31 protein-coding genes, 1 tRNA gene and 3 pseudogenes are annotated in these 47,013 nt (G+C 66.7%); 20 read left to right on the top strand and 15 right to left on the bottom strand.

Annotated features, from left to right (window positions below; translation table 11 throughout):
* Positions 1-37: 37 nt before the first annotated feature.
* The 5 genes from H483_RS0119285 to H483_RS26975 are packed head-to-tail and all read left to right on the top strand — an operon-like array spanning position 38 to position 20,042.
* The gene (locus tag H483_RS0119285) at positions 38-6,103 is read left to right on the top strand and encodes a DEAD/DEAH box helicase (protein WP_152427907.1); all 6,066 of its coding nucleotides are present in this window, start codon (positions 38-40) and stop codon (positions 6,101-6,103) included.
* A 1-nt stretch (position 6,104) separates the two neighbouring features.
* Positions 6,105-8,516, top strand: coding sequence for a 3'-5' exonuclease (locus H483_RS26990; RefSeq protein WP_017836412.1), 2,412 nt, complete (start codon positions 6,105-6,107; stop codon positions 8,514-8,516).
* Positions 8,513-12,892 (top strand): hypothetical protein, encoded by a 4,380-nt coding sequence (locus H483_RS26985; protein WP_017836411.1) that lies wholly within the window; start codon positions 8,513-8,515, stop codon positions 12,890-12,892. Before H483_RS26990 ends, H483_RS26985 begins: the two co-directional genes overlap by 4 nt.
* 7 nt (positions 12,893-12,899) lie before the next feature.
* On the top strand, positions 12,900-17,585 hold the full coding sequence (locus tag H483_RS26980) for a DEAD/DEAH box helicase (RefSeq protein ID WP_017836410.1): 4,686 nt from the start codon (positions 12,900-12,902) through the stop codon (positions 17,583-17,585).
* Between the two features lie 36 nt (positions 17,586-17,621).
* The gene (locus H483_RS26975; RefSeq protein WP_017836409.1) at positions 17,622-20,042 is read left to right on the top strand and encodes a DUF262 domain-containing protein; all 2,421 of its coding nucleotides are present in this window, start codon (positions 17,622-17,624) and stop codon (positions 20,040-20,042) included.
* A 1-nt stretch (position 20,043) separates the two neighbouring features.
* On the opposite strand, the gene H483_RS26970 is transcribed toward H483_RS26975, so the two are convergent.
* The 5 genes from H483_RS26970 to eno all read right to left on the bottom strand — a co-directional run bounded on the left by H483_RS26970 (position 20,044) and on the right by eno (position 23,974).
* Positions 20,044-20,117 (bottom strand) — tRNA-Leu (locus tag H483_RS26970).
* Positions 20,118-20,169: 52 nt separating this feature from the next.
* Complete coding sequence (locus H483_RS26965; protein WP_017836408.1) at positions 20,170-21,186, bottom strand: Ppx/GppA phosphatase family protein; 1,017 nt, start codon at positions 21,184-21,186, stop codon at positions 20,170-20,172.
* Positions 21,183-21,734: a DUF501 domain-containing protein gene (locus H483_RS26960; protein ID WP_017836407.1), complete on the bottom strand. Its 552-nt coding sequence runs from the start codon at positions 21,732-21,734 to the stop codon at positions 21,183-21,185. Before H483_RS26960 ends, H483_RS26965 begins: the two co-directional genes overlap by 4 nt.
* Positions 21,731-22,633 (bottom strand): septum formation initiator family protein, encoded by a 903-nt coding sequence (locus H483_RS26955; protein ID WP_017836406.1) that lies wholly within the window; start codon positions 22,631-22,633, stop codon positions 21,731-21,733. The genes H483_RS26960 and H483_RS26955 overlap by 4 nt, the downstream gene beginning before the upstream one ends.
* Positions 22,634-22,696: 63 nt before the next feature.
* The gene (gene eno / locus H483_RS26950) at positions 22,697-23,974 is read right to left on the bottom strand and encodes a phosphopyruvate hydratase (RefSeq protein ID WP_017836405.1); all 1,278 of its coding nucleotides are present in this window, start codon (positions 23,972-23,974) and stop codon (positions 22,697-22,699) included.
* A gap of 894 nt (positions 23,975-24,868) precedes the next feature.
* On the opposite strand from eno, the gene H483_RS26945 reads away from it, so the two are divergent.
* Both H483_RS26945 and H483_RS26940 read left to right on the top strand, forming a co-directional pair.
* Positions 24,869-25,525 (top strand): DEAD/DEAH box helicase family protein, encoded by a 657-nt coding sequence (locus H483_RS26945; protein ID WP_238556253.1) that lies wholly within the window; start codon positions 24,869-24,871, stop codon positions 25,523-25,525.
* A gap of 452 nt (positions 25,526-25,977) precedes the next feature.
* A complete protein-coding gene (locus H483_RS26940) occupies positions 25,978-26,244 on the top strand; it encodes a hypothetical protein (RefSeq protein WP_017836402.1) in 267 nt (88 codons plus the stop codon).
* Between the two features lie 65 nt (positions 26,245-26,309).
* On the opposite strand, the pseudogene H483_RS26935 reads toward H483_RS26940, so the two are convergent.
* From H483_RS26935 to H483_RS38525, 3 genes and pseudogenes are all read right to left on the bottom strand, one after another.
* Positions 26,310-27,209 (bottom strand): annotated as a pseudogene (locus H483_RS26935) (sensor histidine kinase); the annotation flags it as partial.
* A pseudogene (locus H483_RS38530) lies at positions 27,202-27,390 on the bottom strand (response regulator); the annotation flags it as partial. The pseudogenes H483_RS38530 and H483_RS26935, both read right to left, overlap by 8 nt.
* Positions 27,391-27,654: 264 nt before the next feature.
* Positions 27,655-27,888 (bottom strand): heavy-metal-associated domain-containing protein, encoded by a 234-nt coding sequence (locus H483_RS38525; protein ID WP_235027278.1) that lies wholly within the window; start codon positions 27,886-27,888, stop codon positions 27,655-27,657.
* Positions 27,889-28,301: 413 nt separating this feature from the next.
* Between H483_RS38525 and H483_RS26930 the strand changes: the two genes are divergently transcribed.
* Positions 28,302-28,646 (top strand): NADH-quinone oxidoreductase subunit A, encoded by a 345-nt coding sequence (locus H483_RS26930; protein ID WP_007626392.1) that lies wholly within the window; start codon positions 28,302-28,304, stop codon positions 28,644-28,646.
* A 95-nt stretch (positions 28,647-28,741) separates the two neighbouring features.
* Here the strand turns inward: H483_RS26930 and H483_RS26925 are convergent, their stop codons facing one another.
* The gene (locus H483_RS26925) at positions 28,742-29,191 is read right to left on the bottom strand and encodes a hypothetical protein (RefSeq protein WP_187352317.1); all 450 of its coding nucleotides are present in this window, start codon (positions 29,189-29,191) and stop codon (positions 28,742-28,744) included.
* 21 nt (positions 29,192-29,212) lie between these two features.
* Between H483_RS26925 and H483_RS26920 the strand changes: the two genes are divergently transcribed.
* Genes H483_RS26920 through H483_RS26890 form a run of 7 tightly spaced genes read left to right on the top strand, consistent with a single transcriptional unit; the run spans position 29,213 to position 36,587 of the window.
* Positions 29,213-29,920, top strand: coding sequence for a hypothetical protein (locus tag H483_RS26920; RefSeq protein ID WP_223210110.1), 708 nt, complete (start codon positions 29,213-29,215; stop codon positions 29,918-29,920).
* Complete coding sequence (locus H483_RS26915) at positions 29,913-30,848, top strand: complex I subunit 1 family protein (RefSeq protein WP_017836399.1); 936 nt, start codon at positions 29,913-29,915, stop codon at positions 30,846-30,848. Before H483_RS26920 ends, H483_RS26915 begins: the two co-directional genes overlap by 8 nt.
* A gap of 3 nt (positions 30,849-30,851) precedes the next feature.
* Positions 30,852-31,415: an NADH-quinone oxidoreductase subunit J gene (locus H483_RS26910; protein WP_017836398.1), complete on the top strand. Its 564-nt coding sequence runs from the start codon at positions 30,852-30,854 to the stop codon at positions 31,413-31,415.
* Entirely contained in the window at positions 31,412-31,714 is a 303-nt protein-coding gene (locus H483_RS26905; RefSeq protein WP_017836397.1) for an NADH-quinone oxidoreductase subunit K, read from the top strand. The genes H483_RS26910 and H483_RS26905 overlap by 4 nt, the downstream gene beginning before the upstream one ends.
* Positions 31,711-33,657, top strand: coding sequence for an NADH-quinone oxidoreductase subunit L (locus H483_RS26900; RefSeq protein WP_017836396.1), 1,947 nt, complete (start codon positions 31,711-31,713; stop codon positions 33,655-33,657). Before H483_RS26905 ends, H483_RS26900 begins: the two co-directional genes overlap by 4 nt.
* Before the next feature lie 2 nt (positions 33,658-33,659).
* Positions 33,660-35,150 carry a NuoM family protein gene (locus H483_RS26895; protein WP_031264733.1) on the top strand — a complete coding sequence of 497 codons (1,491 nt, stop codon included), beginning with the start codon at positions 33,660-33,662 and terminating at the stop codon, positions 35,148-35,150.
* Between the two features lie 21 nt (positions 35,151-35,171).
* A complete protein-coding gene (locus H483_RS26890; RefSeq protein ID WP_042329325.1) occupies positions 35,172-36,587 on the top strand; it encodes an NADH-quinone oxidoreductase subunit N in 1,416 nt (471 codons plus the stop codon).
* Positions 36,588-36,761: 174 nt separating this feature from the next.
* Here the strand turns inward: H483_RS26890 and H483_RS26885 are convergent, their stop codons facing one another.
* The 5 genes and pseudogenes from H483_RS26885 to H483_RS26870 form a co-directional block, all read right to left on the bottom strand.
* Positions 36,762-37,190, bottom strand: a complete 429-nt coding sequence (locus H483_RS26885; protein ID WP_007626378.1) for a four-helix bundle copper-binding protein — start codon at positions 37,188-37,190, stop codon at positions 36,762-36,764.
* Between the two features lie 110 nt (positions 37,191-37,300).
* A pseudogene (locus H483_RS38520) lies at positions 37,301-37,501 on the bottom strand (ATP-binding protein); the annotation flags it as partial.
* Positions 37,500-38,009: a DUF2771 family protein gene (locus H483_RS26880; protein ID WP_007626376.1), complete on the bottom strand. Its 510-nt coding sequence runs from the start codon at positions 38,007-38,009 to the stop codon at positions 37,500-37,502. The pseudogene H483_RS38520 and the gene H483_RS26880, both read right to left, overlap by 2 nt.
* 239 nt (positions 38,010-38,248) lie before the next feature.
* Entirely contained in the window at positions 38,249-39,253 is a 1,005-nt protein-coding gene (gene ccsB, locus H483_RS26875) for a c-type cytochrome biogenesis protein CcsB (RefSeq protein ID WP_017836393.1), read from the bottom strand.
* Positions 39,250-40,875 (bottom strand): cytochrome c biogenesis protein ResB, encoded by a 1,626-nt coding sequence (locus H483_RS26870; RefSeq protein ID WP_017836392.1) that lies wholly within the window; start codon positions 40,873-40,875, stop codon positions 39,250-39,252. Before H483_RS26870 ends, ccsB begins: the two co-directional genes overlap by 4 nt.
* Before the next feature lie 337 nt (positions 40,876-41,212).
* On the opposite strand from H483_RS26870, the gene H483_RS26865 reads away from it, so the two are divergent.
* Together H483_RS26865 and H483_RS26860 are read left to right on the top strand one after the other, a co-directional pair.
* Complete coding sequence (locus tag H483_RS26865) at positions 41,213-41,911, top strand: response regulator transcription factor (RefSeq protein ID WP_017836391.1); 699 nt, start codon at positions 41,213-41,215, stop codon at positions 41,909-41,911.
* Positions 41,908-43,065, top strand: a complete 1,158-nt coding sequence (locus tag H483_RS26860) for a cell wall metabolism sensor histidine kinase WalK (protein ID WP_017836390.1) — start codon at positions 41,908-41,910, stop codon at positions 43,063-43,065. Before H483_RS26865 ends, H483_RS26860 begins: the two co-directional genes overlap by 4 nt.
* A 1-nt stretch (position 43,066) precedes the next feature.
* Here H483_RS26860 and H483_RS26855 read toward each other — a convergent pair whose 3' ends face one another.
* The gene (locus tag H483_RS26855) at positions 43,067-43,693 is read right to left on the bottom strand and encodes a M23 family metallopeptidase (RefSeq protein WP_031264729.1); all 627 of its coding nucleotides are present in this window, start codon (positions 43,691-43,693) and stop codon (positions 43,067-43,069) included.
* A gap of 586 nt (positions 43,694-44,279) precedes the next feature.
* Here H483_RS26855 and H483_RS26850 point away from each other — a divergent pair.
* From H483_RS26850 to lnt, 3 genes are all read left to right on the top strand, one after another.
* The gene (locus tag H483_RS26850; protein ID WP_238556251.1) at positions 44,280-44,774 is read left to right on the top strand and encodes a hypothetical protein; all 495 of its coding nucleotides are present in this window, start codon (positions 44,280-44,282) and stop codon (positions 44,772-44,774) included.
* On the top strand, positions 44,771-45,136 hold the full coding sequence (locus H483_RS26845) for a cytochrome b5 domain-containing protein (RefSeq protein ID WP_017836387.1): 366 nt from the start codon (positions 44,771-44,773) through the stop codon (positions 45,134-45,136). Before H483_RS26850 ends, H483_RS26845 begins: the two co-directional genes overlap by 4 nt.
* A 313-nt stretch (positions 45,137-45,449) precedes the next feature.
* Positions 45,450-46,928 carry an apolipoprotein N-acyltransferase gene (gene lnt, locus H483_RS38515; protein WP_238556250.1) on the top strand — a complete coding sequence of 493 codons (1,479 nt, stop codon included), beginning with the start codon at positions 45,450-45,452 and terminating at the stop codon, positions 46,926-46,928.
* Positions 46,929-47,013: the final 85 nt, after the last annotated feature.

Below are 47,013 nucleotides of genomic sequence, written 5' to 3'. Positions count from 1 at the left end.
CGAAGCACGTCCCTAACAGCCGGAGCCGACCCTCGTGGTGACCGGCACCGGCTCCGGCAAGACCGAATCCTTCCTCTACCCCGTGCTCGATCACGCACGCCGTGCCCGCGCCAAAGGCGTCCGAGGGGTGAAGGCGCTTCTGCTCTACCCCATGAACGCGCTCGCCACCGACCAGGCAGAACGCCTCACCCGCCTGCTCACCACCGAGCCATGGCTGGAAGGGATCACCGCAGGTCTGTACACCGGCGAAGCCGCAGGGACAGGTCGCACGACCGTCAGCGAGGCGGGGCTCATCACCGACCGCGCCACCATGCGCGAAGACCCACCCGACCTAATGCTGACCAACTACAAGATGCTCGACCAGCTGCTCCTGCGCGCCGAGGACTCCGACATCTGGCGCCTGTCCGCCGCGGGACTGCAGTACGTGGTGCTGGACGAATTCCACACCTACGACGGCGCGCAGGGCACCGATGTTGCCCTTCTGCTGCGACGGCTCGGCCTCGTCGTCGACGCCCATCTGGACCACATCACCACGTCCCCGGTCGCCCGCACGGACGCTGACCGGGCCCGGCCGCTGGGCCGGATCACCCCAGTGGCCACCTCTGCGACCCTCGGCGACGACGGCGACACCACCGCCGTCCGACAGTTCGCCGCCACCGTGTTCGGGGACGAGTTCCCGCCCGAATCGGTCCTCACCGAATCCCGCCTCACCGTGGATCAGTGGGCTGGCTCCACCGCCGAGCAGCGCATTCCGGTCGAAACCGCGACCTCGCGGGCGTTGATGGCCGAAATCCACGAGGACATCTCCGACCGGATCGACGGCGGTGCTGACCCCGCGGAGGCGACCTACGAGGTCGTCGCGGAACAGCTGTGGGGCCTGCCAACCGGCGCCGGCTTGGACGAGGCGGTGGCCGCGATCCGCCGTCACGAGCTCATCGCCCGGCTCCTCGACCACTCCCACCACGCCATCAGCATCGCGGACCTGGCCGAGCGTGTTCTGCCAGCCGACCACGGTCGTCAGCCGACCGAGACCGAACAGTTCCTCGTCCACGTCCTCGGCGCCCTGAGCCACCTGCGCGCCACCGTCACCGCCGCAGACCCCAACGCCGGCCGCCGTCTGCCCACCATCGAAGCCCACCTGTGGGTCCGCGAACTCTCACGCCTGGACAGGGCGGTCCGCGACACCGTGGACTTCCACTGGCACGACGACGGCCCCGACCCCGACTCCGCCGACGCGGCCTCCACCCACGGGCTCACTGAACACCATCACCTGCCGGCGATCTTCTGCCGCCACTGCGGCCGCGCCGGATGGATGACCTCGTACGAACCCGGCACCGAGCAGCCCACCTTCACCCCCGCCACCATCCGCGGGAACTCCATCTCCGAGCCCACCTCGACCCGGGCGCTCATCTCCGCCGATCAGGAGGTACTGGCAGCCGAAGAGGCTGGCCTGCCGCTTTCCCAGATCCGGTCCTCCCAGGACTCCCCCACCTCCCTGATGTGGCTCGACCCGCGCCAGGCCAAACTGCTCTCCGCCGACGCCCACACCCCGTCGGAGCAGGACTCCCACATCGTTCCCGTCCTCCTGCACACGGGCATCACCGCCAAGGAGAACTCCGAACGCCAGACCTGCCCGGCGTGCGGAACCCGGGACTCCGTGCGCTACATCGGCTCCGCCGTGGCCACCCTGCTCTCGGTGGCCCTGTCCAACCTCTTCGGGCTCCGCGGACTGGACTCCGCCGACAAGCGCACCCTGGTCTTCAGTGACTCGGTGCAGGACGCCTCTCACCGCGCCGGGTTCGTCCAGGCCCGGTCTCATGCGTTCGCTCTCCGCACCGCCATCACCACCGCACTGGACGGGGGCACCGCGTTCCTCGACGACCTGGCCCGGGACGTCATGGCCCGGGCCAGCACCCCGGTGGAGCGCTATCACCTGCTGCACCCGTCGATCGTCGAGCGGAGCAACTTCACCGCCTACTGGGACGCCACAGCCTCTCCCGCGCAGCGGCGCCACGCCGAGAGATCGGTGAGTGAACGCCTGCTGTTCGACCTGTGCCTGGAGTTCGGGTTGCGCTCCACCGTCGGCCGTACCCTGGCGCTGACCGGCACCGCGGTGCCGAGCGTGCACATCTCCCCCGGCGCCCTGCGCGCCACCGCCCGGGGGGTGTGGGAGGCCACCGCCCTGCAGACCACCCTCACCGAGGTCGAGCCGGACGACGCCGCTCTGGAGGCCTGGGCCCGCATCGTGGTGGAACGCATCCGGCAACGCGGAGGCATCCGCCACGACTGGCTGGACACCTACCTCGCCACCGACGGCAACACCTTCCACCTCGCCAAGCGGGATGCTCGATCGCGCGGCGTGCCGGGATTCCCGGTGGGCGGCTGGCCCACCTTCCCCCGCGTGGGAAAGACGCTGCCGCGTGACCGCTACCGGGACGGCACCGACCCGGTCGCCAGCAACCGCTCCTGGTACGCCCGCTGGACCGCCCGCCACCTGGCGGTCACGCCCGACACCGCCCAGAAGCTCGTGGCCGCGCTCATGGAGCAACTCGCCGCCGCGGCCCATCTCAAGGCCATACCCACCGAATCCGGGGCCACCGTCTACGGCATCGCCCCCGGCGAGATCCTGGTGACCACCGAGGACGAACCCGCGGAGTTGCGCTGCACGGTCTGCCACAACGCCACCCCGGCCGCCCCCGAGGTCCGCGCGGTGGTGGCAGGTGCCCCCTGCCTGACGGTGGAATGCTCCGGACACCTGACGGTGGAGCCGATCGACACCGGCAACTACTACCGGCGCCTGTACCACTCACAGGACAGCCGATCGGTGGTCGCGCGCGAACACACCGGCCTGCTGCAGCCGGACGACCGGGCGCAGATCGAGACCCAGTTCAAGTCCAGCTCCGACGCCCCCGGAGCCCCCAACGTCCTGGTGGCCACGCCCACGCTGGAGATGGGCATCGACATCGGCGACCTGTCGTCGGTCATGCTCTCCTCGCTGCCCTCCTCGGTGGCCAGCTACGTCCAGCGCGTCGGTCGCGCGGGACGCCTGACCGGCAACTCCTTGGTCGTGGCGCTGGTCCGCGGGCGCGGCGCCACCCTGCCGGTGGTGCAGGATCCCCTGTCACTGATCAACGGAAGCGTGCAGCCGCCGGCGGCGTTCCTCTCCGCCGCCGAGATCCTGCGGCGCCAGTTCATCGCCCACGCGATCGACACCCTGCTCCTCGAGGGCATCCACCCCACAGGCCATCGAGCCCGCGACGTGCTCTCCTCGCACCCCGACTCGTTCATCCTCCGGCTCCGCGACGAACTACCGTCCCGCGTGCCCGGCATGCTGGACCGGTTCCTGGCCAGCCTGGGCCAGAACGTCGGCGCCGCCGCCGCGCAGGATCTCCGCGCATGGGCCACCGGGGAGACCGCCGACGGAACCCCCGCCCCGCAGACACTCGACTCCACCCTGGCTCTGGCCGTGGACCGGTGGTCGGACGATCTCACCGAACTCCGACGGCGGCTCGACACGCTCGAGAAGGTCCTCAAGGAGCTACGCGAACGCGCCGAACTGCCCAGCGCCCAGGAGCAGGACAAAGAGGACCTGCGCGCGGCCCAGGCCTCCCAGAAGGCCACCGTCGCGCAACGTGCCACGCAGACCCAGGAGTACTGGATCAGCACCCTCGAGCGTTACGGCCTTCTCCCCGGCTACCAGCTGCTCGACGACACGGTGGACCTGCACGCGTCGGTGACCACCTATGACCCGGTCACCCAGGAATGGGACGCCACCTCGGCCACCTTCACCCGGGCGGTGTCCTCCTCCCTGACCGAGCTGGCCCCGGGCAACTCGTTCTACGCCGATCGCATGCGCATCGAGATCTCGGCCGTGGACGTGGGCGCCGGCGGCGACGCCGTGGAGCGCTGGCGGGTCTGCCCGGCCTGCAGCTACGGCCACACCGACATCGCCGGCACCACCCCGGGGGCGTGCCCGTCCTGCGGTACCGCCGGGTTCGCCGACTCTGCCCAGCTCCTGGACGTGGTCCCCTTGAGGAAGGTGTCCGCGCAGGTCACCCGGGACGCCGCCACCGTTGACGAGAGGCACGACGAGCGTCGTCGTCGTCGCTATCACGTGGCCCGCACCCTGGCCTGGGACCCCGTCGACGCCGCCCCCGCCTGGTTCGTCGACAACAACGGTTTCGGCGCCCGCTACCTACGGCGCGCCGACGTGCGCTGGATCAACCTCGGCACCGGCGCCGGCCAGCCCCTCATGATCGGTGGCGCCCAACCGTCCGCACCCCAGTTCCGGGTATGCGAGTACTGCGGCCACCTGGACTCCGAGGCCGGCAGCAACAATCGCCGCGACCACCGCCCGTGGTGCCCGCACACCAAGGCCACCGACGAACCCAGCATCACCGTGGCGCTCGGCCGCAGCCTCGCCACCGAAGGGGTCCTCCTCTACCTGCCGGCCACCGTCTCCACCTACGACACCCTGGTCATGCCCAGCCTCGTGGCGGCGCTACGCCTGGGATTCCGGCGCGTCCTGGGCGGCGACCCCAGCCACCTCGACGTGGCAACGGTGACGGTGCCGCAGGTGGGCAAACCCTCCCCGGCCCTGTTGCTGCACGACACCGTGCCCGGCGGCACCGGATACCTGGCCGACTTCACCACGCCCGAACGCGTGTGGGACCTGCTGCACACCGCCTTCCTGGCCGTGCGGGACTGCCCGTGCGCGTCCGAGAACCGCCTGGCCTGCCCGCAGTGCCTGCTCCCCCACGCCCCCAGCGGAGAGGCCGACCACACCTCCCGCGCCGCCGCGGAATCGGCGCTGCTGTCGCTGCTCCGCGGACCGGAGAGGGACGACGACGAGGAGCCCACCCGCGCCGACTGGACGGTCGTGACCACGCAGAAGGTCGACGTCGAGGGCGACTCTGCCCTGGAGGTGCGCTTCCGGCACGCCTTGCAGGACGCGCTCGCCGGGCAGCGGGCTGCCAACTCGTCCACCAAGGCCACCATCACCACCATTCCCGACGGCAAGTACTCGGCCCTGCGGATCAAGGTGTCCGGCTCGCCGCTCGTGTGGACCCTGCGGGCGCAGGTCTATATCCCCGAGGCCAACACCACACCCGACTACGTGCTGCAGGCCGACGACCCCCACCAGATGAAGTTCGCGATCTACACCGACGGGCTCAAGTACCACGCCAGCGCAGTCCACAACCGGGTCGGCGACGACGCCGAGAAGCGACAAGCGCTGCGAGCGCTCGGCTGGATTCCCTGGGCCGTCACGCACGCCGACCTGGACCGGTACGAGAAGGGCCAGAACCCTGGCTGGTCGAACGACACAATGGTGCTCAACCTCGCCAAACGGCTCGAGGTGGCCAAGGAACGGATCCACCTGGCCGAAGGGGATCCCGTCACCCTGCTGGCCCACGTCATCATCGACCCGAAACCCGACGTGTGGCAGTCCGTCATGGACGCCTGCGCCGTCTACTGGTTTGCCACCGGCAACCGGCACGAGGCGCAGGCCGTTCACGACCGGACGTTCGCGCGTCTGGAACTTCGCGGGCATCCGGGACGGCACGAGACGCTCGGCGTGGAGCTCGAGATCGACGACTCGACCGCGGCCGTGGCCGACCCGAGCTACCGAGTCGACTGGCAGTGGTGGCTCCACACCTCCAACCTGCTCTCGCTGCGCCGGAGGAATGACGTCGTGGGCACACAGCGCACGCTCGACGACGTGGACAGCATCGAGGCCGAGCTCGCCGCCCTGCAGAACGAGCAGCCCACTGCGGCCGGCCTTCCGGCGGCCTGGCAGGAACTGGCCGACGAGATCGACCCGGAGGATCCCGACGCCGACGCCGAGGCCGCGCTCATCCGCGAACTCGCCGGCAGCGGGGTGCCCCTACCGGACTATGGCGAGGAGGTCCACGGCGTGATCGCCAACGTCTCCTGGCCTGAGCAGCGAATCGCGGTGTTCGTGTCGCAGTCGTCCGATAAGGTCCGGCCGATCGCCCAAGAGGGGTGGACGGTCATCGACGCGGACACCGGCGCCGACGATCCGGCGGCCACCGCAGAGCTGGTGAAGACGGCGCTGGGCGCCCACAGCGGGAAGGGATCGTGAGATGGCCACCATCACGCTGATCAACAAGAAGGAGAACCTCGACGGTTCTCTACGCAAGCGCGTGTTCGACATGCTCTCCAAGCTCCAGGACGACGACACCTCCGTCGGGGCGCACGTCGAACCCATCAAGAACGCCGTGGACGAGCGCATCCGGTCGGTGCGGGTCAACGACGGCTTCCGCGCCCTGGTGTTCCGGATCGACGGCGGGGCCGAGACCCACTACGTCTACGTGGGCACCTACCAGCACGACGAGGCTTACGACGTAGCGGCCACCATGCAGCTGCGGGTCAACCCCGTCAACGGCGTGCTGACCCTGGTCCGTGAGCAGGCAGCCGAGCTGGACGCCAAGATCGCCGCCGAGCGCAGGAAGCAGGAACAAGCCGAGGCCGCGCAGCACAAGGCTGCCCAGGCCACCGCCGGTGGGCTCGACCACGGGCCCACGCCAGGCGACGACGCCGCCCCGGGTGCCACGCCGGTTGCCGCTCCGGACGAGGATCCCGCCTCCGACGCCACACCCACCGTCGCCGTGGCCGAGGACTCCGCTCCCGCATTCGCGGACAACGGCATCACCGTGGAAGTTCTCGAGCGGGAACTGGGTATCGACCCCGCCGTCTCGACCCCGGCCCTGGCAGCGCCCACCCTGTCCGCGCTGGAGGAGCTGCTCGAGCATGCCGCCCCCTGGGAGCGGGACGCCTTGCTGGGGCTGGCGGTCGACTTCACCATCGACGACGTGCGCCGCGAGCTCGGGCTCGACGGGACCGGGGCAGGTGACGGACAGGACGAGGCCGACGAGTTCATCCGTGCGGTGACCACTCCGGCCGCCCGCATGCAGTTCACCTATCTGGGCAGCGGCGACGACTCCACCGATGTGATGCGCGAGATCATCGAGAGCGGCGACTTCCAGGCCTGGACCACTTTCCTGCACCCCACCCAGCAGGTGCTGGCCAACCGCTACCGCAACGGGTCGTGGCGCGTCTCCGGAGGCGCCGGGACCGGCAAGACCGTGGTGGCGCTTCACCGCACGCGAGCCCTGGTCAGGCGCTCCCTCGAGGGCGCACCGCCGGAGGCCACCCAGGGCGATCAGCCGCCCCGCGTGCTGCTCACCACGTTCACCCGGGTGCTCGCCTCCTCCTTGTCGCGCCAGCTGAAGATCCTGGACGCCGATCTGCCCCGGGCGTCCACCCCCGGCCAGCCGGGAGTCTGCGTGGCCGGCATCGACCAGACCACGATGGCGGTGCTCAACCGGGCGACGGACTCCCAGTTGGCCAGCGCGTCCCACACGATCCTGGGCGAATCACTCAGCTCGGTCCCCGGCGCCGCCGGCGATCACGACGACAGGGAGATGTGGTTCGAGGCCATCGAGCGCGCCCCCTTACGTCCCGAAGGAGGGGCGGCCACCCCTGAGTTCCTCACCGGGGAATTCCAGACGGTGGTGCTGGCCAGGAAGATCACCACTAAAGCCGACTACCTCAAAGCCGACCGGGCAGGACGTGGCACGGCCCTCAACCGCAAGGCGCGCACGGCCGTGTGGTCGGTCATCGAGCTGTACCTGGCGATCGCCCGGCGCGAGAACAAGTACACGTGGCCCGTCCTCGGGTCCCTCGCCGCCGCCGTGCTCGACAGTGTGGCCGACGCCGGCGGCGGTCGCCTCCTCGATCATGTCGTGGTGGATGAGGCGCAGGACTTCCACGTGGGGCACTGGAAGCTTCTCCGTGCTCTGGTGCACGACGGGCCGAACGACCTGTTCATCGCCGAGGACGGCCACCAGCGGATCTACGGCCGACCGATCGTGCTGTCCCGTTTCGGGATCAACATCCGTGGCCGCGCCACCAAGCTCACCCTCAACTACCGCACCACCGCGGAGAATCTGGGATTCGCGATGGGAATCCTCGAGGGCGAAACGTTCGTGGACGTGGAAGGTGAAGCCGACAGCGTGGGCGGCTACCGGTCCGCCCGCAGCGGGCCCGCCCCCCGGGTCGGGAAGGCCCCCACGCTGGGAGGCGAACTCGACATCGCCGAGGAGCACATCCGGGCCTGGCTGACAGACGACGAGAAGGCTTCGATCGGCGTCCTCACCCACAACCGGCGCGACGTGGACCGCATCATCGACGGTCTCGAATCCCGGGGCATCGACATCAGCTCCGGCGAGGGACCCGGTGTCCACGTCACCACCATGCACTCGTCCAAGGGGATGGAGTTCACCCACGTAGTGCTCGCCCGCATCACCGAGGGGACCGTCCCGGCCCAGGCCCGCCACGGCCTGACCGCGGAGGACCTGGAACACCTCCGTCGCCGGGAGCGCTCGCTGCTGTATGTGGCGGCATCGCGCGCCCGTGACCAACTGGTCGTGACCACCGGGGAGACCCCCTCGACGCTACTGCCGTCGATCGCCGAGGAGGAGATCGCTTCGTGACAGGCGCGCAGCCCGCTCCCTCCACCACGTGGAGGAGTGCCTTCCCCCAGTGGGATCTGGTCGCCGACCAGGTGCCCGTCTCCGGCGACACTCCCGTCGCCGAGACCTCACCGGAGGATCGAGTCGAGACGATTCTCGAAATCGCCTCGGCCTTTCGGGGCGCGAGCGATGCCGCACTGGGCGAGCTCTACCCGCTGATCCCCGCGCAGTTCGGTCTCGTCCTCGGCGCCGGACAACAACCGGTCACATTCGCGACGCTGGCCATCCGGCCTTCCGCAGACGTGACCACGCCCCTGTCGCGGGCAGATGGACGCCGACTACACCGGACCCTCGCACAGGTCAATGCTGCTGCGGGCGCAGTCTCGGACCCCTCGTGGCCCCGGGACCCGGTCCTGCGCGCGGTGAGCAGCGCGGTGTTCGCACTCGCGCCCGAGCGGTTCTACGCCCTCATCGACATCCGCTTGAAAGGCGGCGACGTCGAGGCGGCGAACGACTATGTCAGCCGCGAGTTCCAGGACGATCTGAGCACCATTCTCGACGCCGCGATCACCGAAGCGCGACAGGCCGCCGCCTCCCCGGAGATGCAGCACTGGCTCGACACACTGGTCTCGCCGGACGGCGGAGACGCGCTGTCCACACATCCGCAGCTACGCAGGCCGCTGGGGCTGCTCGACGTGACTCTGGCCCAGGCCGCCGCGCTGCTCGTGCCCGAGGTCGGCGACCTCACAGGGGATGACGCGCCCAGTGATGACAAGCCCGGCCACACGGCGGACGTCACGCCCGCCACGCGAGACGCCGCAGTCCCGGAAACCCCGCTCGCCGGCGAGCATTCAGACGCGTCTCCCCCGCCCCACACCGCGCCGGTGGAGTCCGAGCCGGGCGCCGACGAGTCAGGCACGCGCGATCAGGATGAAGTTGACGGAACCGGAGCGGTCGAGGGCCGTCCAGGAATCGGGCTGACCTCAGACGATGGTCTCGATGCGTGGGAGAACGCTCTTCGCCGGCGGCTAACCAACGCCACCCTCGCCATCGATTCCGACCTGTCGGCACTGGAGCTCGACGTGCTCCTGGACGTGTACGGAGACCGGTTCCGTCTGTCCCGTGGACGGGGCACGACGGTCGCCCAAATCGCCCACCACTTCCCCGCCGCCACGCTCATGTCGATGGTGGGTATGGCTTCGGTGGGTCTGGAGGACAACGCCTACTGGGACCGGTTCTGGGAGCGTCTATGCACCGAGCGGAATCACACCGACGAGAACGCGCTCAGACAGCTCATCATCCCGCTCCTACAGCGATTCGACCTGGACCCGATCAAGGGCTTGTCCAAGTCCAGACATGTCCAGCGGCTTGCGGTACACGCCGGTATCCCCGCATCCAGCGCCAGCCGCGTCGTCGAAGTACTCACCACCTACATCGGATCCGTCTCCTCCCGCGACACCCAACCCTTCAGTGATTGGGTTCGGCAACCGGGTCAAGAGCACGTCTTTGAGCAACTGGACTACCCCACTCGTGATTTCGTCCGATACAGCGGGGAGCGCGGATCCGAACTCCTGGACGAGATGACCCGCATCGTGGCCGAGATCGCGGAGAACCCAGCCGTCGATGCCGCCACACTCACCACCACGCAGACATTCCTTCCGGAGTTGCTCATCGAGCCTCTCCGGGAGGCGCTTCACCACGCGGACGTCTCCGACTCGGTTCGCTCGCAACGCCGGCGCACACGCCTGTCTCCGACCCTCCACCTGGAGGCCGACGACTCCATGGTGGTGCGAATCCCGGCCCCCTCGAGCCACACCTCGGCGCCGTGGACCATCACCCTGGACACGCATGTCGTGCGTGTGGCCGCCGAGAAGTTCAGCAGCGACCGATCAGTGGAGGTGCCCGTCGAGCACCCCACCAGAAGAATCGTCGTCACCCACCCGTCCCTGGCGCATCCGATCGAGCTGCGTCTCTACGACGCCGCCAAACCACTCATCCTGTTCACCACCCAGGGCGAACACATCCCGGACACCGCGCGGCTGCCCAGGTCAGAGGTGCTCGCGGTGATGCCCGGGGATCTCACAGTCGTTGGCGAACATCCTCACGCCCCACGGGTCATCGCAGACTTCGGCACCCCACTGGGCTGGGACGGCTGGACGATCAACCAGTGGGATCTCACCGAGACCACCTCCCTGCGAACCCGGACCGCCCAGGATGAGGTGCGTGACCATCGGGTGGGAAGCCAGGCTCTTCCCAGCTTGTTCGACGAGCCCGACGATCCGCTGCCGGTCCTCCCCGGCGTGTTCAGCGAAAAGCTTCCCGTCCTCCACTCCCGTCCGTGGCTCAGCTTGCCCGCCCTGGGAGCCGACTCCGCGGCCACGTGGTCAGTCCAATACCGGCGGGCAGGCGCGCGGGAATGGGTGGTTCAGGGCGATTACGCAGCACCGGACGCCGGAGAGGTTCCACTGTTCGACGAGGAGCCCGAACAACTCGGACGCTTCGACGTGCGGGTCACGGGGCCCTTCGGGGCGAGGTTCGAGACCAGCATCTTTGTAGCTGAGGGCCTGAAGGTCGAGTACGACGACCCGTTGCGGATCCCCGAGGACGACGGCCTCACCGGAGTCACCGCTGAGGCCTGGTCCGACGACCCGGCACTCGTGATCCTGGACCCTCAACTGCACTTCGGCCCCCAGATATCCAAACGATCGCTCCGACTCCGCCGTGGCGCCGCCTCGGAGATGCTCACCGTCCGACCTCCTCGAATGGAATTTCGGATGACACCGGTCGGTGGCGTTCCCTCGTGGAGCGACCGCCAAATCGGTCGACGCCCCGACGACTTCACCGGAGCCGTCCTCGCCGTCCGCGGGGTGCCCGAGGACGTCCCCGTCGTCGCTGAGGTCCGTGACCACACCGGCTCGGCCCGAGCAGAGGAACAGCTCGTCTCGCGATCCCGGGCCGGCGTGCTCACACTGACCGCCGACCGCCTGGCTGGCGCCGCACGCGAGGCACAGTCCGGACTGGTGATCCTTCGTCTCTCCTACGCCGACGGCACCTATACGGCTCCCATCATCCGGTTCAATACCGTCGGCGCCGACGTCAGGATCGCAGTCGAAGGGGACGAGATTCGCGTCCGCGGCCGTCACCTCCACTCGGACACGACCGTCCACATCTGGAAGATCGCCCGCCCCTGGAGCCCGGCCCTCACCGTTCCGCTCGTCCGCGGCCGGGCCGCCCTGCCCGCTTCTGCACTAGAGGCCGGGGACCTACGAATAGCACCCGTTGTGCAAGACGACTGGGATCCGGTCCCTCCATCTCCTTTCCCGACCCGGGATAGTGTCCGCATCGGCCGTCCGGGCACCTTCACCGACCCCAACACCGCCGCCCTGTCCCAGTTCCTCCTCGGAGAAGTCGGCCCGGACGGGATCGACCCCACACGCCCCGAAGTGTGGTCCGCGCTCGCCCTCCTCTCCCGAGGTCTTGAGGGCAGGGACGACGAGCGGTTCGATCAGCTGTCCCGCCTGATCGGTAACACGCCCCGACGCGCAGCGCTCTCCCTAGCTGCCGCACCGCTGGACACCTCCGACAAGCTGGCGCTTTTCATTCGCTCCGGCTTGGTCTTCCACTCGTTCCGGCCCTACGGCCGAGAAGATCTCGTTGCCCGCGCGAAGAGCAGCGCGCTCTCCTCTGAGCCCTGGCTGGATGTGCTCATCAGCATCGCTGACATTCCCGCAGCCAGCGTGGAAGACCGAATCGCCCTGCGGGATCGACTTCGTGGTGTTGGCGGTCATGCGTTGGTCGACATACTCAAGACCGGAAGCGACCCGTTGGCGATCTCGGCGTCCCTTGACGCCGAGCTGGTTCTTCGAAGCGATCATCCTGACGCGGTCTCTGCCTTCCTGGACGCCAAGCGGCTCGTCCCCGGTGGTCTCACCGATGCCGCCGCCCGGTACGAGGCTTACCGGAACCTCTTCGTAAACAAGGACTCCGAGACCGGCAAGCTGCGTGAGTTCTACGGGGTCCTACTCGAAGGACGTTTTCAGCCCCTCAGCGAAGTCCGGCGCTTCGGGGTGCTGTGGCGCGCGGTAAAGGCACGAACCTTGAAACTGGGGAACGTCACGAACCAACACCCGTGGGCCAACGCCCCCTTCGCCAGCCTGACCTTCTGTCTCTACGCCCGACTAGCAGCGATGGATGAGATCCGGTTGGATCCGCCCCCTGGACTCGATACGGCTTGGGCATGGTTTGCCGCCCGCGAGCCCGAGCAGACGATGATTGATCTCCTCGTGGCCGAGGCACTGGTCACCCGCATGACTCTGCCCGACCGTAAGCGCAACCCGTACGCCGCATTCGACTCGATGACCGACGAGGACATCGTGGACCTGATTGTCACCACCTAGGAGCACCGTGACTGACATCCTCGATCCGCTGATCACCGCCCGAAACATCGAGACGACGTACAAGCGGTACCTCACCACAATCCTTAACCCCAAGGACGCGAGCCTTCACGAGGAGTTCGTGGGCCAGGTGAGTAGATCTCGCGACCTCACCAAGGGGCCTTTGCTTGAGACGACCCCGCCCTACGCCCCGGGCCGGTCGCTGAACGATCTCATCAATGAGGGCGTGCTGGAACCCTCCTTCGCGCGACTCTCCAGCCCCGCGCTGCCCCTGGAGAGGCCGCTATACGCGCACCAGGAAAGCGCGATCCGCAAGGTGGTGGCCGGACGCAACATCGTGGTGACGACCGGCACCGGATCCGGGAAGACGGAGAGCTTTCTGCTGCCGATCTTCAACCACCTCATGGCTGAGAAAGAGGCGGGCACCCTGGGGCCCGGTGTCCGAGCCTTGCTGCTGTATCCGATGAACGCCCTCGCCAACGATCAACTCAAGCGGCTCCGGACCCTTCTCGCCGACATTCCAGAGATCACATTCGGCCGCTACACCGGAGAGACCAAGCACACGACCAAGGATGCCCAGCGACACTTCCAATCGCTTCATCCCGGTGAGCCGCTGCTACCCAACGAGAAACTCAGCCGCGAGGAGATGCAGGCTGACCCGCCACATATCCTTCTCACCAACTACGCCATGCTCGAGTACCTGCTCCTGCGGCCCCGAGACATCGAGCTATTCGCCTCGCACGGTTCCCAGACATGGCGATTCGTCGCACTCGACGAGGCCCACGTGTATGACGGGGCCCAGGCCGCCGAGGTGGGGATGCTGCTGCGCCGTCTCAAGGATCGGGTAGCCCCTTATGAACGTCTCCAGTACATCGCCACTTCTGCGTCCCTGGACGGCGAACCCTCCGAGGTGACCGCCTTCGCCTCAGAACTGTTCAATGCCGCCTTCGAATACTCTTCGGACCCCGCCCGGCAGGACGTGGTCCACGCGGTGAAGATCACCTCCCCGGACGCAGCCACCTGGAAGCTCACCCCGGAGCAGCTCCTCGAGGTGGTCGCTGGCCCCACCGACGACTGGGGCATGCAAGAGGAGGATGAAGGTCCTGATCTAGCCCGCCTGGTGGACCTATCCGGCATGGCGTCAGCTGGCCAGGCGCTGGACCACGAACACCACATCGTCGAACTCCGTACCGCGTTGGCCGAAGGCCCCGTGGACATCCGTGTCCTGGCCGAGCAGATCTGGCCGGGCCGTGATGATTCCGAACGACTGCTCGAAACTCTCGTCCGGCTAGGCGGCCGCGTGCTCGCGGACAACGGGCACGCGGTGCTGTCCGCGCGCTACCACTTCTTCGTCCGCGCCACCGAGGGCGCCTTCGCCTGCCTTTCCGAGACCGGACCGCACGTGGCCCTGGCACGTCACGAAGAATGTCCCACCTGCGACGCGGCAATGTTCGAGTTCGCCACCTGCACCTCGTGCGGAACCGTGCACCTCGCTGGCCAGATCGAGGATGAGCGCTTAATCCCCGTCACCGGACGTTCGGACTCGGCGAGGTGGTTTGCCCTGCTGGATTCCGCTGATGTCGTAGTGGACGAGGATGACACAGTCCTGGCCGCCGACGACGACGTCCCCGTCACCACACCCACCTGGCTGTGCACCGGCTGCGGCGATCTCTCGGAGAGCCCCGTCACCACATGTCACTCCGGATGCGGCAAGGGCACCATCCGGCCGATCTTCGCGCTCCACACCAGTAAGGCCGGCCTGTCCACCTGCATTCACTGCGGTGCGAGGAAGAACCATCTCATCCGGCGGCTCGATCTCGGTAGCGATGCTCCCGCAGCAGTCGTCACCACGTCCCTGTACCAGCAACTTCCCATTGCCAGGGACGAATCGCGTGATCTGGTCGGACAGGGGCGCAAGCTCCTTATGTTCAGCGACTCACGGCAGGCCGCCGCGTATGCCGCTCCCTATCTCAACGGCACCTACTCCCGTCTGGTCCAGCGTCGCCTGCTCACTCAGACCATCGACTCCCCGTACTACCGAAACGAGCCCGCTACCATCGACGACCTAGTGGCCGATGCCGTGCCCGTGGGTCGCAATGCCCACCTGTTCGAGGCCACAGACTCCAAGCGCCACACCGACCGAGCCGTGGGTACGTGGCTCATGTCTGATCTCATCGGCACGGACACCCGCCAATCGCTCGAAGGCCTGGGATTGCTCCACGTGAGTATGCGGCTCCCAGAAGACACCCCTCTGCCGCCGCCCCTCGTCAAGGCACTTGACACAGATGGCGCGCGCGCTGTCTTGCAGCAGTTGGCGGCGATGGTCCGACGCCAGGGCGCGGTCACCATGCCCGATGGCGTTGACGCCACCGACGAGCTCTTCGCCCCGCGCAACGTGGTGATCTCCATGCGATCCGATGGCTCTGACCGCCGGCGTAAGCAATTGGCCTGGGCTCCAACCCGTGGCACAAACAAGCGGCTCAACTACCTCGAACGGGTCCTGGCCAAGGTCGACAAACGCGACCAGGCCCGTACGTTCTTGGACAGGCTGTGGACAGTCCTGGGTCCGGCCGGCAGCCGCGGGAATGGCCTAGGTTGGCTCAAGGACAACACTCCAACAGTGGGAACAAGCCAGCTCGACCACCGGATGATCGAACTCCGGCCCGGGCACTCGGCGCCGTGGTGGCGTTGCTCGGTCTGCCGTTCCCTCACTGCCCACAACGCCCTCGACGTGTGCCCGACTCTCAATTGCGACGGGGTGCTCGAACCAAGCCCGGTCCCGTCCCTCGACCAAGAAGACAACCACTACCGGCATCTCTACCGGTCCATGGCACTCGCGCCCATGACCGCCAGCGAACACACAGCGCAATGGACCGCCGCAGAGGCCTTGGAAATCCAGAACCGGTTCATCCGCGGCGACATCAACGTGCTGTCCTGCTCGACCACCTTCGAGCTCGGCGTAGACGTGGGCGACCTTCAAGCGGTGGTCATGCGAAATATGCCCCCGCGAACAGCGAACTACGTTCAGCGTGCCGGGCGGGCGGGCCGGCGTTCGGACTCGGCAGCGTTCGTCACCACGTACGCCCAGCGCCGCCCACGCGACCTCGCGCGCTTCCAGGACCCGACGGACATGATTAGCGGCGTCATGCGCGTTCCGTGGGTACCGATAGATAACGAGCGGATCGCCAGGCGGCACATCCACTCGATCGTGCTGGCTGAGTTCCTCCGGAGCCAGTTTGAAGAATTCGGACGGGAGTTCCCGCGGGTTGTTGACCTCCTCTCGGCGGAAGATCCGTCGGACGAAGCATGGCGGAAGATTGAACCATTCCTCACACCGGTCCCCTCCCGGATTGCGGATGCAGTAGCGCGGGTCGTGCCCGAGGAGCTCCACGAAGAGCTCGGTGTAGCCGCGCACGGCTGGGTGCACCACCTAATCGATCGGTTCGGATCCGTGGCCGAAGAGCTCCGCCTGGAGAGGAAACAACTCACAGAGCTCCAAGACAAGGCCGCGGCGGAAAGGAACTACAACTTCGCCGGACTTCTGGAGCGGACCCTTCGCACAGTGGAAGGCCGCCAGACGCTCGCAGTGCTGGCCCAGAAGAACATCCTGCCCAAGTACGGATTCCCGGTCGACACAGTTGGACTCCGCACCAATCATTCACCCGACCCCGCTGGTCAAAAGCTCGAACTTGACCGCGATCTGGCGCTGGCAATTCTCGACTATGCACCCGGGAACCAGGTAGTGGCGGCTGGAAAACTGTGGACGTCCCGAGCAGTGGCCAAGAAGCCCGGCAAGGCGTTCGTTCGACACGAGTACCGCGTATGTCACAACTGTGGGGCGTTCCAGACAGCGATCTCGCTCGAAAATGCTGAGACGAACTGTCCCGTCTGTGAAACCCAGTTCACCAGCAGGGCCACCAGGCGTTTCATCATCCCTGAGTGGGGTTTTGTAGCCGAGCCGCAACCAGAAGCTGTCGGGTCGGCTCCGCCTTCCCGGCGGACTATCGGGTCATCGTACGTGGAGTACCCAGGCGATTCGATCTCCCAGGTCGAGCTCATCGGGGGCACCACTTCCACCACTGCGACCTCGGGTGTCCGAGCACAAATGGTGGTCCTCTCCGAAGGTATGGGGGCTGGCTTCCGCATCTGCAGCAACTGCGGGTGGGGCAAACCGCACTCGGGAGACCGCTCCACCGCCCACACGAATCCGCTCACCGGGGCGGACTGCAAAGGCAGCTTCGATCTGGTCGCGCTGGGCCACCGTTATCAGACGGACACTGCGGAGATCGTCCCCAGGGGGCTCGTCGACGCGGGGCCGGACGCCATGCTCTCTCTGATGTACTCCCTGCTGGAAGGTGCATCGGAGGGCCTGGAGATCTCTAGAGACGACATAGACGCGACGCTCTCCTGGTCCAAACGGACACGGTCGATTGTCCTCTACGACACCGTCCCAGCCGGCGCAGGCGCAGCTCGGAAGATCACCGAGAACATCACAGCAGTGCTGGATGAAGCACACCGTAGGGTGGATAACTGCGACTGCGGCCTAGAGACAAGCTGTTTCGGGTGCCTGCGCAGTGCGTTCAACGATCGGCATCACGAGGTGCTCAAGCGCGAAGACGCATTGCGACTTTTGGATCAGATGAGGTCATATACAACCGAAGCTCACGCTGACATGGTTCTAGAAAGCACAAGCTGAACCTGTGACCGCCTGACGGGAAGAAAGGACACCACCGTGCGGGGTGCCACCGAGATCTACAAAGTATACGAAGGCCGTAGCAAGACGCTGCATATCCCCGTGTATCAGCGAAACTACGACTGGTCGATACCCCAGTGCGCCAGACTGTTCGACGATCTTGAAGAGCTAATTAGGCTCGATCGTCGCAAACACTTCTTTGGTGCCGTAGTCGGAAAACCAGAAGGCACTTTCGAGTGGATCGTTATCGATGGTCAACAAAGACTCACCACCGTCAGTCTCCTGACTCTCGCGCTCGTCAAATCCGCCAAGAACGGCGATATCGCATTTAACGACAAAACCATCCCCACCAAAATCGAGCGCGACTTCCTACTAGTCGACGACGACGCCGATGGACAGGTCAAAGTCAAGCTTAAACCTGTTAAGGACGACGATATAGCTTATCGCAAATTGTTCGGATCACCGTCCGACCACATTGAGACGTCCAACATCACTGCCAACTATCGCTACTTTCTCGAGCGACTCAGCGAAACAGAACTCTCCGGAGATGAAGTCTGGGACGCGGTCTGCCGGCTTGAAGTGATGTTGTGCGATCTCGAGTCCCACGATGACCCTCAGCGAATCTTCGAGAGTCTCAACTCTACTGGGCTCACGCTGACAGAAGGCGACAAGATCAGAAACCTCGTCCTCATGGATTTGCCCCGCCGGGAGCAACAGCGACTGTACGAGGATTACTGGAATCCAATCGAGAAGATCGTCTGGCACCGTACTGATTGGTTTATCCGCTGGTATCTCGTCACGGTGACAGGCAAAACACCGAAGAAGGAGGAGGTGTACGACGCGTTCCGAAAGTACATCTCCGACTCGCATTCCGACATGGCGCAAACCCTTGAAAAGATGTACACGTACGCCAAGTACACGAGGGCGATCCAGGACGCGCATACAGGCTTCCCTCAGACCGACTTACGTCTTCGCCGGTTCAACGCCATCAAAGGTGATGTTGTCCTCCCCTATCTTCTGCCTCTGGTGGGAGAAGTTCACGCCGGCACCACCACTGATGCAGAGCTCGCTCAGGTGATCTCCATCTTGGAGTCCTACCTGTACCGTCGAATCACATGCAGCATCGGCACAAATGCTCTCAACAAGATTTTTGCCTCTCTGTACGGTGAAGCCCGGCGTCTCCGCACCGCTGATCAGGCACACCCTGACCTTCTCACCTACCTGCTGCAGCGCCGAGATGGGAGTGGCCGATTCCCCGACGACGAGGAGTTCTTGTCCGCGTTCGCGACTCGCAACTCGTACGCTCTCCGGGGCAGATACCAGCAGTATCTCTTCGATTGCCTCGAGAATCGGGATTCGAACGACATACGAGATATTGCTGGCGCATTGGAGAACGGAAACGTCTCGATCGAACACATTATGCCCCAGACGCTCACGGAGTCCTGGAAGCAAGAGCTGGGAGAGGACGCGGAAGTTATACATCAGACCTGGCTGCACCGCATTGGAAACCTCACGGTGACCGGGTATAACCCGTCTTATTCGAACTCATCGTTCGCGCGGAAGAAATCCATGGCCAACGGGCTCGAGGACTCGCCCTACCGGCTCAACTCCTACCTCAAAGAAGTCGACAATTGGGGACCTGCCGAACTAGAGGAGCGTACACGGCAGCTCTCCTCCATTGCTCGCACCTACTGGTCATACCCACATACAGACTTTCAGCCGCCGGCAGCAGTGTTGCCGACCCGGTCCCTCGGTGAAGATGAATCCTTCCGCGGACGCACGATCGTGGCCTATGAGTTCGGGGACGTCAAAGAGACCGTCGAATCGTGGGCTGACATGCTCCCCCGGCTCCTCTGGGTGCTGCTACAGCAGTACCGACCGGAGATTCTCGAACATGCCAACGAGAGTTTGAACTACATCGTGATCGGCTCTGACTCAGATGAGATTCCGCGGGAGTTTCGAAAGGTCGACGCCAGCCTTGCCGTCTATACTTCAAGCTCGACGGATGCCAAGATGCGACTGATCAGATCGCTCTTCGAGCATCTCGAAATCGACCCCGAAGACCTTGTCTTCACTTTCCGCCCGGAGAAGAGCGACGCCGATAGCCCAAACGAGCAAGTGGAAGCTTCCCCATTTTCACCACTCACCAAGTTCATTGACAGGTTCGACGAACTGACTGGCCAGTCAGTCACGCCGGAAGACACTGTGGAGCTTCGCGAGGAGTTCCTCCGTGACTTCGAATCCTTTAAACGCGCTGAACCTGCGAGAGACCTGGAAGGCCTCACGCTTCCGGACTTCGAAAAGCCCGAGATCGTAGCCGACTGCAACGCGGAACAGATATTGGCAGCGCTGACCACAACGCTTCAAGCGACGCGCATTTTCGACCCCCTCGCCCTGCATAGCAAGATCACCTCTGGGGTGGCGTCACTCTGGCTACACCGGCTTCACCAGCTCAGCTAAGTGCCCCCAGTCGGACTCGAACCGACACTGAAACGGTTTTAAGCCGTCTGCCTCTGCCAATTGGGCTATGGGGGCTTGCCGGCCCCGCCGCGGGGGCCGGGTGGCGCGCAGGACGCCAGGGGCCGGACTAGCCGGCTAGGCGGGTCAACACCGACATCGCGATGCCGTCCAGAATGTCCTTCTCACTCACCGTGAGCTCCGACAACCCCGCACGCTCTGCCATCACATCACACAGCGACTGGACCACGATGGAGCCCCCGCCGATCACGTCCGCGCGACCCGGGTGCATCGGCCCCAGACTGCGGCGCTCCGTCACCGTCGACGCCACCAGGCGGCCGCACACCTCGCGCATCCGCTCCAGCGGAATCACGCTGCCGTGGATCCGCTGCGGGTCGTACGCCCCCAGCCCCTGCGCCAATGCCGAGAGCGTCGTGAACGTGCCGGCCACGCCCACCCAACGGGCAGCGCGGCCCACCGGCACGTCACCGGCCTCAGCCAACGCGGCGGCGATCACGGCCCTGGCCTCAGCGATCTCGGCCTCAGTGGGCGGATCTGAGTGCAGCACCCGCTCGGTGAGCCGTACGCAACCCACGTCGAGGCTGCGGGCGCCTAACAACTGAACCTCGCCGCGGACGAACTCGCCCACCACGATCTCCGTAGAGCCTCCGCCGAGGTCCGTCACTACGAACGGCCCGTCCTCAGCCCGCAGGTCGGACACCCCGCCGGCAAAGGTCAACTCGGCCTCGGTCTGCCCGGAGATCACCTCGGCCTGCGCGCCCGGGAAGTGCTTGCCGAGCACCTCGGCGGTCATGCCGAAGAACTCGTCTTTGTTGCGGGCATCGCGTGTCGCGGAGGTCGCGACCATCCGCACCGACTGCACGCCGAGCTCGGCCATCGTGGCCACGTAGTCGGTCAGGGCGGTGCGGCAGCGAGACAGCGCACCGTCCGAAAGCCGCCCGGTCGCGTCGACGCCTTCGCCGAGCCGGATGATCCGCATCTCGCGGGTGACGTCGGTGAGCCTAGGCTGGCCGGGGACGCCCTCGGCGACCAGCAAGCGGATGGAGTTGGTGCCGCAGTCCACCGCCCCGACGCGCACGGCGTCGGGCCGAGACGTGCCGGGGCCACCCGAACCGGCGGAGGTCACTGCTCGTCCATCGCGAGGTAGTCGGGCACGCCCAACTCCTCGGGCGTCGGCCAGTCGGACGGCAGAGCGGTGCCGCGCAGCCCGGCCTCGCAAGCCAGCGCCACGGACTCGTCGCCCAGCCAGACCACGCCCGGCCCCTCCGCCAGCGCGTACGCCATGAGCACGTGCAGGCACTTGACGCGCTCGGGCATGCCGCCACCGCTGAAGTCCGTGCCCAGGTCCTCGATCTCGTTGCGCTTGGCGAGGAACCGCTCGTGGGCCTGCACGTAGTTGGCGGCCAGCTCGGGCTCCTGGGCCAACCTCGTCGTCATCCCCCTCATGATCCCCGCGGACTCCTGCCGACTCGCCTCGGCGGTGAGCCGCGGATCGGTGAGGTAGTACAGCGTGGGGAACGGGGTGCCGTCCTCCAGCCGCGGCGCGGTCTTGACCACCCCGGGCTGGCCGTCGGGGCTGCGGTAGGACACCTCCAGCACGCCCCGCGGCGGCCGACCCAGCTGGGCCTGGATCGCGTCGAGGTCTTCGCTGGACACGCTCTGTTCGGCGCTCACGCTGGGGGGTCCTCCTGTGGTTGATCTTGGACGCCGCCCGGGATGGGGGCGGCGGGGTCGTCGACGCCGGGCACGCCGGGCACGACCGGCACCGGCGGGGTGTCGGGGCCACCGGGGATGGACGTGCCCTCGAGCACCGCCGAGTCCTCCGGCATGATCGGGTCGGCGGGCTCGGCGATGGAGTTCCATACGCGCGTCTGCCATGGCTGCGCCGCCAGTTCGGCCGCCTTCTGCTCGGCCACGGCCTGCTCGATCGGGTCGACCATGGACACGCGGTACGGGGTCTCCCCCGGCTTCACGGCGCCAAAGCGGATGCGGGCCTGCTGCTCGATGTACGCCGGATCCGAGAGCATCTGCTCCTCAGCCTCGAGCTCGGCGATCGTCGCCTCCAGCGCAGCCCGCTCCTGCGCCACGGTCTTCTCGTCGCGCAGGAACTGGTAGTGATTGCGCAGCGGGAACGACACAGTGACGAGCAGGATGATGGCGACGACGGCGAGGAGTCCGATCCGCCGCGGGGTGTAGTTTCGCGGGCCCAGCAGGGTGTCGGACAGGTCCGTGCGCGTGGTGAGGCGGTGGGCCTCCGGATGCGCGGTGGTGCCGACCCGGCCGGAGCGGGCAGAGGCCGGGACGGGCCGGTCCCGTTCGCGGCTCGGCGTCCGCCGGCGGGTCGGCTCCCGGCGGGTGGGGTCGGCGGGCTGGCTACCGCTCTGCCCGTCGGCCCCGGCCCGGCCGCCCGCTCCGGTGCCGAGGCCGGTGCTGCTCCCCCGGTCCGCGGCGGTCCCACGGCCCGTCCCGTTCGTACGGCGACGGATCGCGCCCGACGCCTCCCCGGGCCGCCGGGACGCCGCACGATCACGAGCGTCTCCCCGGCGGTCCGAGGGGCGGGGCGGGCGGGCCATGCGCCTTCCTTTCCGACTACGTGCCCGTCAGCGGTGACCTGCCGACGGGCGGTGTTGGTGCCGTCAGGCGTTGAAGCGCGGGAACGCTCCGGCGCCGGCGTACCGGGCGGCGTCGCCGAGCATCTCCTCGATGCGCAGCAGCTGGTTGTACTTGGCCACGCGCTCCGAGCGGGCCGGGGCGCCGGTCTTAATCTGGCCGCAGTTGCAGGCCACCGCGAGATCGGCGATGGTCGTGTCCTCGGTCTCGCCCGAGCGGTGCGACATCATCGAGGCGTAGCGGTTGCGGTGGGCCAGGTCCACGGCGTCCAGGGTCTCGGTGAGGGTGCCGATCTGGTTGACCTTGACCAGCAGGGCGTTGGCGAGGCCCTTCTCGATGCCGTCGGCCAGGCGCTGCGGGTTGGTGACGAAGAGGTCGTCGCCGACCAGCTGGACCTTGTCGCCGATCATGTCGGTGAGGGTCTTCCAGCCGTCCCAGTCGTCCTCGTCGAGCGGGTCCTCGATGGAGACGAGCGCGTACTTGCCCACGAGCTCGGCGTAGACGTCGGCCATCTCGGCGGCGGAGAGCTGCTTGCCCTCGAAGTGGTACTTGCCGCCCTTGAAGAACTCGGTGGCCGCGACGTCCAGCGCGAGGGCGACGTCGGTGCCGAGCTTGTAGCCGGCCTTGCCGATGGCCTCGACGATGAGGTCGAGTGCGGCGGTGGTGGACTCGACGGAGGGGGCGAACCCCCCCTCGTCGCCCAGGCCGGTCGACAGGCCGCGGTCCTTGATGACGGTCTTGAGGTGGTGGTAGACCTCGGTGCCCATGCGCAGGGCCTCACGGAAGGTCGGGGCGCCGATGGGGGCGATCATGAACTCCTGCACGTCGACGCCCGAGTCGGCGTGGGCGCCACCGTTGAGGATGTTCATCATCGGAACCGGCAGAACGTGCGCGTTGGAGCCGCCGATGAAGCGGTACAGCTCGAGGTTGGCGGACTCGGCGGCGGCGCGGGCCACGGCCAGCGAGACGCCCAGGACGGCGTTGGCGCCGACGGTCGACTTGTTGGGCGTGCCATCGGCGTCGAGGAGGGCCTCGTCCACGAGGCGCTGGTCCTCGGCCGGGATGCCGATCACGGCGGGGGCCAGCACGTCGAGGACTGCCTCGACGGCCTTGGTGACGCCCTTGCCCAGGTAGCGCTCGTCGGAGTCACGCAGCTCGACGGCCTCGTGGGCGCCGGTCGACGCGCCGGAGGGCACGGCGGCGCGGCCGAACGAGCCGTCGTCCAGAAGCACCTCCACCTCGACGGTGGGGTTGCCTCGCGAATCGAGGATCTCCCGGGCTCCGACCTGCTCGATAAGCGCCATCTGTGCTCCTTGGGGGAAGTTCGTGGATCGTGTCTGGGTCGGCACCACTCCGCGAGGCGCAGCACCGCTGGCCATTGTTCCACGTCGGTCTACAGGGCGGGCCGAGGCTGGGCCGGGGGCGCTCACCCCGCCCCCGCCTGGCCGGCCTTCGCCCCCTCCCGGGTTGCGCGTCCCCTATGTACGCCGCCTGCCCGGGTACGCGTCCGGTGTGGTCCATTCCGGGCGCGTACCTCTCCCCAGTTGCCTTCGCTCAGCTCCACACGTGAGCAGGATCGATGTGCTGGCCGACGTCCATCGCGTCGTGGAGAACCCGGCCCACCACAAGCATGCCCGGGTCGAAACGGCAGACCAGACAGACTTTTCAACGGCGCGCACCGTGAGGCGGAATGTCGCCGTCACCCAGATGACCGACCATCGGCCACAGCTCGTGCACCGATGTCGGCAATAGCGTCGTCAAGGTCCGAGTCGCCCACATCCACGTAGCGGCCCGCCGCCACGTCATCCCAGCCCAGCTCGACTGCTGCACGAAGTGTCGCGAGCCTGACTGCGTCCTCACCGTCCCGGCTCTGCATACTCATCACCCCTGTCGGGAAACTATGCCAATCCTGCGGGTCCGGCACGGCCTGCGTGAATAAGAACCAACCCTCAGCCAGGATCCTGGCCGCGGCGGGCCCGCGTCGTCGTCATCGTCATGGACTTCGTCCCGAACGCGTGGCCTTACTTCGGCTACCCACGTTCGCCCCGGCGGTCCGGCGGTCCGGCGGGGTGCGCGCCAGCGGACCCCGTCGGTGACGTACCCGGCCCCTAGAGTGAGCCCGACCCTGCCAGGACCACCCAGGAGAACTCAGTGGACTCACCCGCCCTCATCGCCGCCCCCAAAAGGGCAGACACCTGATGGCGGCCCGGTCCGCGCGCAAGGCAACCACCAAGCGCAAGACGAGCTCGCGCAAGGCCACGACCAGGAGCAAGCCCACCTCCGCCCGGGCGAAGCCGGCCAAGAAGCCCAGCGCGGCGCCGGCGGTTCCGTCGATCTCTCCCGGCCAGAGAGTGTGGCTCCTCGAACTCCCGTGGGGAGGGCTGGGCGGCGGGATGCCGGCCGGGGTCACCTACTACAAGTCGCTCACCGCTCACGCGTACGTCGGCACTGCCCTGCCGAGCGCCCTGGAGCCCTACGCCAGCAAGCCGTACTCCTACCTGCGGTGGCGGGAGGACGAGCTCAACGGCAGCACGGGCCCGGGTGCGACCGCCGCGCCGATGAGTCTGCGCCCGGAGCAGCGCGCGGACGTCGATGCGATCGCCACGGCCGCCGAGCGCGGGTTCCGGCAGGTTCATCTGGCCAATGACGTGGGCACCGGTAAGACGCTGGTCGCGGTGGCCGCAGCGAAGGCGATTGCGCGCGAGCGCGGTGCCCGCACGATCCTGGTGACGGTGGACCGGCCGGCCCGCATCACCATCCCGTCATGGCGTCGCGCCATCGCCGCCCTGGGTGACGACGAGCTGCGTTGGATCATCATGTCCTCCGACAGCCTGGGCAAGCTCAGGCGGCAGTGACGGTCAACGCAGAATTGAATGCCGAACTTCGGGCGTTGCGCGGAATGGATCCCACCGGCACTATTGTTCCGTTGTTTCAGCCTCGAACATCGAGGCCGCGGTAGAGGATCGTGGTCCTTCATCCGGCCCGTAGTCTGGCCTGGGTCGAACGCCTTAGTGTCCTATGCCTCCGCCGCAGTGGTTGTCATCGCTGATAGTCAGGGGTATGACGTACGAATGCGCGAATCCGGAACTTTTGATCCGGAAGGGCCCCTTTGTCTCCGCTCGCAGACTCCAGTACTGCTCCCCAGCGACGGAGTCGCGCCGACACGTTGATGATGTCAAGCCAACTCGCGCACATTCCGGCCGGCCGTCGAACGAGACCGATAACCAGACGTTATGTAAAATAGTACTTGTCGAGAGCGTCCACTACTACTTGACGACATACTCAGCGCAGGCGAATACTCGGGACTATGGAGACCTCTCGCCTGGTCGAGCTCATTGATGCTCACAAGCACACCTACGGCGTCAGTGAGGCCGAGCTGGCCCGCCGAATCGGGATCACCCGCCAGAATCTGTACTTGTGGCGCACCCGCGGTCTGCGCGGCCTGCCGGCCCGAGCGACTATCGATGGCATGGCTACCGAACTGCATCTTCCGTATGTCCGGGTTCTCGAGGCGGCCTTGCGCGATGTCGGCTACCTCGACGCCACCGACGGATTCTCAGGCGTACTGGCATGACCGCCCCTGACCCCCTCGGCCCGGCGGCCACCTGAGTCGTCTTTAGTCCGGCTTTGGAATTTCGAAGTAAAGCTCGCACCTTGGCCGGGCCCGTCGCTGTGCGCTCGAATGTGCCCTCCGTGGGCTTCGACGAGTGCGCGAGTGATGGTCAGGCCGATACCGCTGCCGCCGCTGTGGCGGCCGCGTGAGGTGTCGGCTCGGTAGAAGCGGTCAAAGAGGTGGTCGAGGTGGTGTGGGGCGATTCCTTCGCCGGAATCCGACACGGTGATCTCGACGTGGCGGCGCCCTACCTGCCCGCTGATGACGGTGACGGTGCCGCCGGCGGGGGTGTGGCGAAGTGCGTTGTCCAGGAGATTGCCCAGCACTTGTCCGATGCGGTCGGTGTCCACCGTCACCGGTGCGTCGTCGACGTGGGTGTGTAGCTGGACTCCCTTGTTCTCGTATCGTTCTCGGACGGCGTCGACCGCACGGGTGACCAGCGTCCGAGTAGTGGTCGGACTGGGGCGAAGGCGGGTGAGGTGTTCTTCCGCGCGGGAGACGTCGACGATGTCCGCGGCGAGTCTCTCCAGCCGCCGAGTAGCCGACCACAGAATGATTCGGACGTCGTCGTCGAAGGTGTGGATGCCGTCGTCGATGGCTTCGAGGTAGGAGTCGAGTGTGGCAAGGGGTGTGCGCATTTCGTGTCCGAGGTCGGCCAGCATTCTGCGTCTGGTGGTCTCGGTGGCGTCGAGCCGTCGGGCGAGTTCGTTGACACTGTCGGCGAGATCGTCGAACTCGCGGCCCAGGCCTGGGCTAACGACCCGCGTGTCGTAGCGTCCACTGGCGATCTCGGCAGTCGAGGAGGTCACGGCGGTGACGGAGTGTTGAACTCTCCGGGTGAGATACCAACTCACCAGCAGCGCCAGTAACACTGCGATGGTCACCGCCAACCCCCACGCCACGATGATGAACGCCGTGAATGCTTCGACAGACCTCCACCCCGTCCAGCCCGGGCAGGCCAAGGTCAAGGACGATGACGTCTGGGTCGATTTGCCGGGCCAGTGTCACCGCCTGAAGACCATCGCCGCAGATCGTCACCTCGAAGCCCTCGCGTTCGAGGTAGGTGGCCACGACATCGGCCAAAGACTGCTCGTCCTCGACAACCATCGCCCGCAAGCCCGTGGCCGGACGTGGCGTCGGTGCGGCGACTTCTGTCGTTCCGAGCGCACGGGCAGAAGAGTTCATGTCCCCCATCATCCTCGGCGCCACCATATGGGCCACACGCGCGCGGGCCACATGCCGACCCGGACATCTCTCAATGACTTGCGGCTGGAAGTCGAGCGCCGGGTGAGCGAGGGTGCCCACCCGGCCAATGCTGTGTTCGCTCGAGAACGTGGTTCATCGCGTCATCGGGCCGAAATGGGCCAACCGTCAGCTGCAGCAGCAGCCACCCGTTCCACTCGCCATGGGCAAGGAGACACCGACCGTCTGATCTGCGGAGACTATCGCGTATCCGGCGTCGGCCACGGCTTGGGATACGGCCTGGGTAGTCGCGGTTCCGGTCGTTGTCATACTTCCTGCCTGCAAGTTGACTTCGACGCCGATCACGCCGGGCAATGCACCAACAGCGGCTTTCACGGATGAAACGCAATGCCCGCAGGTCATCCCCTGAACTTGGTATGTGGTGGCCGTCATCGTCTTAATCCTTTCGCCGAACGCCGTGGGGCGATCCCACACCAGAATCATATACCCCCGGTGGGTACATGATTCGAGTCGTCAGGTTTCTTCACGAGATCTTGACCTTGGCACCGAGGGAGCGAGGTGGGCGCCCCAGGACACGTTGCCCGAGGCTGGTCGATCGGGCTCGGAGAACCGCGGTTTTCGGACTGGCCCCTGAAAGCACCCTCTGCCGGTGCCCTACAGCGCCCATCATTTCCTGCTGCTCTGCGGAGCCGGCCCCGGTCACGGCTGACCGCCGAGCTGGAACGAGATTATCGATCGCGGTAATCCGTTAAGGTGACTCCCACCGCTCAGCGACCGGCCTCGATGTTCGACCGCGAGAAAGGGGAGAGACCGTCATGTCCTCAGGGATCGTGTCCGTGGCTCTGGTGGCGCTGTCTGTCGTTGCTCTCTTCTATGCACTCCACCGCGTGGCCAGCATTACCTCCGACCCGTTGACAGTCCTGCCGGCCCAATCCGGGTGGGCACCGCAGGAGCACGCCCTGTCGCGGTTCCACGCACGCTGGTACCTCGCCTCGATCGTGTTTCTGGCCTTCGACGTCGAGATGCTCTTTATGTACCCGTGGGCCGTGGTGGTGATCGAGAAGGGGCTCTCTGCGGTGGTGGAGATGTTCCTGTTCCTTGGTGCCCTGCTAGTCGCCGTGGCCTGGGCACGGCGAGAAGGCGCATTCCGATGGGCTTGAGCCCGTTTCTCGCCCGCCTCGCCGTCCAGGCCACCCGGGTGCTCGTCGTCGAGGCCCCGGGCCAGTGGGCGACTCGGATGGAGCTTGAGCAACAGCTACTCCGTCGCGGGTGGCGGATAGCCAGTAGTCCGGCTCAGGGGGACGTGCTCGTCGTGTGTGGTGCGCCGGGCCCTGAGCTGTCGGATCTGGCGAACCGCCTCTGGGAGCAGATGCCCGGCCCTCGGGTGCGCATCGGCATCGCCTCGCCCGGAGCGGTGGTTCCCGCCCTCGACAATGCCACTGCGCTCCTGCTCGACACTTCCCATCACCGGACCGACGCCCGCGAACGGGCGCAGGAGCCCTCGATGTCCGATCACGCGAACAATGCTGATGGCGAAGGGCACGAAGGGCACGTGGGTCACGAAGGACACGAGGAACACCAGGGCCACGGTGGACACTCGGACCACGAAGAGCACGCGGATCGCCAGGCGCACGAGGGCCACGAAGACCATGGCGGGCATGGTGGCCACGAGGGCCACGCAGACCACGGCGGGCACGAGGGCCATGAAGGCCACGGGGATATGGACATGGCTCCCGCCGGGATTCCCTTGGCCGAAGGCGGGGAGGACCGCGACGGCCTGGAGATGGATGTTCTCCATCTGCCGCTCGGTCCGGTATTGCCGTTCTGGCCGGCCGGGCTCGTGCTGCACTGCTCGCTACAGGGGGACGTTGTCGTCGACGCCACCGCCTCGGTGATCGACGCGACGGAGCACAGGGCCGGAGCACCCGGTCGGCCCACGGACCACGCGTCTGCCACGGTGACCCAATGTGATCAGGTCATGGCACTGCTGGCACTGGCCGGTGCCGAAGACCTGGCGGACTGCGCCCGCCGTGCCCGGGACGGGATTCTGACGGGCGATCCCGGTGCCGCCCGTGACGCCGTCGAGCGTCTGCACCGGAAGGTTCGCAGGTCGCGGCTGCTGCGCTGGTCATTGCGGGGCGTGCTGCCGCTCGGCCCGGCCGATCTGGAGCGCCACGGCTTGCCGGGGCACTGCCTCGGGGATGCCCACGACCGGTTGCTGGCCCAACTGGAACGGATCCGCGTCGAGGTCGGCGGCGCAACGCCGGACCGGGCGGATGGCGGCTCAGCGCAGGAATCTGCGGACAAACTAACTGTGCCGTGGGCGGTGGTGCCGGACCTGGTGACCGGTTTGGAGCTGGGCACTGTGCGCTTGGCGGTGGCGAGCCTTGATCTGGGCTCGCATCCTGCCGTCCGGGAGGTGGGGCATGTCTGAGACCGTGGTGACGACCGTGTCCGGTGGGTGGGCCGTGCTGGCCGGGGTGATCCTGTGTGGGCTGGCGTTGTTCGCGGTGGCGCTGGACGGGGTGCTCTCGTCGCCGGCGCGGGGCGGCGGTCGTGGCGGGCCCACTCCCCTGGCCCGTGCGGCCCGTCTGTTGCGGCAGCGTCGCCGCACGACGGTCGCCGCGGACACCCTGCTGTGGCGGATCGGCGGCGCGGGCATGCTGGTCGGGGCGTTCCTGATGATCGCCGTGATCCCGCTGGGCCGCTGGACACTGGCGGACCTCGACGTGGGAGTCGTGTGGTTCAACGCCGTCGACGTCATGGTGTGGGCCCTGGTCTGGCTGGCGGGGTGGGGCGCCAACTCCATCCACGGTCTGGTGGGCGGTTACCGCTTCCTCGCGCACGGGCTGGCCTATGAGCTGCCGCTGATGTTCGCATTGGTGGCCCCGGCGATCGCCGCCGGCAGTCTGGCGGTGGGCGACGTCGCGGCCGCGCAGGACGGCGTGTGGTTTGTGGTGTGGATGCCGGTGGCGTTCCTGGTCTTCCTGATCGGCGTGACCGGCTTCTCTGTATGGGGTCCATTCGCCCCGGCCCTGTCCGCGGACATCGTCGGCGGGGTGACGGCCGAACTCTCGGGGGTCGATCGGCTGGTCCTGCAGGCCGGGCGCTACCTGTTCCTCACCGCCGGGGCGGCGTTCTCGGTGCCGCTCTTCCTCGGCGGTGGTGCCGGGCCCGTCCTGCCCGACTGGGCGTGGGTGCTGGTCAAGACAGCGCTGGTGCTGACGGTTCTGGTGTGGGCGCGGCGCAAACTTCCGCTGCTGCGACCGGATCGGTTCATGGAGATCGGCTGGACTGTCTTGCTCCCGGCCGTCGTGGCCCAGGATCTGCTTGTGTCCCTCGTCGTGGTCTGGAAGGGCTGAGCCGTGCTGGTCGGGATCGTGTTCTGGGTACTCGCTGTGGTGGCGGTGACCGCGGGGGCGGCCGTGTTCGTGGTGGACTCGATGGCCCGGGCCACCTACGCGCTGGCGGCATCGTTCATCGCCGTGGGGGTGATGATTTTGCTGCTGGGTCAGAGCTACCTGGGCATCATCACGATTCTGATGATGGTCATGGAGATGGCGGTGATGGCGGTCTACATGGTGATGTTCATGGGCATGAACCCGGCGCTGATGCCGATGGACATGACCCACGGGAAGAAGACCGCGATCGGCACCTCGGTCGGGGTCTTTGTGCTGCTGGCCGCCGGGGCGCTGCTGATCCCGTGGCCCGAGCGACGTGGCGCCCCACCCGAGGACCTCACCAACGCGCTGGGCCTGGAGATCATGGGCGAAAAGATGTTGGTGATGGCCGTGGTGGGCGCGGTCATGGTGGCCACCATCGTGGCCGGGATCGTCCTGGCCGCCGGGCGCACCCGCTACGACCGGCTCGGCGACGATCTGCGGCGCCGCCCGGCCGACGACCCCCAGCCGGGAGGTGTGGGTCGATGACCCTGGAGGCCGTTCTGGTGGTGGCCGCCGCCCTGTTCGCCGTCGGGCTCTACGGGGCCCTGTCCCAGCAGGTGGTGGTGATGGTGATGATGGGCCTGGAGTTGATGATCAACGGGGTGCTCCTGGCCGCCGCGGGGTTCTGGTGGTTCCTGGCCCCGGGCCCCTCCGGGCAGGTGCTGCTGCTGGTGGTGCTGGCGGCCATGACCGTGGAGATGGCCATGGGCTTTGCCGTGGCGACGCTGTTGCACCGCAAGCGGCAGACCGACATGACCGACATGGCCGAGGATCTCTCCGGATGACCGCCGACCAGACCTTGCTGCTGACCCTGGTGGTGCTCCCGGCTGCCGTGGGTGCGGTGCTCGCGCTGACCCGGGCGGAGCGGGTTGCGGCCCCGATCGCGGTATCGACCGCTGCCGTGACCGCGCTGCTGGCGGCTGTCGTCGCCGTTGCGCGGCCTGCGGTGGCGTTCCCGTTCATCGCCGGCGTCGACGTGGCATTGGAGGTCGACGCCCTGGCGGCGCTGACCCTGCCGATGGTCGCAGTGGTGACCCTTTTGGTGCTGGTTTTTGCGGCCGGCAACATCCGGGCGGCCCGGCCCCGCTTCCACGGGCTGATGCTGCTCTTCGCCGCCGCGGCCCTGATCACGGCCTCGGCCGCCAGCCTGCCGGCGCTGCTGTTTGCCTGGGAGTTGATGGGCGCGACCTCGTACGCGTTGATCGGGTTCTGGTGGCGGGACACCGACCGCGTCTCGGCCGGGCTCACGGCCTTCCTCACCACCCGTACCGCCGACCTGGGTCTCTACCTGGCCGCCGGCGCTGCCTTGGCCGGCGGCGCCGGTATGGGCCTGTCCGAGTTGCCGGCGGCGGAGAGCCCGTGGCGGCACGTGGTGGCGGCCGGGATCCTGGTGGCGGCACTGGGCAAGGCCGCGCAGCTGCCGTTCTCGTTCTGGCTCTCCGGCGCGATGAAGGGCCCCAGTCCGGTCAGCGCACTGCTGCACTCGGCGGCGATGGTGGCAATGGGCGGTTACCTGCTGCTGCGCGTGGAGCCGCTGCTCGCCTCCACCGGGTGGGCGGGCCCGGCCGCCGCGTGGATCGGGCTACTGACCGCGGTGGCGATGGGGATCGTGGCGTTGGCCCAACGGGATCTCAAACAGTTGCTGGCGGCGTCCACTGTGGCGCAGATGGGATTTGTGGTGCTGGCCGCCGGAGTGGGCGCGGTGAGCGGAGGTGCCGCCCAACTGGTGGCTCATGCCTCCACCAAGGCACTGCTGTTCCTCGCTGCCGGGGCGTGGCTCACCGCGTTGGGCACCGAGAAGCTCACGGAACTGCGCGGGGCGGGCCGCCGATGGCCGGTGGTGGGCGTGACCGCGACCGTGGGAGCCCTGGCCCTGGCCGGGATCGCGCCGCTGTCCCTGTGGGCGACCAAAGACGCGGTGCTGGCTGGAGCCCTGGAGACCTCGGCCTGGCTCTACGCCACAGGACTGGTGGCGGCGGCCCTGTCGGCGGCCTACTCCGGCAAGGTCCTATGGACGATCTGGCACCGCGGGGCCCAGGCCCGGGTCGAGGAGCCCACCGCCGGGCGGGAGGTCGGCGCAACGCAAGAGCTCGGCACCGGGCAGGTGGGGGCGCTCGAGCAGGCCCCGCTGGTCGTGCTGGCCGCGGGGGCGGCCGCGGTGTCGGTGTTGGCGCTGCCCCCGCTCAGCGGCGCCCTCGCCCAGGCGATGGGCGGGCACGGCGAGGTGACGGCGCTCGAGCTCGTGGTCTCGGCCGCCATCGCCCTGGCCGTGGTGCTGCTGATGCGACGTCTACGCGCCCCGGAACTCGGGTGGGCCGAGCGGTGGCTGGGGCTGGAGGCTGCTGCGCACGTTGTCGTCGTCGTTCCCGTCATGCGGTTGGCGCACCTCCTGGCCCGGTTCGACGACGCGGTCCTGGACCGCGCCGTGACCTCCGTGGCCGGGGCCGTCCCGATGCTGGCACGGTCCGTGGCGCGGTTCGACGAAGAGGTCCTCGACGCCGGAGTCGGAGCAGCCGCACGGGCCGCCCATACGGCCGGGCAGGGCGCGGCCCGCCTCGATGACGCCGTGGTCGACGGCGCCGTCGAGGGCCTGGCCGGTTGGGTTCGCCGACTCGGGCACCTGGCCCGCACCCCGCAGACCGGGGCCGTCCACCAGTACCTCCTGCAGGCCGTCGCGGTGCTCACCGTGGCCGTGGTGGCCTGGACCGTCTACGCAGTGATGGGATGAGCATGCTCAGTCTGATCGTCTTTCTCCCCTTGGCCGCCGCCGCCGTCCTGGCCGCGGTGCCGGCGATCGGGCCGGCGGCCGCGCGATGGGCGTGGATCGCGGTGAGCGTGCTGGAAGTGCTGCTGGTTGCCGTGGTGTGGGCCGGCTACAAGGACCCGGGACCGAACGGGCTGGCGTTCGAGGAGCAGGTGCCGTGGATCCCGGGGGTGGGCAGCAGTTACCACGTGGGCATCGACGGGCTGTCCCTGCCGCTGGTGGCGATGACGGTCGTGGTGTTCTTGGCGTGCGCTGTGTACTGCCTGCGGGATTCGGACCGGCCGCGCGTGCAGGCGGCGCTATTTTTGTTCCTGCAGAGCATGAGCCTCGGCGTGTTCGTTTCGGCCGACCTGATCCTGTTCTTCGTCTTTTTTGACCTGTCGATCGTGGGAATGTACTTCATCATCGCCGGGTGGGGCCACGGCAATGCGGCCCGGTCGGCGCTGAAGTTCTTCCTCTACACGTTCCTGGGGTCGCTGGCCCTGCTGCTGGGTTTCATCGGGCTGTATGTGTTCTCGGCGCCCCACACCTTTGACATCCCCGAGCTGGTCGCCGCACCCCCGCTGGCCGGTGAGCCGCTCGCCGGGGGGCTGGTGCTGGCGGCGATCCTGGTGGGCTTGGCCGTCAAGACCCCCACCGTGCCGTTCCACACCTGGCTTCCCCCGGCCCACACCGACGCCCCGGCCGCCGGCTCGGCCGTCCTGGCGGGGGTGTTGCTGAAGATGGGCGCGTACGGCTTCGTGCGGATCGCCATGCCGATGCTGCCCGAGGTCTGGCGGGCGTGGGCCTGGGTGATCGTGGCCGTGGGAATCGTCTCCGTGCTCTACGGCGCACTGGTGGCGCTTGCCCAGACCGACCTCAAGCGGATGATCGCCTACACCTCCGTCAACCACATGGGCTACATCGTCCTGGCCCTGGGTGCGGCCGGGCTGCTGGTGGAGGGTGCCGAGCAGGCCCGGTCCGTGGCGGTCACCGGCGCGATGGTGCAGATGGTCAGCCACGGACTGATCACCGCCGCCCTGTTCTTGCTGGCCGGGGTCATGCAGAGCCGGGCCGGGACCTACGACCTGGGTTCCTATGGCGGGCTGGCCGACCCCGCCCCGCGGTACGCGGCGCTGTTCGCGATCGGCGCCTTTGCCTCCCTGGGCCTGCCCGGGTTCTCCGGGTTCATAGCCGAGTTCCAGATCTTCGCCGGCAGCGTGGCCGTGGCCCCGGTGACCGCAGTGGCGCTAGTGGGCATCGTGATCACCGCCGCCCTGTTCCTGCGGGCCCTGCAGCGGGTCTTCACCGGGCCCGCCGCCGGGCGCTCCCCCGGGTTCGCGGACCTGCGGGCGCACGAGCTGTGGTCGGCCGGCCCTCTGCTGGCGCTGTCCGTGCTGATCGGAGTGCTGCCGCTGGTGCTGCTCGGGGTGATCGAGCCGAGCTCGGCCGCCCTCGTGGAACTGGTGGGACGGTAACCCGTGGACGCCTCCATGCAGATGAGCCCCGGGCTGCTGCTGCCCGAGATCATCGTCTTTACCGGCGGATTGGCGGTGCTACTGGGCGGATCGTTCCTCCCCCGGCAGCGCCAGTGGATCGCCCGCGCCGCGGCCGCCCTGGCGCTACTGGGCGCCGCGACCGCCGCCGCGGTGGCTATGGCCGGGCCTGCGCAAAGCGCCTTTGCGGGTACCTTTGCCGTGGACACCGCCACCGGCGCCGCACGGGTGATAGCCACCCTGGCCACCCTGCTGATCCTGGGGGTGGCCTCCGGGGAGCTCAAGGACTCCCCGCGCGAATCCGACACCTACGCCCTGCTGCTCTTCGCCACCGCCGGGGTGATGGTCCTGGCCGGGATCACCGACCTGTTGGTGCTGATCGTGGGATTCCTGCTGGCCAGCATCCCGCTGTACGGGATCATCGGACTCACCGGCGGCCGCTTGGGCGCCGAGGCGGCGGTCAAGACCTACCTCATGGGGGCGCTGTCCGGGATCCTGCTGATGCTGGGCGTCACCGTGCTCTATGCCCTGGCCGGAGGCACCGACTACGCCCTGCTCCGGGAGGCGTTGCCCACCGCACCGGACGCCGCCGTGGGGACAGGCATCCTGGGGGTGCTGGCCGGGCTGCTGTTCAAGGCCGGCGGGGTGCCGATGCACTTCTGGGTGCCCGACGCCGCCCAGGGCTCCGGGGTCACCGCCGCCACGTTCCTGACCACCGTGCCCAAGGTGGGCGCGCTGGTGGCCGTGTACCGGTTGGTGGCCACGGTCTCCGCCGAAGAGCACTCCTGGTTGCTCGTCGCCGCCCTACTGGCCACCGCCTCGATGTTCCTGGGCAACCTGGCCGCCTACTGGCAGACCGATCCCCGCCGGCTACTGGGCTGGTCGACCGTGGCGCAGGTGGGGTTCCTGCTGGTGCCCGTGGCCGCAGCCGGGCGCAGCGACCTGGCCCTGCCCTCGCTGTTGTTCTACCTGGCCGCCTACGCCGTGACCAACGTCGCCGCCTTTGCCGTGACCGCTGCCCTGCCCGAGCACCGGACGCTCGCCGAATACCGCGGGCTGGCCCGCTCCCGCCCAGGGTTGGGACTGACCGTGCTGGTGGCGCTGCTGGGGCTGGTGGGCACCCCGCCCCTGGCGATCTTCGTGGGCAAACTGACCACCGCCACCGCCGCCTGGGACGGCGGTCACGGGTGGCTGGCTCTGGTGGTGGTGGTCAACAGCGTGATCAGCCTCTTCTACTACCTGCGCTGGTTCGCCCCCGTCTTCGCCCGACCCGACTCCCAAGCCGCCGAGTTCCCCGGACGCGGCGGGATGGCCGCCTGGCCGGCCGTCACGGCCGCGGTCGCCGCGACCGCGAGCCTGGCGCTGGGCGTCCTGGCCGGTGTCCTGTGGGCTGCCCTCGACGGCCCCGGGATCCTGTAGGGCTGGGAGCGGCAGCCTTCCCCAGCCGGAAGGGGCGTCGAGTAGGTGCGGGAGGGAGCCGGGGGCCGTACAGGAGAGCCCGCTTATAGGAGAGAACCCCCTAGATCGTCGGTTGTCGCCGTAGGACCTAAGTCGCACACCCAGTCGAGCAACGACTACAGCGGCGCCGCGGGTTCAGCCAATGGCGCTGAGGAGGTCGCTGCAGGCCTTTTCGCAACGACGGCAGGCGTCAGCACACAGCTTGCAGTGCTCGTGCATGTCGGCGTGAGCCTCGCAGTCTTCGGCGCAAGTAGCGCACGCGGCACGGCAGGCCTTGAGCAACTCGGTGACCACGGTCAGGTTGCTGCCCGTTCGGCGACTCAGGACGGAAGCGGTGGCGACGCAGACATCGGCGCAGTCGAGATTGGTACGGATGCAGTTCCGCAGGTCGGCAACCGCCTCTTCTGCCAAGCAGGCGTCCGCGCCGTGCGGGGAATCAAGGTAGGTCCGGTGCCAGCGACGCATGAATCGTGGCCCCAGGCCGGGGAAGAAACCGGCCGGTAGCTGTTCAACGTGCAACTGCGCGGTCGCGCCGAGATCAGCGATCGTGGCGTACCGCAGCACGAGATCGTCCTCCGTCGCCGGTCCCGGCCGTGGGCAAGGCGCCGTCCGCGCACGGTAGAGCAGGCGGTAGCGCCACGTCGGTCGACACATAAGCTGACTCCCTTCTTCGGTCAAATCAGACCGGGCCCGGCCACTTGCGCGCCGGAAATGCCGGCTCGGTTAGTGGGAGAGCGGCCAGAGCTCGGAAACTCGACAGTGAAACTTGCATCTCGGCCGGGCCCGTCACTGTGCGCTCGAATGTTCCCGCCGTGGGCTTCGACGAGTGCGCGAGTGATGGTCAGGCCGATACCGCTGCCGCCACTGGGGCGCTCAGTCCTCGTAGACGAAGGACACGGACCATTCGCCGTTGAGGATCGACGGCTCACCGGCTTTGTCATAGAAGATCGGGACCGACCGGATGGCTAGGCCCTCGATGGGGCCATGCTCCGGGGTGCTCACCGGAATGAGTAGCTCGCCGGCACCGCCAGCCTCGACGATGTACTCGTTGGTACCGCCCTGACGCACCTCGTAGACGTTCATCGTCGACTCGCGCAGCTCGGTGGACAATCGGACGGTCAGTGTGTGCTCGCTGCGCACCACGAATTCGGGCACCGGGTTGGTGAAGGAGTTGCCGTCCAGGTCGGTCGCGGTGAAGGGCAGAGCCTTGACGGTGCTGCGGTCGGTGGCCACGGTGATCTCCGACAGCACACCGAACCGGGCTTCCGACCCCTTCCACGCCCCCAGGATGGCGGCGATCATGATGATCATCCACGCCAGGATCGCCCAGGTGGCCGGGCGGACACGGCGGCCGGTCAGTTCGGATTCATTGCGGGAGCTCACAGTTTCGTTCTGCCGATCTCTTCGTAGTCGGACTCAGGGAGCCACCGGCTTCCCCGAGGTGCCGCGAACGGTTCCACCTAGCCCAGTGTGGTTACCCGGCTCGCCTCGCACGGTGCCAAAAAGCGTCTCCTGCCCGAGTCGGACCGGGGCGATAGCCGGCCCCGCTTCTTTCATTTCGCGGAGTTGGATGCTGCGCTTTCTAAAGCAGATATCGAGGCTGCGAAGTGCTCCTCAACCGTTCAGTTCAGGCCAGCATAGGAGTGCAGACCGGAGACCACGATGTTGATAAAGAACAGATTGAAGATGAGCACCGCAAACCCGGCGAGGTTGATCCAAGCGGCCTTCTTGGGGCCCCAGCCACTGGTGGCACGGGCGTGCAGATAGCCGGCGTAAAGGACCCAAGAGACGAAGGAGGCAGTCTCTTTGGGGTCCCAGCCCCAGAAGCGACCCCACGCGCCCTCGGCCCAGACAGCGCCCAGCAGGATGCCCACGCTGTAGATCGGGAATGCGATCACAGCGGTGCGATAGGCCAGTCGGTCGAGAGTGTCGGCATGCGGTAGTGGGCGGGAAAGCCCAGAGCTCCAGCCCGTTTCCTGACCCTGCGGTTGCCACACCCGGATCAGGTACATGATCGAGGCGACGCCGGATATCAGCAGTATGGCCGATCCCAGCGAGATGATCGAGACGTGGATGGGCAGCCAGTACGACTGCAGTGCCGGCACGACGGGAGAGGCTTCGGAATACAGGTTGGTGCCGCCGAAAAACAGCAGGATCAGAACCGGTACCAGTACGAATGGCCAGGCCACCTGCAGGGCCGGCTTGCGCAGGAAAATCAGCCCGGCGCCCACTCCCAGCAGCGTGGTGGCCAGAATGAACTCGTACATGTTGCCCCACGGGAAGCGACCTGTGGCCACCCCGCGCAGGATCAGCGCAGCCGCTTGGAAGAGGAAGGCGATGATGATGAATAGCTGTGCGATCCGTGCCCAGCGGACACTGCCTGCGGACTCACGGTCCTCGTCTCCGGTGTCGGTGAGAGAGGTTGATTCTGTGAGCCCGGGCCCACCGGCACCCACTAGGTTCCGGCTTGATTTAGTCACCTTGGCTACCCGGAATCCGGCGTAGTAGATCAACGATGCGACAAGCGCCAGCACGTATAGACCGAACGCGGACCTATACGCCAGGTCGCTGTAGGTGGAGAGCGTCTCGTTGACAGGCAGTCCCTGCGCGAGAATCACAGTGTTCACCGGATGTTGTCCTTCCACGAAGCGTCGGGGTCGGCGCCTCGACTAGATGCAGTGTCGCCAGGTTCGGGCAAGACGGGTGTAGCAGTAGCAATGGTGGCCAGCCGGTCCCGGAGGTCGTCGAATTCCCGGCCCCAGCCCGATCTGTCCGTCTTAGCGAGGCCACCCAGGTCGACGCGGGTCGCCTGGGCCCCGTCGACAATGACCCGTGCCCAGATCCTTCGGCGACGGACCATCAACGACAGGACGAGTCCACCCACCATGACGGCAGCGAACACGCCCACCCAGATCTGAGTAGGGTCCTCCGAGACCTGGATGTTGATGAACTCGTCGGCTCCATCGAAGCGAACCTCGGTGCCATCGGGCAGGGTCGTGGATTCGCCGGGCATGAGGTTGACGCGGGCCCTACGCTCCAACGCGCCCGACTCCATTAGGTCGGGGTCCAGCGAGAAGATCGACTGTGCGCCGCCATTGTCCAGGCCGGCGTTGCCCTGGTAGACGTCGATCGCCACCGCCGGGTCGTCCATCCGCGGGAAACGGGAGCTGAGTATGTTGCCGTCGAACGAGGCGGTCGGTGCGAACAGCCCCTGGATGGCGATCTGCTGCTCGAGGCGGTCGTCGATGTCCGGGTACATGCCGGCTGGCGGATCAAAGCGCATGATGCCGGAGGAGAGAAAAGTCAACAGGTCCGTCGGTTGCCACTGCACTGTGTCTGTACGGGTCTCGCCGTTGGGGAACGTGACCGTGAACGTGGGCGCGAAGCCGTGACCTTGGAGGTAGACACGGGTGCCGCCGATGCGCAGCGGGTGGTTGACCTGCAATGTGTAGGGATCCCATGTGTCTGGATCGGTGGTGGTGACCTCCTCACTGAAGCGAATGTTGGAGGTGAACATCTCCGCCTGGCCATTGGGTAGATAGTCGGTACGGAAGTCTTCGACCTTGATACAGAACGGCGCCAAATCAGTGCCGTCTACCAGCAGACCAGCCCGGAAGGAGTCGTACGCACTAGGCGTGGTGTTGCAGAAGGCCGGCGCTTCCTCGTTGGCGATGATCACCCGCATGCCCTCCGCGTACACGAACTTGCCGGCCGCGAACGCGATCAGCAGGAACAGCAAGCCGAAGTGGAATACGATGTTGCCCACCTCGCGCGCATACCCGCGCTCCGCGGACAACTCGATGCTGCCCGACACGCGACCGTCCCCGTTGTTGCGACGGACCCGCCAGCCCTTGAGGCTCTTTTGGACCTGGTCCGCGGCCTGCTCCGGCGTGGCCGTGGTCCGGTACGCCGCATGATGCGGCAGGCGTGCAAGGTTACGCGGGGCAAGCGGCGGCGGGGCCTTGAGTTGTTTGACCAGATCAATCGACCGCGGTGTCAGGCAGCCCACCAGCGATATAAACAGCAACACGTACACGGCTGTGAACCACCAGCTGGAGAACACGTCGAACAGCTGGAGCTTGTCAAAGAACTCCCCCAGCCAGCCGTTGTCCGCGATGTACTGATTGACGTTTCCCTGGTTGAGGCTGCGCTGCGGCAGGAGTGCCCCCGGTATCGCCGCCACCGCCAGCAGAAATAGCAGAATCAATGCCGTGCGCATCGCGGTGAGAGTGCGCCATGAGTTGCGCATGAACGCGGTGACCGGAGCTATCCTAGGCACTGATTTGAGTCCCCTCTGCCGTTCCCGGTGCGACGAGCCGGATCGAGGGGCAGCTCCGGTGGGGCGTCGCCGGCTTCATAGCATCATCAGCACCGCTCTAGCACGCATAGTCACATCTGGAGATTGTCCTTCGCCGACCCCATTGATCCGGTCGGGGTTTGATGAAGGTCTGATCAAGATCGAGCACGCGGTAGGCGCCAGTGGCAGACCTACGACGATGATTGGCCTTATGTCCACATCCGATTCTCGAGACGCCGGACCTGAAGGTGAGTCACCGACCACTCGCGCGACCGCAGGGTTGCGGGCGATGGTCGTCGAAGACGAGCGTGAGCTCGCCGACCTCATCGGTACCTATCTGACTCGTGACGGCTTCGACCTCACGGTCGTTCATGACGGGCAGGACGCAGTCGACCTGATCCGGCAAGTCGATCCCGACGTCGTCGTGCTAGACCTCGGTCTTCCGCGGCTGGACGGCGTCGAAGTATGCCGCCAGTTGCGCACCTTCTCCGATGCGTATGTCGTCATGCTCACCGCCCGCACCGAGGAGGTCGACACCCTCATCGGACTGTCCGTGGGAGCCGACGACTACATGACCAAACCGTTCAGCCCACGAGAGCTCATGGCCCGCATCCAGGTCATGCTGCGCCGTCCTCGATCGTCTACGGCCTTACGCTCCCCGTCTGCGGCCTCCGATCACAGAGAGCTGCGAAGGATTGGGGCACTGGCAATCGACGTCGAAGGCCGCGAGGTCACCGTCGACACCACCCCGATCCAGTTGACCAGGACCGAGTTCGACCTCTTGGCGGCACTGACGCGAGACCCCGGCTTGGTGCTGTCCCGGACGCAGTTGATCAATGCGATCTGGGGGCCCGACTGGGTCGGCGACACGCACCTTGTTGATGTCCACATCGCGCACCTGAGACGCAAGCTCGGAGACACTGCGTCCCGGGGCGCATACATCCGCACCGTCCGCGGTGTCGGCTACCGCACCGGAGATGGTCAGTGAGCCGGATCGATCTGGGTGACAACGTGACGCGCCTCAAGCGGTGGTTCACCACTGCCACCTTCGGTACCCGGCTACTGGCGGCGCTCGCTTTTGTGATGATCGGTTTCGCAGTCAGTGCCTGGGTCGTCGCCGCAATACTTGCCCCCGGAATCTTCCACGAGCATCTGGAGATGGCCGGACTGTCACAGAACTCCTCCGAAGCAGCCCATATGGAGGAGGCATTCAACTCGTCAATGATGCTGTCTTGGTCGATCGCACTGGCGGTATCGGTGATCTTGTCGCTGGCTGTCAGCGGCTACATCGCCCGCCGCGTTCAACGATCGATCACCCCGGTCACCCGATCAGTCCAGCAGATCTCCGGTGGACAATACGACTCACGAGTACACGAGCCGAGAATAGGTCGTGAATTCGACGATCTTGTCGCCAGCTTCAACGAACTGGCACGACGACTAGATGCCACCGAAACCACACGCCGACGGATGCTCTCAGATCTCGCACACGAGTTGCGGACTCCCCTGGCCACGCTCGAATCCCACCTTGAGGCAATCGAAGACGGCGTCCGTGCACTCGACGACGACACGCTGCGCATTCTGCGAACCGCGACTGGTCGGCTAGGCCGGCTCGCTCACGACGTCAGCGCGGTGTCCCGAGCCGAAGAACACCTCACGCGTCTCATCCCCATCGGTACCGACACTCGCAGCATCATCGCGGCCGCGATCGACGCCCTGCGCCCCGAGTACTCGCACAAAAATGTGCTGCTCCAAGCACGTATTGATCAGGCAATACCGATCACTGTCGACAGTGATCGAATCAACCAGGTCCTGACCAACCTTTTGCACAACGCGCTCCGCCACACCGACTCAGGTGGGATGGTCACCGTCACCAGTCGCCTACACAACGGGAACGTGGAGATCACTATCGCCGACACTGGAGAAGGCATCGCAGCGCAGCACCTCGACCACATTTTTGACCGCTTCTACCGCGTCGACACCGCACGCGACCGGGCACACGGAGGAAGCGGCATCGGACTCACCATTACTCGCGCACTGGTCGAAGCCCACGAAGGCCATATCCGCGTTCACAGCGACGGGCTCGGCCGCGGCGCCCGATTCACGATCTCCTTACCGCAGACCCCGGCTCACTCCAAGGGCTGACTCAGTTGGTCGCGATACCGTTTTCCCGGAGCCACTCGATGGGGTCGGCGCGCTCCCGTCCCTCGTTCAACCACACCTCGAAGTGCAAGTGCGACCCGGTGGAAAAGCCACGACTTCCCATGAGGGCAATCGTCTGTCCAGCCTGTACACGCTGGCCGGTGGACACGAGAACCTCTTCCATGTGTCCATAAACGGTCATCGTGCCCTCATCCGACAGCAGTCGGACCCAATTGCCGAACCCTTGCGCCGGGCCGGCATCGATGACGGTCCCGTCAGTGGCCGCCACGATCGGGGTTCCGATCGCGTTTGCGATATCGATGCCGCCGTGGAGCGAGCCCCAGCGTTGGCCGAACTCAGACGTGAGGGTCCCGACTGTCGGCATCGCTGCTGTTGGACGGCGCGCGGTCTCCTCGGCAACTTGCCGGCGAGCGTCGATTTCGGTGCCTGCCGCCAATGACGACACCATGGCGGCAGCGCTCTCCAGCGGGAGGTCGCCTTGCACCGCAACGGGCCCAGGCAGTTCAGCCGGGGGAAGGGCTATGTCTCCAGACTGGCCAGCAGGACTGATCGACTCCTCGTGCGCGATGAGGTGAATGTGCTCACCACCAGCCTCTGTGTGCTGGTCCACTAGAAAACTTATCGAGGACACGATGGCCCCGGCGGCGACCGTGACGACGACGACCTGATCGCGTAACTCGGGCCGGGCGGAGGGTTGGCGATGCGTACCGCCACCTCGAGGGCGACCCGAACTCGCCCAGATGTCGACAGTTGAAGGGTGTTCCTTGCGGTGTGCACGTCTTCGCTCCACTGCCGCCGTGTCTCCCCTGCCGCTATGTCGTGATGGTTTCGTGATGTGACTTCTGCTCGAACTTAGACGAGCAGAGTCCGCCGTCGCAAGAAGTGGGGGCCTGCACGCCCGTGTCGAAGAACGACCGGGAGCGGCCCCCACCAGCGTGCATCGTGCCTAGAGTCTCCCTCTGACCACAGCCTCTGGCAGCGTTCATCAAGCTGCCTGTTGCGAGTGTCAGGGACTACGTGGGCGACATGGGAAGGCCTTCGGAAGCTGGACGTCCTGACAGGCTTCACCCAGGTTCACCCCAACTGGCCGCGCACCAAATCAGCAGCGCGTCAGCGACCGTCACGTCCGGGATCTTGATCAGACCTTCATCAAACCCCGACCGAATCAAGAGGTCAGCACAGCACAATCTCCAGATGTGACAGTGCGTGCGGCATTGGGGGACAAGTGGGGCGGGTCGCCGGCCGCCTCCCACCACGAAGAAGTGGACGAGCAGCTCGAGAAAGGGAAAGTGTCGCGATCACAAGATTTACAGATTTCCGGACGATTGTTGTTGCTCGCACGAGCGGTGGCGTTAGTGACAGTCAGCGCCGTCGGACTCCTCTTCACTTCGGCAGGGGTGCTGGTCCAGGACGGCACCAGTCTGGACGTCCACAGCTCGGCCGCCATCGCCCTTCATGTCCTCACCGGCGTGCTGGCTCTGGTTCTAGGGTGGCGCGCGTGGGCTACACGGCGAGGTCGCTGGGCTGCAGTCGTCGCCCTCGTCCTGTTCGGGGCCACGTTCGCCCAAGCGAGCTTAGGGGGCAGTTCGACCTTGGCATTTCACATCGGCGTAGCACTGGTGCTCACGGTCCTGTGTACGTGGCTGGCCGCCTGGACTTTCGGTAGATCACTATACGAGGAGATCGAATGAGACTGCGCAGGACACTCACCGCCTCCGGCTCCACCGCCGCCCTGCTCCTAGCTGTGGGCTGCGCCGGGAACGACACGGGCGCGCCAGAGCAGGCAGAGCAGCTCCAGACGGGCGAGAGAGCCGAGAAACAGGTCACGATGGCCGAGGTCCAGCAGAACGATTCGACCGACTCGTGTTGGACCGTGATCGAGAACATCGTCTACGACCTCACCGCGTGGGTCGACCAACACCCGGGCGGGCCGGACCGGATCGAGCAGCTGTGCGGCACAGACGGGACAGAGAGTTTCACCGACCAGCACAGTGGAGCGTCCCAGCCACAATCGCGGCTCGCCGAGTTCCAGATCGGCCAGCTCGCCGGGTGACCCGGCAGATATGCTTCCGATCCGCTCTGTGCGTCCCGGTCGGAGGCATGTGCCGGGCCCCGCTCCGGGGCCGCGCGCGTGGACTCAGCGAGGCCGTGAACGGGTTCGATTCGCTCCCCCCGCGACCTCTGCGGAAGACGAGAGCGCACCTCGCGAGCGTGACATGACAACACGACAGAAGAACCGTGGGCCGCAATCGGTGGTGCTGCCAGCAGTCGGCCTCAGGATGGGCGGGGTTACCCGAAATCAACCGTGGTCAACGCCTTCTCGGCGGTGGCTAAATAGTCACCCCGTCGGCCGTGCGCTTGGTCGAATGGTGTCGTCATTGGGCGCAGGAATACTGCTGTACACCAGTTTCCCGCCTCTATCCTTGTGGTTTCTCGCCCCGGCCGGTCTTGCCATTTTGGTTCTGGCGGTCCGAGGGATCGGCGTGCGCGGCGCATTCGGATTGGGATACCTGGCTGGTCTCGGGTTCTTCGTACCTTTACTGCCCTGGGTGGGGGTTTATGTCGGCGCTGTCCCCTGGCTAGCATTAGCGGCGCTACAGGCCGTGGCAGTCGCTGTCTTCGCTGGGGCCACCGCACTGGTGGCGCGGCTGCCCGGGGCTGCACTGTGGATCGCGTGCTGCTGGGTGGCCACCGAAGCCGTTCGAGCGCGCCTGCCCTTCGGCGGGTTTCCCTGGGGCCGGCTGGCGTTCGGTCAGACTGATGGACCATTACTGGCGATCGCTCAGATCGCTGGGGCGCCAGGGGTGAGCCTGTCCGTTGCACTGGGGGGCAGCGCGACGGCTGCAGTGGTCGTCGGACTTGCTCGGCGCTCCGCCTGGCGCTCGGTGTCGCTGCTCGGGTCGGTGCTTGTGACCGCCTCTGCACTCGGCTCGATGCCCGTCCCTACCGCAGCGATCACCACCCCCTCTAAAGCGGTTGCCCTAGTCCAGGGCAACGTGCCCCGACTCGGTCTGGATTTCAACGCGCAACGGCGCGCTGTACTGGACAATCATGTGGCTCGTACCGACGCTCTCGCCGCCGAGGTCGCCGCGGGAGTGAAGCCCGCACCAGATCTAATAATCTGGCCGGAGAACGCATCAGACATCGACCCGTTTCGCAATGCCGACGCTGCAGAGCGGATCGATGCGGCCACAGAGACGATCGGCGCTCCGATCCTTGTGGGGGCGGTGGTGTCCACTGGCTCCGGTACCACCCGAAATGCAGCGCTGGTGTGGGAGCAAGGAACAGGACCTGGCGATGCGCACGACAAAAGACGCCTGGTTCCATTTGGTGAATATCTGCCAATGCGATCGATCGTGAGCAAGCTTTCGCCTTATGCCGCGCAGGCGGGCAACTTCGTGCCCGGTAACGGCGATGGTGTGGTGACCATCGATGAGACACCGCTCGCTGTGGCCACCTGTTATGAGGTCGCGTTCGATAATCTGGTATCCGAGTCGGTTCGGTCGGGGGCGCAGTTGATCGCGGTACCAACGAACAATGCAACCTTCGGCGATACCGACATGACCTATCAGCAGCTGGCGATGTCGCGGCTGCGCGCTGTCGAACACAACCGCACGGTGGTGGTAGCAGCCACCAGCGGTGCCAGCGCGATTATCGCGGCGAATGGCGATGTCCTCGAGCAGACCGAAATGTTCACTGCCGATGCCCTCGTCGCACAGGTCCCGCTCAATACCGAGTTCACACTTGCCACCCGATTACGTTCAATTCCTGAACTCATCATCACGGTCACCGCAGTATTCGCGATGCTGGTGGGGTGGATTGCTAGCCGCCGTCGGCGGGGCTGAGATCCCCGGCCATGAGTGCGCGCCGATATCGGGAGCGGACCCGTCGTCGGCCGGGCCGGCTGCAGGTGTTTGGGACGCCTTTCGG

The organism is Dietzia sp. UCD-THP (genome assembly GCF_000349585.1).
GTDB lineage: Bacteria > Actinomycetota > Actinomycetes > Mycobacteriales > Mycobacteriaceae > Dietzia > Dietzia natronolimnaea_A.
The sequence above is the reverse complement of the archived record's forward strand: the minus strand, read 5'-3'. Positions and strand labels throughout refer to the sequence as shown.

Coding starts and splice junctions, on each gene's coding strand:
- H483_RS26945 (WP_238556253.1), top strand. CDS start 24,869: ATGGCGGCCCGGTCCGCGCGCAAGGCAACCACCAAGCGCAAGACGAGC.
- H483_RS26940 (WP_017836402.1), top strand. CDS start 25,978: ATGGAGACCTCTCGCCTGGTCGAGCTCATTGATGCTCACAAGCACACC.
- lnt (WP_238556250.1), top strand. CDS start 45,450: ATGGTGTCGTCATTGGGCGCAGGAATACTGCTGTACACCAGTTTCCCG.
- H483_RS26930 (WP_007626392.1), top strand. CDS start 28,302: ATGTCCTCAGGGATCGTGTCCGTGGCTCTGGTGGCGCTGTCTGTCGTT.
- H483_RS26920 (WP_223210110.1), top strand. CDS start 29,213: ATGGCTCCCGCCGGGATTCCCTTGGCCGAAGGCGGGGAGGACCGCGAC.
- H483_RS26870 (WP_017836392.1), bottom strand. CDS start 40,875: ATGCGCAACTCATGGCGCACTCTCACCGCGATGCGCACGGCATTGATT.
- H483_RS26915 (WP_017836399.1), top strand. CDS start 29,913: ATGTCTGAGACCGTGGTGACGACCGTGTCCGGTGGGTGGGCCGTGCTG.
- H483_RS26865 (WP_017836391.1), top strand. CDS start 41,213: ATGGTCGTCGAAGACGAGCGTGAGCTCGCCGACCTCATCGGTACCTAT.
- H483_RS26845 (WP_017836387.1), top strand. CDS start 44,771: ATGAGACTGCGCAGGACACTCACCGCCTCCGGCTCCACCGCCGCCCTG.
- eno (WP_017836405.1), bottom strand. CDS start 23,974: ATGGCGCTTATCGAGCAGGTCGGAGCCCGGGAGATCCTCGATTCGCGA.
- H483_RS26895 (WP_031264733.1), top strand. CDS start 33,660: ATGCTCAGTCTGATCGTCTTTCTCCCCTTGGCCGCCGCCGCCGTCCTG.
- H483_RS26955 (WP_017836406.1), bottom strand. CDS start 22,633: ATGGCCCGCCCGCCCCGCCCCTCGGACCGCCGGGGAGACGCTCGTGAT.
- H483_RS26900 (WP_017836396.1), top strand. CDS start 31,711: ATGACCGCCGACCAGACCTTGCTGCTGACCCTGGTGGTGCTCCCGGCT.
- H483_RS38525 (WP_235027278.1), bottom strand. CDS start 27,888: ATGACCTGCGGGCATTGCGTTTCATCCGTGAAAGCCGCTGTTGGTGCA.
- H483_RS26925 (WP_187352317.1), bottom strand. CDS start 29,191: ATGGCCCTCGTGCCCGCCGTGGTCTGCGTGGCCCTCGTGGCCACCATG.
- H483_RS26890 (WP_042329325.1), top strand. CDS start 35,172: ATGAGCCCCGGGCTGCTGCTGCCCGAGATCATCGTCTTTACCGGCGGA.
- H483_RS26905 (WP_017836397.1), top strand. CDS start 31,412: ATGACCCTGGAGGCCGTTCTGGTGGTGGCCGCCGCCCTGTTCGCCGTC.
- H483_RS26990 (WP_017836412.1), top strand. CDS start 6,105: ATGGCCACCATCACGCTGATCAACAAGAAGGAGAACCTCGACGGTTCT.